This window comes from Peribacillus sp. NPDC096622 (genome assembly GCF_044762665.1).
Taxonomy (GTDB): domain Bacteria; phylum Bacillota; class Bacilli; order Bacillales; family DSM-1321; genus Peribacillus; species Peribacillus frigoritolerans_B.
In genome coordinates this window covers 115,343-171,685 of sequence record NZ_JBIWES010000003.1, presented here as the reverse complement: position 1 = coordinate 171,685, position 56,343 = coordinate 115,343, and the positions used below count along the sequence as shown (strand labels likewise).

At 39.9% G+C, this 56,343-nt stretch carries 59 protein-coding genes and 3 pseudogenes (1 of these 62 running past the window's edge); 37 read left to right on the top strand and 25 right to left on the bottom strand.

The window, feature by feature from the left end; all coding sequences use genetic code 11:
* Positions 1 to 124: 124 nt before the first annotated feature.
* Both ACIQYG_RS07275 and ACIQYG_RS07270 read right to left on the bottom strand, forming a co-directional pair.
* Positions 125 to 1,047: pseudogene (locus tag ACIQYG_RS07275) on the bottom strand (transposase).
* Positions 1,048 to 1,360: 313 nt separating this feature from the next.
* Positions 1,361 to 1,654 carry a dehydroquinate synthase/iron-containing alcohol dehydrogenase family protein gene (locus ACIQYG_RS07270; RefSeq protein ID WP_402836635.1) on the bottom strand — a complete coding sequence of 98 codons (294 nt, stop codon included), beginning with the start codon at positions 1,652 to 1,654 and terminating at the stop codon, positions 1,361 to 1,363.
* A gap of 136 nt (positions 1,655 to 1,790) precedes the next feature.
* On the opposite strand from ACIQYG_RS07270, the gene ACIQYG_RS07265 reads away from it, so the two are divergent.
* Positions 1,791 to 2,615, top strand: a complete 825-nt coding sequence (locus ACIQYG_RS07265) for an MBL fold metallo-hydrolase (RefSeq protein ID WP_402836633.1) — start codon at positions 1,791 to 1,793, stop codon at positions 2,613 to 2,615.
* Between the two features lie 63 nt (positions 2,616 to 2,678).
* Here ACIQYG_RS07265 and ACIQYG_RS07260 read toward each other — a convergent pair whose 3' ends face one another.
* The 6 genes from ACIQYG_RS07260 to ACIQYG_RS07235 form a co-directional block, all read right to left on the bottom strand.
* Positions 2,679 to 2,867 (bottom strand): hypothetical protein, encoded by a 189-nt coding sequence (locus tag ACIQYG_RS07260; protein WP_053534060.1) that lies wholly within the window; start codon positions 2,865 to 2,867, stop codon positions 2,679 to 2,681.
* 85 nt (positions 2,868 to 2,952) lie between these two features.
* Positions 2,953 to 3,156, bottom strand: a complete 204-nt coding sequence (locus tag ACIQYG_RS07255) for a YheE family protein (protein ID WP_402836631.1) — start codon at positions 3,154 to 3,156, stop codon at positions 2,953 to 2,955.
* A gap of 63 nt (positions 3,157 to 3,219) precedes the next feature.
* Complete coding sequence (locus ACIQYG_RS07250) at positions 3,220 to 4,416, bottom strand: YheC/YheD family endospore coat-associated protein (protein ID WP_402836629.1); 1,197 nt, start codon at positions 4,414 to 4,416, stop codon at positions 3,220 to 3,222.
* On the bottom strand, positions 4,413 to 5,780 hold the full coding sequence (locus ACIQYG_RS07245; protein WP_402836627.1) for a YheC/YheD family endospore coat-associated protein: 1,368 nt from the start codon (positions 5,778 to 5,780) through the stop codon (positions 4,413 to 4,415). Before ACIQYG_RS07245 ends, ACIQYG_RS07250 begins: the two co-directional genes overlap by 4 nt.
* Positions 5,781 to 5,783: 3 nt before the next feature.
* Positions 5,784 to 6,854, bottom strand: coding sequence for a YheC/YheD family endospore coat-associated protein (locus ACIQYG_RS07240; RefSeq protein WP_402836625.1), 1,071 nt, complete (start codon positions 6,852 to 6,854; stop codon positions 5,784 to 5,786).
* Between the two features lie 16 nt (positions 6,855 to 6,870).
* On the bottom strand, positions 6,871 to 8,232 hold the full coding sequence (locus ACIQYG_RS07235) for a YheC/YheD family endospore coat-associated protein (RefSeq protein WP_402836623.1): 1,362 nt from the start codon (positions 8,230 to 8,232) through the stop codon (positions 6,871 to 6,873).
* Between the two features lie 136 nt (positions 8,233 to 8,368).
* Between ACIQYG_RS07235 and ACIQYG_RS07230 the strand changes: the two genes are divergently transcribed.
* From ACIQYG_RS07230 to ACIQYG_RS07215, 4 genes are all read left to right on the top strand, one after another.
* Positions 8,369 to 9,508 (top strand): DUF445 domain-containing protein, encoded by a 1,140-nt coding sequence (locus ACIQYG_RS07230; protein WP_402836621.1) that lies wholly within the window; start codon positions 8,369 to 8,371, stop codon positions 9,506 to 9,508.
* 73 nt (positions 9,509 to 9,581) lie between these two features.
* The gene (locus ACIQYG_RS07225) at positions 9,582 to 9,938 is read left to right on the top strand and encodes a YlbF/YmcA family competence regulator (protein ID WP_076367313.1); all 357 of its coding nucleotides are present in this window, start codon (positions 9,582 to 9,584) and stop codon (positions 9,936 to 9,938) included.
* Positions 9,939 to 10,085: 147 nt separating this feature from the next.
* Positions 10,086 to 10,952 carry a Cof-type HAD-IIB family hydrolase gene (locus tag ACIQYG_RS07220; RefSeq protein ID WP_402836618.1) on the top strand — a complete coding sequence of 289 codons (867 nt, stop codon included), beginning with the start codon at positions 10,086 to 10,088 and terminating at the stop codon, positions 10,950 to 10,952.
* A gap of 115 nt (positions 10,953 to 11,067) precedes the next feature.
* Positions 11,068 to 11,340: a transcriptional regulator SplA domain-containing protein gene (locus ACIQYG_RS07215; RefSeq protein WP_230160273.1), complete on the top strand. Its 273-nt coding sequence runs from the start codon at positions 11,068 to 11,070 to the stop codon at positions 11,338 to 11,340.
* Between the two features lie 237 nt (positions 11,341 to 11,577).
* Here the strand turns inward: ACIQYG_RS07215 and ACIQYG_RS07210 are convergent, their stop codons facing one another.
* Positions 11,578 to 12,027 (bottom strand): DinB family protein, encoded by a 450-nt coding sequence (locus ACIQYG_RS07210; protein ID WP_402836615.1) that lies wholly within the window; start codon positions 12,025 to 12,027, stop codon positions 11,578 to 11,580.
* Positions 12,028 to 12,300: 273 nt separating this feature from the next.
* On the opposite strand from ACIQYG_RS07210, the gene ACIQYG_RS07205 reads away from it, so the two are divergent.
* Entirely contained in the window at positions 12,301 to 12,702 is a 402-nt protein-coding gene (locus tag ACIQYG_RS07205) for a hypothetical protein (protein ID WP_402836613.1), read from the top strand.
* Positions 12,703 to 12,945: 243 nt separating this feature from the next.
* Here ACIQYG_RS07205 and ACIQYG_RS07200 read toward each other — a convergent pair whose 3' ends face one another.
* Complete coding sequence (locus ACIQYG_RS07200; RefSeq protein ID WP_402836611.1) at positions 12,946 to 13,824, bottom strand: dimethylarginine dimethylaminohydrolase family protein; 879 nt, start codon at positions 13,822 to 13,824, stop codon at positions 12,946 to 12,948.
* 498 nt (positions 13,825 to 14,322) lie between these two features.
* Between ACIQYG_RS07200 and ACIQYG_RS07195 the strand changes: the two genes are divergently transcribed.
* The gene (locus ACIQYG_RS07195) at positions 14,323 to 15,939 is read left to right on the top strand and encodes a long-chain fatty acid--CoA ligase (protein WP_402836610.1); all 1,617 of its coding nucleotides are present in this window, start codon (positions 14,323 to 14,325) and stop codon (positions 15,937 to 15,939) included.
* Positions 15,940 to 16,032: 93 nt separating this feature from the next.
* Positions 16,033 to 16,830, top strand: coding sequence for an enoyl-CoA hydratase (locus ACIQYG_RS07190; RefSeq protein WP_034314728.1), 798 nt, complete (start codon positions 16,033 to 16,035; stop codon positions 16,828 to 16,830).
* Positions 16,831 to 17,212: 382 nt separating this feature from the next.
* Here the strand turns inward: ACIQYG_RS07190 and ACIQYG_RS07185 are convergent, their stop codons facing one another.
* Entirely contained in the window at positions 17,213 to 17,401 is a 189-nt protein-coding gene (locus ACIQYG_RS07185; RefSeq protein WP_048677954.1) for a YhzD family protein, read from the bottom strand.
* A gap of 325 nt (positions 17,402 to 17,726) precedes the next feature.
* Between ACIQYG_RS07185 and cysK the strand changes: the two genes are divergently transcribed.
* From cysK to ACIQYG_RS07145, 8 genes are all read left to right on the top strand, one after another.
* Entirely contained in the window at positions 17,727 to 18,650 is a 924-nt protein-coding gene (gene cysK / locus ACIQYG_RS07180) for a cysteine synthase A (protein ID WP_402836607.1), read from the top strand.
* A gap of 178 nt (positions 18,651 to 18,828) precedes the next feature.
* On the top strand, positions 18,829 to 20,031 hold the full coding sequence (locus ACIQYG_RS07175) for a metallophosphoesterase family protein (protein WP_402837161.1): 1,203 nt from the start codon (positions 18,829 to 18,831) through the stop codon (positions 20,029 to 20,031).
* A gap of 21 nt (positions 20,032 to 20,052) precedes the next feature.
* Positions 20,053 to 23,073, top strand: a complete 3,021-nt coding sequence (locus tag ACIQYG_RS07170; RefSeq protein WP_402836606.1) for an ATP-binding protein — start codon at positions 20,053 to 20,055, stop codon at positions 23,071 to 23,073.
* Between the two features lie 41 nt (positions 23,074 to 23,114).
* Entirely contained in the window at positions 23,115 to 23,522 is a 408-nt protein-coding gene (locus ACIQYG_RS07165; RefSeq protein ID WP_402836605.1) for a hypothetical protein, read from the top strand.
* A 305-nt stretch (positions 23,523 to 23,827) separates the two neighbouring features.
* Positions 23,828 to 24,652, top strand: coding sequence for an ABC transporter ATP-binding protein (locus ACIQYG_RS07160; RefSeq protein ID WP_402836604.1), 825 nt, complete (start codon positions 23,828 to 23,830; stop codon positions 24,650 to 24,652).
* Positions 24,645 to 25,343 carry a (2Fe-2S)-binding protein gene (locus ACIQYG_RS07155; protein WP_402836602.1) on the top strand — a complete coding sequence of 233 codons (699 nt, stop codon included), beginning with the start codon at positions 24,645 to 24,647 and terminating at the stop codon, positions 25,341 to 25,343. Before ACIQYG_RS07160 ends, ACIQYG_RS07155 begins: the two co-directional genes overlap by 8 nt.
* A gap of 178 nt (positions 25,344 to 25,521) precedes the next feature.
* Positions 25,522 to 26,460, top strand: coding sequence for a 3'-5' exoribonuclease YhaM (gene yhaM, locus ACIQYG_RS07150; protein ID WP_402836600.1), 939 nt, complete (start codon positions 25,522 to 25,524; stop codon positions 26,458 to 26,460).
* Positions 26,461 to 26,559: 99 nt separating this feature from the next.
* A complete protein-coding gene (locus ACIQYG_RS07145; RefSeq protein WP_053344914.1) occupies positions 26,560 to 26,742 on the top strand; it encodes a sporulation YhaL family protein in 183 nt (60 codons plus the stop codon).
* A gap of 55 nt (positions 26,743 to 26,797) precedes the next feature.
* Here ACIQYG_RS07145 and ACIQYG_RS07140 read toward each other — a convergent pair whose 3' ends face one another.
* Positions 26,798 to 27,664 (bottom strand): peptidylprolyl isomerase, encoded by an 867-nt coding sequence (locus ACIQYG_RS07140; protein WP_402836598.1) that lies wholly within the window; start codon positions 27,662 to 27,664, stop codon positions 26,798 to 26,800.
* Between the two features lie 200 nt (positions 27,665 to 27,864).
* Between ACIQYG_RS07140 and ACIQYG_RS07135 the strand changes: the two genes are divergently transcribed.
* Positions 27,865 to 27,948, top strand: a complete 84-nt coding sequence (locus ACIQYG_RS07135; protein ID WP_034314701.1) for a YjcZ family sporulation protein — start codon at positions 27,865 to 27,867, stop codon at positions 27,946 to 27,948.
* 185 nt (positions 27,949 to 28,133) lie between these two features.
* Positions 28,134 to 28,217 (top strand): YjcZ family sporulation protein, encoded by an 84-nt coding sequence (locus tag ACIQYG_RS07130; protein ID WP_034314699.1) that lies wholly within the window; start codon positions 28,134 to 28,136, stop codon positions 28,215 to 28,217.
* A 402-nt stretch (positions 28,218 to 28,619) separates the two neighbouring features.
* Here the strand turns inward: ACIQYG_RS07130 and ACIQYG_RS07125 are convergent, their stop codons facing one another.
* Positions 28,620 to 29,006, bottom strand: a complete 387-nt coding sequence (locus tag ACIQYG_RS07125; RefSeq protein ID WP_402837158.1) for a DUF3267 domain-containing protein — start codon at positions 29,004 to 29,006, stop codon at positions 28,620 to 28,622.
* Between the two features lie 395 nt (positions 29,007 to 29,401).
* On the opposite strand from ACIQYG_RS07125, the gene ACIQYG_RS07120 reads away from it, so the two are divergent.
* On the top strand, positions 29,402 to 29,728 hold the full coding sequence (locus ACIQYG_RS07120) for a DUF1878 family protein (protein ID WP_402836596.1): 327 nt from the start codon (positions 29,402 to 29,404) through the stop codon (positions 29,726 to 29,728).
* Between the two features lie 2 nt (positions 29,729 to 29,730).
* On the opposite strand, the gene ACIQYG_RS07115 is transcribed toward ACIQYG_RS07120, so the two are convergent.
* Positions 29,731 to 30,309 carry an HTH-type transcriptional regulator Hpr gene (locus ACIQYG_RS07115; protein ID WP_076367282.1) on the bottom strand — a complete coding sequence of 193 codons (579 nt, stop codon included), beginning with the start codon at positions 30,307 to 30,309 and terminating at the stop codon, positions 29,731 to 29,733.
* 186 nt (positions 30,310 to 30,495) lie between these two features.
* Entirely contained in the window at positions 30,496 to 30,861 is a 366-nt protein-coding gene (locus ACIQYG_RS07110; protein WP_402836593.1) for a YtxH domain-containing protein, read from the bottom strand.
* A gap of 286 nt (positions 30,862 to 31,147) precedes the next feature.
* Here ACIQYG_RS07110 and yhzF point away from each other — a divergent pair, with 286 nt between their 5' ends.
* Complete coding sequence (gene yhzF / locus ACIQYG_RS26945) at positions 31,148 to 31,351, top strand: membrane protein YhzF (RefSeq protein ID WP_483878386.1); 204 nt, start codon at positions 31,148 to 31,150, stop codon at positions 31,349 to 31,351.
* Between the two features lie 99 nt (positions 31,352 to 31,450).
* On the opposite strand, the gene ACIQYG_RS07105 is transcribed toward yhzF, so the two are convergent.
* From ACIQYG_RS07105 to ACIQYG_RS07095, 3 genes are all read right to left on the bottom strand, one after another.
* The gene (locus tag ACIQYG_RS07105; protein WP_076367276.1) at positions 31,451 to 31,969 is read right to left on the bottom strand and encodes a tryptophan transporter; all 519 of its coding nucleotides are present in this window, start codon (positions 31,967 to 31,969) and stop codon (positions 31,451 to 31,453) included.
* 126 nt (positions 31,970 to 32,095) lie between these two features.
* Positions 32,096 to 33,199: a 3-phosphoserine/phosphohydroxythreonine transaminase gene (serC, locus tag ACIQYG_RS07100; protein ID WP_402836591.1), complete on the bottom strand. Its 1,104-nt coding sequence runs from the start codon at positions 33,197 to 33,199 to the stop codon at positions 32,096 to 32,098.
* Positions 33,200 to 33,460: 261 nt separating this feature from the next.
* On the bottom strand, positions 33,461 to 33,883 hold the full coding sequence (locus ACIQYG_RS07095) for an HIT family protein (RefSeq protein ID WP_402836589.1): 423 nt from the start codon (positions 33,881 to 33,883) through the stop codon (positions 33,461 to 33,463).
* Positions 33,884 to 34,540: 657 nt separating this feature from the next.
* Between ACIQYG_RS07095 and ACIQYG_RS07090 the strand changes: the two genes are divergently transcribed.
* The 3 genes from ACIQYG_RS07090 to ACIQYG_RS07080 all read left to right on the top strand — a co-directional run bounded on the left by ACIQYG_RS07090 (position 34,541) and on the right by ACIQYG_RS07080 (position 37,294).
* A complete protein-coding gene (locus ACIQYG_RS07090; RefSeq protein WP_402836587.1) occupies positions 34,541 to 35,284 on the top strand; it encodes an ABC transporter ATP-binding protein in 744 nt (247 codons plus the stop codon).
* Complete coding sequence (locus ACIQYG_RS07085; protein WP_402836585.1) at positions 35,277 to 36,485, top strand: ABC transporter permease; 1,209 nt, start codon at positions 35,277 to 35,279, stop codon at positions 36,483 to 36,485. Before ACIQYG_RS07090 ends, ACIQYG_RS07085 begins: the two co-directional genes overlap by 8 nt.
* 101 nt (positions 36,486 to 36,586) lie before the next feature.
* Positions 36,587 to 37,294 (top strand): EcsC family protein, encoded by a 708-nt coding sequence (locus ACIQYG_RS07080; protein ID WP_402836583.1) that lies wholly within the window; start codon positions 36,587 to 36,589, stop codon positions 37,292 to 37,294.
* A 28-nt stretch (positions 37,295 to 37,322) separates the two neighbouring features.
* Here the strand turns inward: ACIQYG_RS07080 and ACIQYG_RS07075 are convergent, their stop codons facing one another.
* Positions 37,323 to 38,534, bottom strand: coding sequence for a M20 family metallopeptidase (locus tag ACIQYG_RS07075; protein ID WP_402836581.1), 1,212 nt, complete (start codon positions 38,532 to 38,534; stop codon positions 37,323 to 37,325).
* Between the two features lie 94 nt (positions 38,535 to 38,628).
* Between ACIQYG_RS07075 and ACIQYG_RS07070 the strand changes: the two genes are divergently transcribed.
* A complete protein-coding gene (locus tag ACIQYG_RS07070) occupies positions 38,629 to 39,252 on the top strand; it encodes a phosphatase PAP2 family protein (protein ID WP_402836579.1) in 624 nt (207 codons plus the stop codon).
* A 163-nt stretch (positions 39,253 to 39,415) separates the two neighbouring features.
* Here ACIQYG_RS07070 and ACIQYG_RS07065 read toward each other — a convergent pair whose 3' ends face one another.
* A complete protein-coding gene (locus ACIQYG_RS07065) occupies positions 39,416 to 39,931 on the bottom strand; it encodes an antibiotic biosynthesis monooxygenase family protein (RefSeq protein ID WP_402836577.1) in 516 nt (171 codons plus the stop codon).
* A gap of 271 nt (positions 39,932 to 40,202) precedes the next feature.
* Here ACIQYG_RS07065 and hemE point away from each other — a divergent pair, with 271 nt between their 5' ends.
* The 3 genes from hemE (at position 40,203) to ACIQYG_RS07050 (ending at position 43,111) form a co-directional block, all read left to right on the top strand.
* Complete coding sequence (gene hemE, locus ACIQYG_RS07060; protein WP_402836575.1) at positions 40,203 to 41,246, top strand: uroporphyrinogen decarboxylase; 1,044 nt, start codon at positions 40,203 to 40,205, stop codon at positions 41,244 to 41,246.
* 78 nt (positions 41,247 to 41,324) lie between these two features.
* Positions 41,325 to 42,260: a ferrochelatase gene (gene hemH, locus ACIQYG_RS07055; protein WP_034314663.1), complete on the top strand. Its 936-nt coding sequence runs from the start codon at positions 41,325 to 41,327 to the stop codon at positions 42,258 to 42,260.
* A 275-nt stretch (positions 42,261 to 42,535) separates the two neighbouring features.
* Positions 42,536 to 43,111 carry a TetR/AcrR family transcriptional regulator gene (locus ACIQYG_RS07050; protein ID WP_402836573.1) on the top strand — a complete coding sequence of 192 codons (576 nt, stop codon included), beginning with the start codon at positions 42,536 to 42,538 and terminating at the stop codon, positions 43,109 to 43,111.
* A 159-nt stretch (positions 43,112 to 43,270) separates the two neighbouring features.
* On the opposite strand, the gene yhfH is transcribed toward ACIQYG_RS07050, so the two are convergent.
* Complete coding sequence (gene yhfH / locus ACIQYG_RS07045; RefSeq protein WP_065310849.1) at positions 43,271 to 43,399, bottom strand: protein YhfH; 129 nt, start codon at positions 43,397 to 43,399, stop codon at positions 43,271 to 43,273.
* Positions 43,400 to 43,572: 173 nt separating this feature from the next.
* Here yhfH and ACIQYG_RS07040 point away from each other — a divergent pair, with 173 nt between their 5' ends.
* The 7 genes from ACIQYG_RS07040 to ACIQYG_RS07010 all read left to right on the top strand — a co-directional run bounded on the left by ACIQYG_RS07040 (position 43,573) and on the right by ACIQYG_RS07010 (position 51,190).
* On the top strand, positions 43,573 to 44,307 hold the full coding sequence (locus ACIQYG_RS07040; RefSeq protein WP_402836572.1) for an MBL fold metallo-hydrolase: 735 nt from the start codon (positions 43,573 to 43,575) through the stop codon (positions 44,305 to 44,307).
* Positions 44,308 to 44,346: 39 nt separating this feature from the next.
* Positions 44,347 to 45,336 (top strand): lipoate--protein ligase, encoded by a 990-nt coding sequence (lplA, locus tag ACIQYG_RS07035; RefSeq protein ID WP_402836570.1) that lies wholly within the window; start codon positions 44,347 to 44,349, stop codon positions 45,334 to 45,336.
* Positions 45,337 to 45,515: 179 nt separating this feature from the next.
* The gene (locus ACIQYG_RS07030) at positions 45,516 to 47,060 is read left to right on the top strand and encodes a fatty acid--CoA ligase family protein (protein WP_402836568.1); all 1,545 of its coding nucleotides are present in this window, start codon (positions 45,516 to 45,518) and stop codon (positions 47,058 to 47,060) included.
* A 177-nt stretch (positions 47,061 to 47,237) separates the two neighbouring features.
* Positions 47,238 to 47,765: an HD domain-containing protein gene (locus ACIQYG_RS07025; protein WP_034314654.1), complete on the top strand. Its 528-nt coding sequence runs from the start codon at positions 47,238 to 47,240 to the stop codon at positions 47,763 to 47,765.
* Between the two features lie 180 nt (positions 47,766 to 47,945).
* Positions 47,946 to 48,611, top strand: coding sequence for a LuxR C-terminal-related transcriptional regulator (locus ACIQYG_RS07020; protein WP_402836565.1), 666 nt, complete (start codon positions 47,946 to 47,948; stop codon positions 48,609 to 48,611).
* A 361-nt stretch (positions 48,612 to 48,972) separates the two neighbouring features.
* Positions 48,973 to 50,238, top strand: coding sequence for a M48 family metallopeptidase (locus tag ACIQYG_RS07015; RefSeq protein ID WP_402836563.1), 1,266 nt, complete (start codon positions 48,973 to 48,975; stop codon positions 50,236 to 50,238).
* A gap of 142 nt (positions 50,239 to 50,380) precedes the next feature.
* The gene (locus ACIQYG_RS07010) at positions 50,381 to 51,190 is read left to right on the top strand and encodes a YitT family protein (RefSeq protein WP_251433446.1); all 810 of its coding nucleotides are present in this window, start codon (positions 50,381 to 50,383) and stop codon (positions 51,188 to 51,190) included.
* Between the two features lie 52 nt (positions 51,191 to 51,242).
* On the opposite strand, the gene ACIQYG_RS07005 is transcribed toward ACIQYG_RS07010, so the two are convergent.
* Positions 51,243 to 51,479: an IDEAL domain-containing protein gene (locus ACIQYG_RS07005; protein ID WP_251437004.1), complete on the bottom strand. Its 237-nt coding sequence runs from the start codon at positions 51,477 to 51,479 to the stop codon at positions 51,243 to 51,245.
* Between the two features lie 316 nt (positions 51,480 to 51,795).
* Between ACIQYG_RS07005 and ACIQYG_RS07000 the strand changes: the two genes are divergently transcribed.
* Complete coding sequence (locus tag ACIQYG_RS07000; RefSeq protein ID WP_402836559.1) at positions 51,796 to 52,359, top strand: competence protein ComK; 564 nt, start codon at positions 51,796 to 51,798, stop codon at positions 52,357 to 52,359.
* 90 nt (positions 52,360 to 52,449) lie between these two features.
* On the opposite strand, the pseudogene ACIQYG_RS06995 reads toward ACIQYG_RS07000, so the two are convergent.
* A pseudogene (locus tag ACIQYG_RS06995) lies at positions 52,450 to 52,560 on the bottom strand (DUF3006 domain-containing protein); the annotation flags it as partial.
* A 108-nt stretch (positions 52,561 to 52,668) separates the two neighbouring features.
* Positions 52,669 to 53,503: pseudogene (locus tag ACIQYG_RS06990) on the bottom strand (ComEC/Rec2 family competence protein).
* A 989-nt stretch (positions 53,504 to 54,492) separates the two neighbouring features.
* On the opposite strand from ACIQYG_RS06990, the gene ACIQYG_RS06985 reads away from it, so the two are divergent.
* The gene (locus ACIQYG_RS06985; protein ID WP_402836557.1) at positions 54,493 to 54,879 is read left to right on the top strand and encodes a hypothetical protein; all 387 of its coding nucleotides are present in this window, start codon (positions 54,493 to 54,495) and stop codon (positions 54,877 to 54,879) included.
* 509 nt (positions 54,880 to 55,388) lie between these two features.
* On the opposite strand, the gene ACIQYG_RS06980 is transcribed toward ACIQYG_RS06985, so the two are convergent.
* Positions 55,389 to 55,760 (bottom strand): YhjD family protein, encoded by a 372-nt coding sequence (locus ACIQYG_RS06980; protein ID WP_402837156.1) that lies wholly within the window; start codon positions 55,758 to 55,760, stop codon positions 55,389 to 55,391.
* A 293-nt stretch (positions 55,761 to 56,053) separates the two neighbouring features.
* Here ACIQYG_RS06980 and ACIQYG_RS06975 point away from each other — a divergent pair, with 293 nt between their 5' ends.
* Positions 56,054 to 56,343, top strand: partial view of a TVP38/TMEM64 family protein gene (locus ACIQYG_RS06975; protein WP_402836555.1) — the 5' portion only. Its footprint extends 325 nt past the window's final position; 290 of the gene's 615 nt are visible here — the first part of the coding sequence; its start codon is at positions 56,054 to 56,056; its stop codon lies off the right edge, out of view.

The window sequence follows — 56,343 nt, the reverse complement described above, 5'->3', positions numbered from 1 at the left end:
AAACCCCATCGTTTCAGTTTGTAGACAAAAGGGGTTCGGAATTTAAAAAATTCCGAACCCCTTTTAAAATTCCCTTGAAATTTTGACCAAAGGATAAGAGATTTGGGCTCTTCGAGCCACTATGTTAAGCCATTTTAGGACCTTTCCATGTCCAAGTGGCCATCTTCTTTAAATTAATGGCAGCGAAAGTAGACATCGTTTGCATCGACAATTTTTTAAGTCCCTTAAAGTAGTCCAACGCATACCATGCTTTTCTTTTGCATCTGCGAATACAGGCTCAATCGTTTTTTTGCGTTTCGCATATATAAGTTTTACATCTTGATGATGACGCAGATGATCTGCTTCTTCCACATATGCTTGCCAGATATGCCGTGTCACTACTTTTTGATAGTCTTTGCTTTCAGTACCACTCTCAGGATCCGTAGTACTTTCTTTAATTGCTTTGGTTTCTTCCTTATCAAATTTATCTGGTGGAAAAGGCTTCTTTCCATGGTTTTCACGATCTTGATTTATTTCATCTTGAAGACGTCCTTGATATGCTCGTGTTTCTTTGCGTACGATTTTCTTTTCAAATTTACGCTTATTCGCATTGACTTTCACATGTGTGGAATCGACAAATATGTGTTTAGCACTTATTAACTTTCTTTCAGCAGCTGTCATTAAGATGCGATAGAAAATCTGTTCAAACAGGTCTGTATCTTTAAAGCGTCGCTCATAATTTTTCCCGAACGTTGAGAAATGAGGTACTTTATCATGGAAACCATAGCCTAAGAACCAACGGTAAGCCATATTTGTTTCAACTTCTTCAATCGTTTTACGCATGGAACGAATACCGAAGGTATATTGAATGAATGTCAGTTTAACTAAGATAACTGGATCAATACTTGGGCGTCCTACCTCTGAATACATAACTATAACCAAGTCATAAATGAAAGTGAAGTCAATGGAAGCCTCCATTTTACGAACCAAATGATTCGCCGGAACCAGTTGATCTAAAGTAATTATTTCAAGTTGATCTCGCTGATTAGAATTATGTTTCGAAAGCATCCTCATCACCTCAAGTTTTAATAGTTCTATTTTAAAACAAAAAAGACTGTAGGCAAAAAGGAGTTCTATCTGAAATTTTAAACATAGTTGATTGGAACGGAAGGTGCGAGACTCCTGCGGGAATAGCGAGTCCAAGGGAGACCCCACAGGCGCAAGTGCGCCGAGGAGGCTCCCGGACCGCCCGCGGAAAGCGAGTGCCTGAAGTGGAAATCAACGTCAAAATTTGTACAAGCCCAAAAAAACTGTAGACAAACTCGATTTTCATCGAGTTTGTCTACAGTCTGAAACGATGGGGTAAAAACCCCATCGTTTTTTAGTCCATGGATTGGCTTGCATCGTTTGTGAGGATTTCAAGGTTTTCCATGGCGGCTGCCACTTTTTCCTTGTTGATATCAGGGAAAAAAAGTTGGATGTCTTCACCTTCTTTGACAGACTGGGCTGCAATCTGTTGAAGTTCCGCCTTATGTTCAACGGTCAGACCAATATCAACCAATGTCATCGGCAATTTAAGCTCCTGGTAGATTGGAAGCAATTGTTTGATTTCCGAGAATTTCCCTTCTAGCCCAAGCTGGACTAAAATGCCCACTTTTTCCGGGCGATTATGCAATAATCCTGCATTTTCATCCAGGTTAATTATTCCGATATTTCCTTGTCAAAAAGGTAAAGTGGTACTACATTTATTATAGTAAAGTTAAAAAAAGGAAGATGAAACTATTTTTGTACAATGATGGGGAGGAAATTGAATGATAGAGATTAAGACGATAAATGATGTCGTTTGTGTGCATGGGACTCCTGGCGGGAACAAGGCGGGGATGAGTGTTTATGTCTTTTTAACGGATGGCCTATTGATAGATACTGGAGCACAGATTTTAATGGAAGAGCTCATTCCATTCTATGAGTCCGCAGACTTCGACTCAGTGGCCCTGACTCACTATCATGAAGACCATACTGGGGGCGCTGCTTGGATACAGGAGCATAAAAAGGTACCTCTTTTCATTCACCCGATGTCGGTTGAGGTTTGTGCAAAGGATGCAGTATATCCTGAATATCGTAAAGTTTTCTGGGGAAAGAGAGATGCCTTTAAAGCTGAGCCGCTAGGGAAGGCCATTCATTCCCGTACCCAAACGTGGGAGCCGATTTTTACCCCAGGTCATTCAAAGGACCATATGGTGTATTTGAATCACAATAATGGCGTACTCTTTTCAGGAGACCTTTTCGTAACCCCAAAAACAAAGCTTGTCTTACGGGAAGAGTCTGTTCCGGTCATCATCGATTCCATAAAAAGATTGCTTCAATATGACTTCGGGGAAGTGTTTTGCTGCCATGCTGGGTATGTTCCTGATGGGAAGGAAATGTTTCGGAAAAAACTTGATTATCTTGAAAATCTCCGAGGGGAAATTTTCCTCTTGCATTCTCAAGGGCTGACCGTTCATGAAATACAGCAGGTCGTTTTACCGAATCGCTATCCCCTTATCGAGATATCTGGGCATGAATGGGATTCAGAGCATATCATTACATCGATATTAAACGAAAATGTTTTGAATGTGATGGAGAATGGAACTATTTGATTTTGTCTTTTTACCGCTCTGATTGATATAAAGGAGGGCTCTCCATAAGAGCGCCCGCCATTGTTATTTATTGATATTGGGATCTGTTTCATCATAAAAATCATGTGCTTCTTCGATGTTCTGAAGGTTAGCGACTTCATACACATTTCCGCCCGCCATTCCTTCATTGATGATACGGTCGATATCTAAATAAACGGAGTCCTTGCCATCATATTCGGTATCCTTCAAAAATGTCATTTTTTCTTTATCCAAAATAAATCCCTCCTAGCCTTTTCTTTAGTTTAGGCAAAGGAGTTTTTTTTATTCCGTTTAGCGATTTCATGAATGTATTGAGGGTTCATTCATATACATGGAAGATCATTAAATCGTGTATCATGCTTTTGAGTCTGGTTTCATCTGTTTCGGAAGGCGGATTGGCTGTCCACTCGATGGATCCATCTTTATGATACAATGCTTGGACTGCCTGCTTGTTGAAATAAAAGGAAATTTTCCATCCTGGCAGATTCTTATGCAATGGTGCCCATTGAAAATGGGTGATCATATGTATTACCTCCATATATACAGTTTCTCATTTAATTATAATGGAAAACGGCAGCTGGAGGTGTTATTTTATTGTCAGGTTGGGAAAAGTTAATTCAATGAAAAGATTTTTTAAATGCAAAAGCCTGTTTGTTTCAATTTCCTCCTCATCGAATTGCATGGGCTTTGAGTTCACTTCGTATATGAAGAGTGCGCCCGATTCGTCTTCCCCTATATCAATGGAAAACTCTCCGAGAAACCCGATTTTTTTTGAAAGTATCTCTCCGCATTTCTGGGCGATATTCGCTAATTTTAGATTCAGGCTTTTTGATTGCAGGTCTTGATAAGGAAAAAGCTTCCCGCCTCGGGGAGTGTGGGTGGTGATTTCCTGAGTTTGTGACATCCTTACCGCTTTGCCGGTCACTTTATAAAAACCTTTTTCATAATGGACGAGAATCCGGTAATCATAACGATGTCCAACAAGTTTTTTTGGTGTGATCGCCTGTTGAGCAAGATAGCTCCTTTTTAATAAATCCCTTTTTTTCGTTTCCCAGAAGGATGCAAAATCCGGGAAGGACTCACTATGTTTTAAGCTATTGAACAATAGAGTATCATCATCATTTTTGATAATGGTATAGATGCCTTTCCCTTGGCTTCCTTTGCATGGTTTAAGGTATATATGCCTGTAGGTCTTCAGGAAAGCATCAAGGCAACTGCTGTTTCGTAAGATCATGGTGGGCGGAAGGTGATTGGTGAGGGATCCATCTTCAACTAATGCTTCGAACATCACATATTTATCTATAAAACAGGGGTTGAATAGATTCATTCGGTAATCTTTAAAATGTGTTATAAGATGTTGGAATTCCTCTGACGCCTCATAGCTCCTCGAGGGGATACGGTTATAGACGATGTCAGGGAAGGGCACTTTACATTCGATCCACTTGTTTGAAATGGAGGAAAAAACAAACCCTCTCATCGACTCGGAATGAAGGGCATTTCCTGTGAATACATACGCCAATATTCCATGTTTCAATAAATATAATGATAGGTCCCGAAAAAGGGTCAGGTTTCCACCCAAACCTGATTCCTTTTTGGGATTGGGAACAGTTAAAATTCCGACGGCAAGCATCCGGTTACCCGGAAATATTGTGATTGGAATTAGAGGTTGATTCGAATGGTCCTTTTTATAGCTGATTTCTTCCTTGGCAGAGCCGGCGAAAAGTTCCGCATTCTCATGAGTGTGGTACCAATTTTCAGTGGGGATATCGTAAAAAATGTTCATTGCGGCACACTGATTGATTTCGTAATCGTCTGTTCCGTAAGATAAATGGCATAATCAAGGCTTAGCTTCCTGGTCAGCAATTCGAAATCCTTGAGTTTTGGATGGGAGAAGATGGAACGTCCAGGTTTGGAATTGGCTTCAAACATCCAAACCTGCCCTTTTTTATCCAATCCAAAGTCAAATCCTATTTCTGCGATGATGCCGTCCAAGTTCTTTTCTATACTGTCACTTAAAATCAATGCTGCTTCCGATAGCTTTCGTTCGACTTCTTTCGCCTCTTCGCCATCTCCGAACAGTTCGGCAACCGTTTTGATGACACCCCCGCTTTTAATATGGGTCGTGACACTCCCGGCGCCGGCGATCTTTGCGGCAATCGCGGTCACCTGCCATTTTCCATCACTGTCCTTGTTCGTATGGACCCGGAAATCCACTGGACGTTTTTCAGATCGAATTAATGGGATGCCCTGCTGTACGATAAGATTCTCTATCGGGCGGTCGTGAAAAATATGTTTAACGATGGATTCCAATGTCGAAAACCTTTGCAGTTTATTTTCTTTTGCTTCATTTGTATAGCGGCAATAGTAAACATTCTCATGCTTATCATAAAGAATTTGGTGAATCCCTAGACCGAGGCTGCCGTGAATGGGCTTTATATAAACTTGTCGGTAATGGGAAAGAAGGGTTTCCACCACGGATATGGATTGAAATGGATACGTTTCCGGCAAATAAGGCAGTGCCCTCTCATCTGCGCATAACCTTTCATTTACATCCCATTTATTGAAAAATCCAGGGTTATACCATGGTATGGTATATTTTTTTTGAAATTTCTGCTTCACTTCTTTAGGCCCATCACGGTTTTCCGTCAACCGATTTGGGAGCCGGTCATAGATGACATTGGGAAAAGGAAATTCATTAATGTGCCAGTCATCGTTATCAAATACATAGCCTTTGATTGTCTCCTCATCCCAATTGATTACATTCTCTCCAAAAACAAAGGGAATACAGCCTGTGGTCTTGCTAAGCGAAAGGAGCTTTGCGAAAAATTCCGACCTCTCCCCTAATGGTTTGTTTGAAAGGCCAGTGAAGCCTGAGGAAAAGATTCCGACAAGCGGTCCGATATGGATGCTCTTGCCGTATATGAATAAATGAAGGGGAATATCGGTATGATCGAATATTAGAGATTCCGCAAGACTTTCCGATAGCACGATTGATTGATTGACGGCCGGGTTTTGTTTGACGATGGCAGGACATGAATGTCGTCCGAAATAAATTAATTCAATCTCTGCCAAATCTCCTAGCTCTGAAGGGTAGTAGAGAACATTGCCGGGGATAGCGGCAATTTCGGCAGGATAAGTCTTTCTCACTTCCTATTCACCTGCTTTCTGAAGCTGTTCGGCTAAATACTGGCTATACTCAAACGGTGCACGATGAATATCTTTCATGGTCTCCGGCTGTAGTGCCTGAATGATTTTCCTACCGGGCTTCGAGTTAATGTCCATTATCCATATTTGGCCTTTTTTATCGATGCCAAGATCAATTCCCAACTCGAATAATCTTTCAAAGACAGCTTCGGTTTCTACGGGCAGGGTGCGAAGGATATGCTGAATCTTTTGTTCGACAGCAATCGAAATCGTTTCCGGGTTTCTTTTGTTGAAGGTATCCAATGAAATGGCTTCCCCGCCTGTGGCAAGATTTGAAGTAATTCCATCTTTTTGTCCCATACGAATTCCGCGGCCCCGTTCCATCCATTGATTCTTCTCGTTTTTTTGAAGTAAAATCCGTAAATCGAATGGCTCATTATTTTGGCTGCAAAGTTCCAAATATGGCTGGCAAAGGTAACGGTATCGATTTAATAAATGCTGCAACCATTTGTTAAGCTGAGATTTGGAGGAGAATTGGCGGTCATATTTGGTGCCCTTTTTCGTCATGGAAACCAAAGTGCCGTCTTCGGTTTTTGAAAGGAGATAGATTCCTGTACCGCCTGCACCGAATTCAGGTTTGATGATGATTTTATCCAGGCGTTCCAAATGATCGGTAATATCTTCAGGTGTCGTCACTTGTACGGTCTCTGGAAAAAATGCCTGTAGGTGTGGATGGTTTTTTAGGATTTGGTACACTTCCCACTTACCAGGAAGGCCCAGCCCTAAGAAATTCGAGTTATCTTTTAACCAATCGATTTTGTGTCGCGTTTTCGTTGACTCACGGACTAAACCGTGAAAACAGCGATCATATACAAAATCAGGTAAATCAAAAGATGTGGCGACCCAAGTTTCGTTCTCGGCATCAAAATGCTCGCCCCTCACCTTTTTCAGATCCATATCAATATTATCCGGTGAAAATTTGCAAACTTTCATATTAAATGATTTAGCGGTTTTGGCTATTTCGGTGAAGTAGTTGTTTTCATGAGTATCCGACGCGGCCATTAATCCTATTAACACGTGCTAGCAACTCCTTTTATGGATGGTTTTCGCGGTTAAGGGCAAGCATGAAATCGATGATTGATTTTACTGATGGACGAAAGGTTTCATAGTTGCCTTGGAATTTTTTTGAAGGTTTTGAATTCACTTCGATGATCCATGGATGGGTATCGGTATCCAGTGCTAAATCAATCCCTAGCTCACCGAATGAATCGTCAAGGTTTTCGACTAAGGCCTGTGCAGTGTTTTTAGCCAGCCGTACAAGCTTTTGATATATGCGGCTGGCGTCCTGAAGTTCAAATGCTTCTTTTAGAAAATCCGGCCCATTTTTCATCAATCCGCCTTGTGCAAGATTGGAAACAATGGTACCAGGGTCCCCAATCCGGGCAACCATTGATGAAACTTTCCATTCAAGCTGATCGTTCCGGTGAAGTAGTATGCGGAAATCAACTTTTCTCTGATCTATTTCGAATAGGGAAATCCCTTTTTGAAGAATGAAGGATCGTTTTCTGGAAAATCTTTTTAAGGTTTCAAACAACTTTTCATCCGTATCAGCAAAATGTACATTCTGGAGATGTCCGGATTGCTCGATTTTCCATTTTTCAGCTACTTGCGTTAATCTGCAAATATTCCTGCCTTGGCTGCCTGATGCGGGTTTAAAGTAGATTACCGAATGCTTTTCTATAAAACTCAAGAAAGATTCCTTTTCGTTAAACAGTATCGTCTCTGGCAAATTTGGCAACAGCTCATCTTCTAGGATTAGCAGTTCATGTACATCATGTTTGGAGAGGAACCTTCCGTTGAACATCGGAATCGATCGTTCCTCCAGTTCAGTTTTAAACAGCTTGAAAGAATGTGATTGCTCAAGTTTCCGCGAATGTATCCGGTTATAAAATACATCAGGAATGGGGAGGCGAAAGGCTTTCCAGCCATCTTGCCCTGGCAGGTAGCCTTCCACAACACCATCTTGAAGAGACTGCAGTTTTACTAAATAGAAGGGGATGCCCTGCTGATTACAATATGATTTCATTTCCTGATAAAATTTCTCCATCTCGCCGAATGTCCCGTCCTGCAAGGGAGTCTGGTTCATGAGTGAAGCGAAGAATGGGCCTATTTTAATCGACCTTCCTTCCGCATGGTATGAGACGGAGATTGGATCGGAAAAATCGGGTAAGGATAAAATTCGGTTCATATCATATGAAAGTTTCAATGTAGGCTGGGATGACGGAAATGGCTGGACAAGTACCGGGACCGAACGGCATCCAGCGATTATCGTTACGGGTTCTCCAAATTGAAGGCCCCATTCCTCAAATAGTTTTTCTTCGATAAACAATAGCGCCTTCTTTCTAGTCTCTGCGGGATTTACCGTAATGTAAACTTTCTGATGGTTAAGGTTCATAATAATTCCCCGTTTGCACTAAGTTTGATATCCTTTAATAATTAAATGATGGGCAAAAGTGGATAACACATTCTATGATTTTTTAATTAGAAGGTGTCATCAAGCCTTTATTTCAGGCAATAAAAGGAGAAATTTCATGGGTGAGTTTTGGGTAAAGATACTGTTTATGGTTGTCGTTGGTGCTGTAATAGGTGGCTTCACTAATTTATTGGCTATCAGAATGCTATTCAGACCGTATAAGCCAATCTATATTTTCGGGAAACAGCTGCCGTTGACACCAGGGTTGATTCCGAAGCGGCAGGATGAGTTAGCCAAACAATTAGGCAAATTGGTGGTCGATCATTTAATAACGCCAGAAAGCATTCAAAGTAAAGTCATCAATGATGCCTCTATACAGAATATGAAAATTTTCGTCCAGGCAGAAGTAAAGAAAGCATTGTCCACGGAAAAAAGTACCGCTCAATTGCTAGATCAATTGGGAATGAAGAATTCTTCATTTACGTTAGAACAGCGATTACAAACATTCATTCTTGGTAAATATGAAACATGGTCGGAAGAGAACAGGACCAAGAGCTTGAAAGATATCGTCCCTCTGCACCTTCAGCAAAAAGCCCTCGACTCGATTCCTGATTTGTCACGCTTCATCGTGAAAAAGGGAAAGGAATATTTTGACAGTACAGAAGGCAAAAGCCGTCTTGAAGACATGTTGGATGATTTTTTCAAGGAACGTGGCAAGCTGATCAATTTAATTCAGATGTTCATTGGAAACGAAAAGTTAATTGATAAGATTCAGCCGGAAATCATTAAATTCTTTGAACAATCGAGAACGAATGATATATTGTCAGTGATGATGGTGAAAGAGTGGAGAAATCTGGAGAAATGGGATGTAGAGAAAATTGAGGGACTGATAGGAAGAGGAACGATAAAACAATTGATTACCGAAAAAACGGCTGAAATGCTGCCTGTCGCTTCGATCCTGAATAAGCCGGTTCGAGAATTGACTGCCAATTTCTCGGACATCATCGTGGAAAAGGGCGTCCCGATCTTTGTGGGTAAAGGTGCCGAGTACTTAATCAATCATTTTCAGCCGCTATTCCAAAAACTGCGTTTGGACGATATCGTGGAAGAACAGGTCTCGTCATTTTCAGTGTCCCGACTTGAGGAAATGGTCGTTTCCATCACTAAGAAGGAATTGTCGATGATCACATACCTTGGGGCCTTGCTTGGTGGAATCATCGGTTTATTTCAAGGTTTAGTAACTGTTTTAATAGGATGACGTGTAATTCTCAATCGGATTTGTTATAGTGGAAAAGGTGTAGGAATACAATGATTACCGGGAGGGGAAATAAATGAGTAACGTATATGATGCAGCGTATGAAATGGAAAAGGCGATTAGGGCAAGTAATGAATATGCCGATTTGCAACGCTTATATGATCTTGTGAATTCTGATGAAGCAACAAAAGGAATGTTTGAAAACTTCCGTAATCTTCAAATGTCATTGCAGCAAAAGCAAATGATGGGACAGGAGATTGCACCGGAAGAGGTTGAGCAAGCACAAAAGACGGTACAGCTTGTCCAACAAAACCCAACCATTTCACAATTGATGGAAGCTGAACAACGGATGAGCATGGTCATCGCAGACCTCAATAAAATTATCATGAAGCCGCTTGAAGATTTATATGGCTTGCCTGATCAACAGCAATAAGCAGTTGGAGACTCCCTTCTATAATGGTTGGGGGTTTTTTTGTTCCCTGAAAGCACAAGTGCAAGGATCGTGAACCACTATTTGTTCTATTCTCGAAATTTTAGTCATAAATTTTGAAAGAGGATACTACAGATGGGGGAGATCAGCATGGTATATCGACTACTTGCGGTCAATATCGACGGGACATTGCTCCAGTCGAATGGCCGTTTAAATAAATCGACTAAAGAAGCAATAGATTATGTTCACCAAAAAGGTGTCCATGTTGCACTTGTGACGTCAAGAAACTATCACTCAGCAAAAAAAGTGGCCAAAGCCCTAAAAATAAATCCGATGATCGTTGCTCAGCAAGGAGCCTTTGTCGGAGCTTCCATGGAAAAGCCGATAATGGTAAAAAGAATTTCAGAAGAACTGACTGCAGAGCTCGTGCAAATGCTTGAAAAGACCACGTGCCAAATATTGCTCATTCATGAAAAATACTCGTTAGGCAATCGGGTGAACCTTCCGGAGAATTTGCTTGGTAAATCGGTTATGTATTTGAATGACCAAAATATTTATGCTCAAAATTATGTGGATGATATCAGTGAAGAGCTTGTTGACCAGCCGATGGCCCCGACGAAGATGGACATAATATTTCCAGAAAAAAGTGATCGAAATGATATGTTGAAATTGATAAAGAAAATGTTCCCTGAAGTGGATGCACTCTTACACCCAGGACATAAACTGACAATTGTTCCGAAGGGTGTTTCTAAATGGAGCGGTGTATTGTATTTAGCGGACCATTTAGAGGTGAAAAGAACGGAAATCGTCTCGATTGGTGATGGATTGGATGATATGGAGATGATTGCTGGTTCTGGTCTGGGAGTTGCCATGGGCAATGCGGATGAGGAAGTAAGGAAAGTGGCAAAATGGGTAACGCGCTCCAATGATCAAGACGGTGTTGCCTATATGCTTAGGGAATTTTTCCGGAAACAGCATCCGATCGAATTTTTACAAAAGATGAATATGCTTAAATGAATGGCGTGGCTCCTTCATATAGAAGGGGCCCCATTCAGATAACGCCGCTTGCGAGGCATATTATCTTTCATAAATAATTATAAGTTTCTTTCCATAAACTAAAGGGACATCAGTAATGGAAAGGAAGAATTCAATGGGTGTAATCAATGCAAAAGAAGTGCAAGTCGGTGACGAGGTGTTTGTGATATATAATAATCCCCATGTTCCTACAGTTTCAAATATCAGGGCAGCGGAAATTGTCCCGCATCCCAAGGATCCCAATGCAGTTGCCTTGTTCCTGAACGATACATTTCATACGATTGAGGATGATGATGCTTTGTTCACTTCGGAAGCCGCAGCGGAAAAAGCATACAGTGATTATATGGATAACCAGGACCAGATGACTTGAATAGGCTTTTACTTAGCTTACTGAAAGAGAATGATCAGATGAAAGCCCTCGCTTATGGAGCGGGGGCTCCTTTTTATTATATTCACGAGTATTTCTGAAAATTCACGAGTAACGCTCGAACTCACAAGTAAAAGCACCCATACTCAAGACCTTACTTAAACAGCATATTCAACTGTAAATAAAAAAAACCGCCACTCCTATTTCAAGAAAAAATAGAGTGACAGTTATGGCTTAAAATCAGTTATTGGCTTGTATTAAGAGTTTCATTGCGTGAATTTGTCCAATATGATTGGCTTCGTGAAGCACTATAAAGTTAATGAATTCCCCCACTGTTTCCATTCCGTTGAAAGGCTGTGCTGTTTTTTCCGTCAATCGTTCTTCCGGAATTTCAAGAAGTCGATCAAGTTGCTCATGCAGCTGTTGCTTTAATACTTCAACGGTAGGTACGTCCCCTGTCCAGTCCGCTGGTTTTGAACCATAACCGAATAGTTGGCCGTAATTCGCTGGCAATTCACTGTTGGATTTCAATAAAAAATTTTCGGCTGCAGTAAGGACATGTCCAAGGTGCCAATGGATTGTATTATTAAAACCTTCAGGCTGCACATCCATGAACTCTGGTTTGATTCCCTCGATTTCTTTTAAAAGATTGCCGCGCATGACCGTTAGCTGATTTTTTACATAATTCATTTTACATTCCCCTTTCAATCTTATTTTTCTAAACACTATCTCTTGAAAATTATAGCAAGGATAATTCAATTTTATCAAATTTTAGATAAGCCTTTTAAACAAGAAAAGGCTTATGGGCATCCTTCTGTTCTGTTTGAATTGAATGCAGCCATATGCCAAAAGGATACAAGGTTCTGATATGAATCGATAAACATTCCTATTACTCTTTTGATTGGACTAGTAAAATGAAATATTGGATAATTAATCCATTCAGGTATGGGGGATGAGATAGTAATGAAGAGAAAACATCTGCTAGTTGCACTTAGCCTATTATCAATAACGTTAGCTTCAGGTTGTTCAACAAAGCAAGAACATATTTCCGTTCAAAAATATGAAGGTAAACATTACAAATTCGAATTATATAAAGAAAAGATAGAAATGGGGAAAACAGAAAAAACAAAAGAAATAGTAAAGAATGCAGATTGGGAAGAATTCGCATTGGAGAAGGATCTTCCTAAGGCGGACTTCATCTTTTATTTTAATGATGATGAAAAAATCGAAGGTAAAATACCGGTATATTATGTTTGGGTTAACCCTGATGAAAATATCGTAGAATTGACGAAGGATAAACATAGCCAGTATGTACAGTTAAATAGAAAGGAATCAAATATCATATTAAGACTGCTGCATAATTAAAAGGAGGAGATCATGCTTTCAAAAAACTCCAGACAAGCATTAACATAAAAACTCATTTACCGGATTATCAACAAGGTTATTGACCGCAGCCAGCTTTTTATCGGGTAATCATTTGTAGGATATTATGAGGGGAATTACTTTATCTAATGGAAAAATGGCGGAAGTCGAATGTTTAAGCTGTGCTTTAATAAAAAAGGAGAAAGAACCCAGATTTCCATACAAGTCCGGATTCTTTCATTCTGCTCAGGCTGAATCAGTCTTCTTATTCGTTGTCCTTAATAGTGGCATTGTGCAACATCGGAAAGAGCCACCGGACTTGATGATTTCGCTAATATCGACTTCAATGACTTCGTAACCGCGTTCACGAAGTTGACTATTTACCTGTTTATTACATGGTAGACTAAATAATTTTTTATTCCCAATCGACAGCACGTTTGTTCCTAAGGTGAATTGTTCTTCTTTGGATACTTCAATCATGTCATAACGTGAAGCTAATAAATCCATTTCTTTTTTTGTAAAGGACTCTGGAAAAATAAGCGCCTCTGTAGGTGATATGATATTGAAAACACAATCTAAATGAAGGAATGTTTCAATGAAAGGAACCGCGATGACATCGTATTCCGGTAATAAGGTTTGAAGATGCTTGACGGATGTTTCATCTGTTCTTTCACTGATTCCAATATAGATGGTCTTTCCGTCTATAAGGACATCCCCGCCCTCAATATGATTTTTGAGGAGGTTGAAATAAGAGATTCCATTCGTTTCAAGCCAGGATTTCAATATTTGTTCTTCACCCTGTCTGATTCCTGTTGCCAACTCAGCTACATAAACGGTATTGCCAAGAGTGAAACCGATATCTCTCGTAAAGACTTGTTCTGGATATGTAAATTGTGGGGGAAGTTTTATGACTTCAATCCCTTCATGTTCAAGGGCCTTTATAAATTGAGCGTGCTGCTTCAAGGCAAGTGCCTGATCGATATTTTCATCTTTAAACTCTTTTTGAGTTTCGTTAATGATCTCCCGGATTTCCATATAACGTGGTTCACAGACGATCACCCGTGATAGCTTTGAATATTCACTCGCGCAATAAGCTTCTAGTTCTTCGTTTATTTTGTTTATCATAAATGAGCTCCCTCTAAATATAATTGTATCTTTACTATTTCCTCTTTTTTCTATAAAGAAACATAAAAAATATGTCATGGAACTGCACCACTAAATTTAGATGGTTTAAAAAACTTTTCAGTTTCCGCTCTTAATATCTGATTCCGTTATATACCGGTTAGCCATTTGCCTAAAGTTATTTCTAAAAAATGTTCCCGCTTGATTTCAGAAATCCGCTCCCTTTCCGCCGACTGCCTGCCAAGCCTCCTCGACGTAAGCGTCTGTGGGGTCTCGGCCAGCCAGTTATTCGGCAGGAGTGTCGCAAATTTCTTCAATCCAATTAGGCGTGCAGTAAAAAACTATTAGGGATAAGACCGTCCCGAACCTCCAATTGTAGACGAATTCATCAAAATAAAGCCAGGTTCAAAATAATCATAAAAGGCACCTAGGGAAAAAGGATTATTTTTTTTCTGGTCGAATATATAATGTGCATGCTTTTAATATAAGGGGGAGATTGTAATGATGGATACTCCATTGATCATGACTCAAATCATTGAGAGAGCTGAAAAATATTTTCCGAAGAAAGAGGTAGTTTCGCGTACGGATGGTGGCATTCATACATTTACATATGCTGAGATTGCTGAGCGTACAAGAAGGCTGACCAGTAATCTTGAAAAGTTCGGTATTCAAACAGGTGACCGTATTGGAACACTTGCCTGGAACCATCATCGGCATTTAGAAGCTTATTTTGCGATTCCTTGTCATGGTGCTGTCCTACATACAATCAATATGCGTCTGTCTCCTCAACATGTTTCTTATATCGTCAATAGTGCGGAGGATCGATTATTATTGATAGATCCGGATGTCATCCCCCTTTTGGAAGCAATTAAAGATGAGTTAACGACAGTGGAAGGGTATATCATAATGACGGATAAAGATGAGCTGCCTGAAACGACCCTTTCACCTATTTATCATTATGAAAAATTATTAGCTGAAGGGAATCCGCAACAGCCATTCATCCAAACCTTGGATGAAAATGCACCTGCCGGCATATGTTATACTTCCGCCACTACCGGGAACCCCAAAGGTGTGGTTTATTCTCATCGCGGAATTTTACTGCATGCGATTGCACTGGGACTTGCCGATTCTACAGCAATAAGCGAACGTGATGTGGCTCTTCCTGTCGTGCCGATGTTTCACGTAAATGCCTGGGGCATGCCTTTTGCCAGTGTTTGGTTTGGAACGAAGATGGTTTTGCCAGGACCCTATTTCACCCCAAAGGTTTTGGCTGAGCTTATAGAGACGGAGAAGGTTACAATCGCAGCAGGGGTTCCGACAATATGGCTGGGCTTATTGAAGGAGCTGGAAGAAGGCAGCCATGATACGAGCAGCATTCGCGCTGTCTTATGCGGAGGGTCGGCTGCACCGAAAAGCATGATTAAAACCTTTGAACAAAAGTATGGAATACCATTCCTGCATGCATATGGAATGACTGAAACAAGCCCGCTCGTATTTGTATCAAAACCAAAAAGTTATCAGGAAGACCTCCCTGAAGCTGAACTTTATGAGTTGAAGGCCAAGCAGGGCCTTGTTTCGCCAATGATAGAAATTAAAGTGATCGGTAAGGATGGCGAAGTGAAACCTGATGGTAAAGAAATGGGAGAATTGCTGATTAGGGGCCCTTGGATTGCCAATGAATATTTTAATGATGAGCGGTCAGAGGATACGTTTAAAGATGGCTGGCTTTATACGGGGGATGTTGTCACGATTGATGAAGAGGGATTCGTGAAAATCGTCGACCGGACTAAAGACTTGATTAAAAGCGGCGGTGAATGGATTTCTTCCGTGGATATAGAGAATGCCTTAATGGCCCATGAAGGAATCTTTGAGGCGGCGGTAATTGCAGTGCCTCACGAAAAGTGGCAGGAACGGCCGATCGCCTGTGTTGTTTTGAAGGAGGCATACAAGGGGCAAGTGTCCCAGGAAGACATCATCGAATTTTTAAAGCCGCAGTTTGCAAAATGGTGGCTGCCGGATGAAGTCGTCTTTTTGGATGAAATCCCGAAAACCGGTGTTGGGAAGTTCTTGAAAAGGGCATTGCGTGATCAGCTTCAGGATAAATATATCAATAAATAATGATATATTTGTTTAATTATAACTTTTCGACCTATTCTGAAAGTAGGCGGGAAATATATAATAGAGTCATAGAACGAAAGAGGAGGAAATAAATTGAGTATTGAATCGACATCACCTGCAGGCACTGTATTAGTCACATATTCGGACAGGACGGCCACTGTTGCAATGAACCGTCCAGAGGCAATGAATTCTCTAAATCCCAAAATGCTGCATGATTTCATTAATGCCCTGAAGGAAGTAAGCGAGAATGATGAAGTGGACGTCGTCATTTTAAAAGGGAATGGGAAAGCGTTTTCCGCTGGTGGTGACATTAAGATGATGCTCTCGCCTGGAAAAGAAAACGCTTTCGATGAACTGATGGATGGAATCAGTGAATTGGTGACCACTCTTTACTTCATGCCTAAATTGACCATAAGTGCCATTCATGGTGCAGCTGCAGGGCTAGGCTTGAGTATAGCTCTTGCAACCGATCATCTTATTGCCGACTCGGAAAGTAAGGTTGCAATGAATTTCATCGGGATTGGATTAATCCCTGATGGAGGCGGACACTTCTTCCTTGAACGTCGTCTTGGTGAAGTGGGTGCGAAAGAATTGATCTGGGAAGGTAAAGTGCTTACAGCGCTTGAAGCAAAAGAAAAGGGCCTCATTCATGAAGTGGCAGACGGAACCTTGGAACATGCGGTGGAGAAAAAAGTGCAATCATGGCTGCAAAGCCCGGTTCAGGCAATGATTAAAACGAAAAAGATCCTTAGTGAAAAAAATCGCCCACTTTTAATTAAGATGCTTGAGATTGAAAAAGCTGCTCAGATGAAAATGCGCCAAACAGCGGACCACCAAGAGGGAATAAAAGCTTTCGTGGAAAAAAGGAAGCCGAACTTCATCGGAAAATGAATGAAAAACGCCGTCACTTTCCAGTGACGACCTCTGTTTGTAGACAAAAAAGGGTTCGGAAAACATATCTTTCATCAAATGATGTTCCCAAACCAACACTTCAACTCAGGTATGGTTTCTATCTAAATGCTATAACCAAGTTTATTGGAGCGGGTATGCGCCCCCCCTCAGACGCAAGCCATGGAGGCTCCCAGACCGCCCGCGGAATTCGAGTGCCTGGATCAGAAATCAACGTCAAATTGTATAAAAAAAATCGTAGGCAAACTTGGGTGTCATTGAGTTTGTCTACAGTCTGTGGCCATCAAATTGTGACGGTCTTTTTTTACATAAGGAATGTATGGAAAACTTGATCATATTTTAGTGATTGCGCTTCCATTTTCAATCAGCGATGAAAAAGCAATAAAGCGCCTGAAGGCGATGTACAGCGATGTGTTTGATCTTGATAGTTTTTTTCCTTCAATAGATTTTGTCCCAATTCTTTTGCTTGTTCATCATTCTCGGCTGTAAATGATTCATCCAATAGTTTTTCCCCTGACGGTTCAAAAACGGTTAATTTGTATATTCTGCTCATTTTCAAAAACTCCCTTATTAAAAATGTAATTGTATTAGCGACTGTTATAAAAATCTTATCATTATCTGTCAATTTTGACTATTGTTATATGAGGGAATGCATTATGACAAGGGATATTGATAAATGGCTGAATATCTTGAAAAATGAAGGAAAATGACTATATCGAACTAATTTCATAGTTTTTTCCTTTAAGTATGGAAAGAATGAAAATAAAACCTATTTATACTAGAGGAATTCTCTCTTTAAAATGAAAAATCATAAATGATATAATAAACCTGAGTAAAAGTGCATGTAGGAAGTGTATGGATCGAAGGGGGTTTTTTGAATGACAGTAAAAATCGTTAATAATATCACTGAATTGATAGGAGATACACCTGTTGTAAGGATTAATCATTTAACAGCGGAGGGTGACGCTGAAGTATTTGTGAAACTTGAGTATTTCAATCCGAGCCGCAGCGTAAAAGATCGGGCTGCCTTCAACTTAATCAGGCAGGCAGAATTGGATGGTATCATTCAAGCCGGGGCTACGATCATTGAACCAACATCAGGGAATACGGGTATTGGGCTTGCCATGAATGCCGCGGCTAAGGGGTATCGGGCCATTATGGTCATGCCGGATAATATGTCGAAAGAAAGAATCAATATCTTAAAGGCATACGGAGCGGAAGTTGTCCTCACCCCTGCATCAGAGCGGATGCCGGGAGCCATCCGTAAAGCTGAGGAACTCGCCGCAGAGATTCCTAATAGCTTTATCCCGCAGCAATTCGAAAACCAAGCCAACCCTGATATTCACAGAGTGACGACAGCAGTCGAGATTCTAGTACAGATGGATGGAGATCTGGATGTGTTTGTCGCTACTGCTGGAACGGGAGGAACGATAACCGGTACTGGTGAAGCCTTAAAGGAACATCTTCCGGATTTAAGGGTTGTCGTTGTTGAGCCTAAGGGTTCCCCAGTTCTTTCCGGCGGAAAGCCTGGGCCCCATAAGTTAGTGGGCACGAGCCCTGGTTTTATCCCCAATATCTTAAATACTGAGGTATTTGATGAAATCGTTCAAGCGGCTGATGAAGATGCGATATCCACCATGAAGGATATGGCTTCGAAGGAAGGGATATTGATTGGACCTTCGGGAGGTGCCTCTGTCTGGACTGCCCTGCAGGAAGCCCGTCGTCTTGGAAGTGGAAAACGAGTATTATGCATTGCCCCGGATAATGGTGAACGCTATTTAAGTATGGATATTTTTAATTGATGAAAAAGACCGAATGCGTGAATGAAACAATGTTCGCCATTCGGTCTTTTTCCTGTTGAATTTGCCCATACTGCATGATGACGTATTAAAAATAATAATGTATGGGAAAGTATGTTCTGTTCATGTTAAAATTGAATGTGAAATGTTGAAAGAAATCGAGGTGACATTTTTGAGCGGTGTGAAGTTCATTCATGCGGCAGATCTCCATCTGGATAGTCCCTTTTCAGGGTTGAAGGATATGCCGTCATCTATATTAAAGGAATTAAGGGAAAGTCCGTTTAAAGCTTTTCAAACTATCATTAATGAAGCAATTTCCCATCAGGTTGACTTCATCGTGTTATCGGGGGATCTATTTGATGGGGAAAATCGGAGTCTCCGGACACAGGTCCGCTTTCGGACCGAAATGGAAAAACTCCAGCAGCATCAGATCCCTGCCTATATCATTCATGGTAACCATGATCATCTCAGCGGCTCATGGATTACTGTGGAGCTGCCGGACAATGTCCACGTATTTTCAGGGCAAACCGAAGTGAAACGGTTTGAAAAAATCGATGGGACGACTGTCCACCTTTATGGATTCAGTTATCCACGCCGTCAAGTAAGGGAGAGAATGATTGAAACCTACATAAAAGCTGAAGGGGCCGATTATCATATAGGTCTGCTTCATGGGAATTTGGAAGGCAATTCGGAACATAGCCCGTACGCCCCTTTTTCATTGAAGGAACTAGCTGCTAAAGATTTCGATTACTGGGCATTAGGCCATATTCATAAACATCAGGTTGTTTCGGAAGATCCGCTAGTGATATACCCAGGAAATATTCAAGGCAGGAACAGAAAGGAGTCTGGCGTTAAAGGGTGCTTGCTTGTAGAATTCGATGGGGACATGAAGCGTCATTCTTTTATTGAAACCTCTGAAGTGATATGGGAAAGCGAAACAATTGAACAATCCGCGGAAGGTGGATTTGATGCCCTGTTCAAGCAATGCAAGGAGGTAATTGAGCGGAAGGGTTTCGATGGGAGAAGCTTCCTTTTGGAATTGAAGCTGGATGCAGGTGATGAAGCAGGAGCTTCCGGGGAATATCTTGAAGAATTGACCCGGATTTTACAGGAAGAGGACCAAGGGGAATCATTTGTTTGGGTGTATAAAATCAAACTCATCCAGTCCATTCCCATGATTAGGTCAAATGAAAGAATATCGCCATTTCTGGCTGAGGTATCCAGGCTTGCTTCTGAATTTGATGATACGGAGGCTGCTCTGGCCCCGCTTTACATACATCCGGGTGCAAGGAGGTTTCTTGATTCAATAGAGCCGGAAGAGGAGAGGGAACTGTTGGATGAAGCGGAAAGATGGCTTTTGCAAGTTTTTGAGGCGAATAAATGAGTGTAGGGAGGAGGAACGGATTTGATTATTAAAGACCTCCATGTTTATGGTTACGGCAAATTGGAAAATCAGCGTATTCCCGAATTGGGACAGCTGCAGATTTTCTTTGGGGAAAATGAATCGGGCAAGTCAACCATCATGTCTTTCATTCATAGTATGCTGTTTGGTTTTCCGACAAAGGTTCAAAACGAACCGCGTTACGAGCCAAAAATGCATGCCAAATATGGGGGAAGGCTCAGTCTCATAACAAAAAAAGATGGAGAAATCGTTATTGAACGTGTGAAGGGAAAAGCTACTGGTGATGTGAAATTGACCTTCGAGGATGGAAGGGTCGGCGGCGAGGAAGAATTGAATGAGATTCTTCATGGCGTTGATAAAAACTATTACCAAGCCATTTTTTCTTTCGACCTTCAAGGTCTGCAGGGATTACATACACTAAGTGAAGGTACCATGAGTAAATATCTGCTTTCAGCTGGGCTGATCGGGAATGATAAACTCCTTGAAGCCGAAACGAAATTGCAAAAAGAGCTCGATTCAAGGTTCAAGCCATCAGGCCAAAAACCTTTACTGAATGTGAGATTGAAAGAACTTAAGGAATTGCAGAAAAAGGTGAAAGCATCAGAAGAAGAACAGAAGTCATATACGGAATTACTTCAGGAAGAAGCAAAACTTGAGGAGGAGCTCTCTAAAGTCACGGAAGATATTCAAGAGATTGAAGAAAAACTTGTTAACGTTAGTGCTTTTTTGCGCATTAAACCCTTGGTAGAAGAACAGGGGGAACTAGAGGCTGAAATAAGTAAAATTCCGGATGTAAGTTTTCCTGTTGATGGCTTAAAAAGATTTGAACAGCTACAGGCAGTTGGAATGCCCATGAAAGCCCAACTTGCGGCTTTGACTGAGAAAATGGACAAACTTGAGGGAAAACTCACGGAAATCGAAATCAATCCGTTCATCAAGGAGCATAAAGAGCAAATTGAACATGCAATCGATCAAGGAACATTGCTGGAGAAACTCGAGCTGGATATTAGAAAAGCGGAACACGAAAGGCTGTTGGAAGAAAAGAATATCGAAAAGGTGAAGCAGGAATTATTCTTGGATGTTTCTGATGAGGAAATAAGAAAGCTGGATATCAGTACTTTCATGAAGGAAAAGGTGAAAAGGGCCGAGAGGGAAAAGCATCAACTCCAAAATGATAAAAAACAGCTTGATGAGAAATATGAACTGCAAAAGGGTAGTCTGGAAACGACAGAAGCCCGCTTGAAGGAGATAAAGGCCCAGTTAATGCCAGATGAAAAAAGAATCGAGCTGGAGTCCTTATACAACAAGCAGAATAACATCGAATTTGAAGCAGCACAATCCCTTATTCTTGATGAACAAATACACGAACTTGAAAAGCAATTGGCTTTACAGAGGAAGAAGGAAGCGGATAATCGCAAACGTTCACATCTCATGAATGGCAGTTTAATAGTACTTCTTTGTTTAGGTGCGATCGGAAGTTATTTCAGTGAACAGATCTTGTTGGGGGTTATACTTCTAGCCGTAGCTGTTCTGTTTGCAGTTTCCAGGTATTTCTTCAAAGGTGATGATATATTGTCCGGGTATATCAGGCAATTGGATGAGATGAAAAGGAAAAGGGCTGCAATTGGGAGTGAAACCAATAGAGGGAGTGAAGGAGAGTCGATGGTGCGGTTGCTTGAACTGGACCAACGTCTCCAAAGGCGTTTTGAAAGTGAAAGTTTCAAATATGAAGAAAGGGAGGAAGCGTTTGAATCGACCATTCAAGAGTATGCCGATTGGGAAGCTAGCAGGGACCGGTTGGATAAAGAATTGAGGAGCATCTTAAGCGGTTGGGGTCTGTCTTATCCCGGAATGGAAATCAATCTTGAATCTGTTTTTGAACTTCTTGAGAAATGGAAGGAAGCCGTCGATAGGAAATATGAAACAATCAAGAGGCATAATTTTCTGCAGGCAGAATTTGAGGGTAAATCAAAGGCTTTATTTTATTTTGCTCACAGCCTTGATATTGAACCATCCACATGGCGGGAAGCGATTGGCCAATTGAAACGGGAATTGAATAAAGCGGTTGAATTCTCCGTTCAGTTAACGCAATGGGTGCAGGAACGAAGTCGTTTGACGAACGAAATCGAGCAGCTGACGATGGAAAATGGCTATCTTGATGCAGAAATGGAAATGCTTTTTAAGTTAGCGAAGGTCAATGACGAGGAAGAATTCAGGCATGATGCTGCATTGTCCGAAAAGAAAATCACTTTACAAAAACAGCTTGATTTGATTACCATTCAAATTGGGCAATCCAGAATGCTGCCTGATCAAATCCAATCTTACTTAAGACAGGGAATCAATACTTATACATTTGAAAATTTGGAACGGAAACGGAAGGATTCTGTAAAGGTGAAATCCCTTTTATTAGAGAAGAAGGCGGATGCGAAGCATAAGATAAAACAGCTTGAAGTTTCAGGGATTTATGATGATTTACTTCATCGTTTTTATGAAGAAAAAGCTGCTTTTAACGAAGAGGCTAAGGAATGGGCGAAATTGGCAATAGCCAAAAGCTTATTGAATAAAACATTGGACCGATATAAAAGGGAACGCCTACCGAAGGTGATCGCTGATGCCGAGCGGCATTTTTCCTTTTTAACGAATGGAAGCTATCGTAAAATCATCCTTGATCAGTCGGGAGAAGGAATTTTGGTACAGCGCAGTGATGGTTTGAGTTTCAGGGTTGAAGAGGTCAGCCGCGGGACAGCAGAGCAAATTTATGTTTCCTTAAGGCTCGCACTTGCTGATCATACTTTTGAAAATGATTCATTCCCTCTCATCATTGATGATAGTTTCGTCAATTTTGATGCGGAAAGGACAAAACGGATGCTTGAGTTATTGAAAAAAGTTTCGGAAAAGCGGCAAATCTTATTTTTCACATGCCACAGATATATAATGGAGTACTTTAGTGAAAATCAAGTGATTCGTCTAACCAGCCCCGTATTGCGCCAAAATATGAATGATTTGATCACCCCCGAAATATAATGGGTTTTAAACTATAGATAAAGAGAGTGAAGTCATTGAATATGAATGAGTTTGTAAGCCACCATGATTCTTCTTTGGAGTTGATCATCGAAAAGGAGTTTCCTGGTAAACGATGTGTTGGGGGGAAATATTCTGCCAAAGGTCATAGCATCACTTTATATGAGAGAGATATTGAAATTCAGTGTGAACGCTCCCTAGGCTCGCTAGCAAGTCTTGAGGAATATACATGGGTGATCCTCACACATGAGATGGGCCACGCATTGGACCCCGATCTTGCTGTGCTTAGTGAAGAGCTACACAGTACAGGAAAATCAGAAATCCTTTATCAAATAGAGGTCAATGCATGGAACATTGCAGAAGGATTCATTCCTTTTATCGATCAGGATTTATTTACCTACATTAGGGATGAATCCCTGGAACATTGTACAAATCGGCTGCTTGTCGGTTAAAAGGCTCTCCATATGGAGGGCTTTTTTTATTTTCCGCTAAATGGAGGTTTGGAAATTCCGATAGGGATTGCGCGAAAGGGGAGATTGGGCTTTCGTTCGGAAACTACAGGCAGTGATAAATGAAAGTATAATGTGCTGATTTTTACATTAATGTTTCCAAAGGAAGTTTCATATCTTTAAAGAGGCATTCACTTTAATTAAGAGGAATGGGACATGGATTTTTTGGTTTATATTCTTTTTTAAGATTGACAGTGAGAATCATTTTCATTAAACTGGTATTATTAGACTAAAAGGGGAGTATTTTAATGCGACCAGCTATTAACACTCAGTCTTTATCGCTCGGTTATGGTGATAAATTAATAATAAATGATATGAATATAGAAATACCCAAAGGGGAAATCACCGTGTTCATCGGTGCTAATGGATGTGGAAAATCAACACTTCTAAGGTCTGTTGCCCGATTGTTAAAACCTCAATCAGGCTCGGTCTTGCTCGAAGGCAAAGCAATCTCAACCATGTCATCGAAGGATGTAGCGAGAAAGATGGCGATTCTTCCGCAATCCCCGGTTGCTCCTGAAGGGCTTACAGTCTATCAACTTGTTAAACAAGGAAGATACCCTTATCAAAGTTGGTTGAAACAGTGGAGTTCCGTGGATGAAGAAAAAGTTCAAAAGGCGATTGAAGCAACGAATCTGACCGATTTAAAGGATCAGGCAGTCGATGAATTATCGGGAGGCCAGAAGCAACGGGCATGGATAGCAATGACGCTTGCTCAGGATACGGATGTCATTTTGTTGGATGAACCGACTACATATCTTGATATGACCCATCAGATCGAGATTTTGGACTTATTGTTCGACTTGAATGAGTTTGAGAACCGAACGATCGTGATGGTGCTTCATGATTTGAATTTAGCGTGCCGTTATGCGGATAATCTGGTGGCACTTAAAAATGGGGCGATACATGCTCAAGGCCGGCCAGAGGATATCATCACGCCTGAATTGGTACAGCATGTATTCAACATGGAATGTCAAATATCCTTTGATCCAATTTTCGGCAGTCCCATGTGCGTCCCGTTTGGTAAAGGGCGCTACGCCCAAAGTCAGATAAAAGCCCTGGCCAATGCATAACCTCACACCATCCATTGAAAAAGAGCTGCAGGGATATCGCATATCCTTTAGAGATGAAGCCAATGTTTCCAAGACCTTCAATCATGCTGATGAGCTTATTCAGTATGCACAAGCCTGCACTGGGGCGGAAACGCCAAGGATAGCCATTTCAATGTGGTTCAGACGCTATGCTTTTTTTGTCACGGCACAATTGTACATGTTAAGCAAACATCGGCTAATCTGGGGAGGCACACTTCAGGACATTGCCGTTTTGGATGATCCAGAAGATGAGCATTGGCTCCCGAATTTTCTGCTGAAAACTAACAGGTGGAGCAATGTCACGGAAAAGGAAAGCCCTTCTGCCCTCCATTCCATATTGAGCCGCTTTGGTGCTGATGCCATTCGCTTCTTTTCCGGAACTGCTAAAATATCGAAACTAGTACTCTGGGAAAATATTTGGAGCTATACGGTATGGATGTATAGTGAGTTATTGAAGCAAACTGATATAAAGACGCGAGTTGAAAAGGACATTGAAATGCTGCTTGAAGATGAAGTATGGCTGAATATTGAAACGCGTTCCCCCTTTAAACGATTCATTGGGGAAAAAAGTGTTCCGGCGTCCATGAATCCTTATAAACGGGTGACCTGCTGTTTATATTACCGAATTGAGGGCCAGGAAAAGTGCGCGTATTGTCCGAACAAAAACTGTTGAAATAGATTTGATTGGAGAGCCAGGCTTGGGTTCAAGCCTGGTTTTCTTGTGGAGTGATAAGAGACGGCCAGCTTTAAGCTTTTCCTGTCCATTGTCTATCACTTATTAACTAAAACTAAACGCACTAACGAGATTGGTATGTTATAATGTTGATATTTAATTGAACGGAGGCAGTCGCATGGGAAATGGGATCATACACTACGGAATTGGTGAAGTAGTAGATATATATATGTACATTAAAACGAGTACAAAAGCGGTGGCAAGTAATGGAAAGCCGTTTTTAACATTGATTTTGTGCGATAAAACCGGGGAGATAGAGGCAAAGCTATGGGATGTTTCCGAGGCTGATGAGAAAACATACAGTGCGGAAGCAACAGTGAGGGTTCAAGGGGAAGTCCAGAATTATCGAGGACGCAGCCAATTGAAAATCCGTAATATTAGAATTACTTCAGATACTGATGGGGTCACGAAAGCCGATTTAATTCAAACGGCGCCTTTAAGTCAGGAAGAAATGATGGAAACCATCACTCAATTCATTTTTGAAATGAGGAATCCGAATATCCAAAGGGTGACTAGGCATCTCATTAAAAAATATCAGAATGAATTCCTGACGTTTCCTGCTGCCACCAAGAACCATCATGAGTATATGTCGGGACTGGCCTATCACGTTGTATCGATGCTAGGGCTGGCTAAGGCCATTTCAACCCTATATCCTTCGCTCAATAAGGATCTTTTGTATGCAGGAGTCATTCTGCATGACCTTGGAAAGGTACATGAGCTATCTGGACCTGTTTCGACTGTTTATACTGTGGAAGGGAACTTGTTGGGCCATATCACCATCATGGTGAATGAAGTCGGTAAAGCTGCAGAGGAATTAGGCATTGAAGCGGAAGAAATCATGATTCTCAAGCACTTGATATTAAGCCACCATGGTAAAGCTGAGTGGGGCAGTCCCAAGCCGCCAATGGTTAGGGAAGCGGAAGTGCTGCATTATATTGATAATATGGATGCCAAGATAAATATGATGGACCGGGCCTTGGAAAAAGTGAAACCGGGTGAATTTACGGAAAGAGTCTTCGCGCTCGATAATCGTTCATTCTATAAACCAACATTTTAATGAAATATGCTTCTTTCTCGATGGAGAAAGAAGCATATTTTTTTTGTTCGTGCATATTCTCTAGTAAATGAATAGTAGATTTTTTGGGAGGGAATGGACATGCCAATTTGGATCTGGTTCGTGTTTATTGGGATAATTGTCAGTGCAGTCATGTCAATTTGGACAGCTAGGCAGGAACGCCTCATAGATGATGCTTGGATTGAAAAGGAAGGCCAGAAATACATTGAACGCATGGAAGAAGAGCGCGAGAGGCGTAAAAAGGATATAAATCAGGGAGCATAGCTCGAATGATGAAAAAAAAGCGACAGGTAAAGTCCTGTCGCTTTTTACTATTCAATTATTTTTCAGCATTGGCTGCGTCACCAGAAGTGATGGCATCTTTTAGATCTTTATCTTTAATCTTCACGTCCGCTTTTTTGACTTCTGAATTCAAAATGTCCTGAACTTTAGTTTGGTCAATTTGAGCGACTTTCAAATCATATTCAAGATCTTTTTTCATATCTTCGTATGATTCTTTTTCTTTTGTATCAAGAAGTTGGATGATGTGGTAGCCATAATCGGATTTAATCGGCTTGCTGATTTCATCTTTCTTCATTTTGTAAGCTTGCTCTTCAAATGCAGGCACCATTTCACCTTGTCCGAACCAGCCTAGCTCCCCGCCTTTTTCAGCTGTGCCTGTATCCGTTGAATATTCTTTGGCAAGTTTGGCGAAGTCTTCACCTTTGTCCAATTTAGCTTTTACTTCGTTGGCCGTTTTTTCGTCTTCCACGAGAATATGTCTCGCTTTGATTTGTGGTTTATAGTCTTCATAAGCTTTTTTCACATCAGCTTCTTTGACTTTTATATCGGCAACGGCTGCTTTTTCTTGAAGCATGCCGATTTTAAGTGCACGTTTAAGATCATCTTCGCTCTTATATCCGGAAGAGGCCAGGGCCGTTTCGAAATTTTCACCCATTTGCTTTTTAAGTTCGTCCGTTTTAGCTTTAACTTCTTTATCCGTTACTGTATATTTTTCAGAAAGAACTTTTTCATAAACAAGTTCTTGAAGAACGGTTTCACCATAACGGTCTTTCATTACATTGTAAAATTCTTCTTTAGTTATATCCCCCGCTTTAGTTTCCACGACTGCTTCCTTGTCGCTGTTGCATGCTGTAAGTCCGATCAGCCCTGCAGTAACAGCAATCGATAATGCCCACTTCTTCATAAAAACAACTCCTAGTTATAAGTTTCTGGTTTGCTATTTTTTCGTATTTCCACAAAATTAACTATAACATATTCTGGTTACTTTACAAAAAATAATATATTGGTGCGTGAATAAGAATTTTTTGAAAAATGGGTGTACGCCTACCCAGATATTAATCCATTACATATGATAAATCGAGGACAACAAAAGGGGGTAGCATAATGGGTAATGGATTTAACGGCGGCTTCGCTTTGTTAGTGGTGTTATTCATTTTATTAATAATTGTAGGAGCAGCCTATTGCTAATCGGCTGCAAAATTACTAATGGAAAGAGCCCACTCCTTTTGCCATGGAGTTGAATAGGATAGGGTAGCCGCTCAACAAAAAAGATTTAAGTGATTCTCAAGCTAAGAAAGGAATGGAATCCTTTTGGCGGATATAAGAGTGTGCATTAAATTACTATTACTTAAGAATGGAAAGGAGGAAGATCAATGTCTGGAGGAATAGGTGGAGGCTTTGCTCTAATTGTCGTTCTTTTCATCCTGTTAGTCATCATTGGAGCTTCTTGGTTATAAACTCATAAACAAAAGGCGAAGCTGCTGCTTCGCCCTTTTTCTTTATGTGGATAATGCTCCGGGTATCACCAATGTATGTAACAAATGATGGCCATCATTTGTTGCTCATCTCTACGTATACAAAATTTCAATATAGGAGGATAATAACATAATAGTAATTAATACATTAATGGTCCTGAATACTTTAGGCTGCCGGTCTTCAGCAATTTCCTTTTGAATGCATAAAGAGTTTGTCATTCTATTAATATTATAAAAGATCAAAATAGCAAAAATAATAAACCAGAACGAGATCAAAACCTAAAATCCCTCCTTGCAAAACATCATGTATAAATACGATACCAAATTATAATGAAAAAAGATACCTAAAAATCTTATCAGGCATCTTTATGAATGAATAAGAAATCACTTTTGAATAAGTATATCGTATCCTTCGAGATGTTCCTCGATAAAAGAATGCCTTGGGGAACCAACCAGGTTTTTTATATAAATAAAATCCGATACGCATAATCCGGTGTGCAGGGATAATAAAATAGTGAAATAATGGATGTAATGCGGAAAACTAAGGGCACAACCAATCAATATGACAGACATAATGAAGAAAGGGAACACAAGGGTCAAGAGATAAAGATGCTTTCGAATCGGATCATGCACATTGACTCTGCATGTAAGCACCAGGTTCCACTTCAAGGACCAAGAAGTTTTTACTTTTTTACATAATAATCGTAAAGGTAGATAGTGTAATAGTTTGTGAACAGGATATAATAAGAGCAATAGGCTAAAAAATACCATTGTTTGATCGCCATACAAAATAACATGGGTTGAAAAGACACTTAGTAATGTATAGATCAGAACAAAAGACACCAATATAGTAAAAACTGAAAAAAAGAGCAGACGGCAATTCCCATATTGTTTTGCCATGTCAATCGTTTTCCACGAATTCATTTCGAAATCAGCCCTCCAAAGCTGTTGAATATACTTACATACATTACGATGAATGGGTGGAAAAAGCAATGAAATTCTTGGATTAAATTTAAGATAAAATCACTTTAGTGTCTAAGTATGCTAAGGGCGTTTAAGGCCAGGTTTTAAACAAGGGAACAGGCGGATTACTGAGTGTGAAAAATCAAAAATTGGTTATAAGCCTTTTATGTTAAATTGAATGATCGATTGGGGATTAGTGATGTATGAAAAATATAAATGAAGAAATGGAAATGCTCCGTTTTCATCAGCGGCTTTTATTAAACCTTATACGCAATCCGGAGGCCAAATTGGACTATCTATTTGTGGAAAAAAATTTCACGAAGAAGGAAGCGGAAGAATTATTGGAAACATGTGATATCCTGAGCAAACGCTATGAAATAGAAAAAGCGGAAGGGTATATGAACTTTCGACCGCTTTTTAATCAATTTGAAAGAAAGGTTAATCCAAAAATAACTACAAAGGAATGTATTGATGCATGCATCTCACAGGGTTTATATGTATCATTCATGAAGGAAATGGATAGAGTATGAGATTAAACTGGCTCAGTTTCTTTCTCTATCTTTTTTTTTGTGATTTTACCCTCCACGTCAGTAAACTCCTGATCGATGTTATCGAAGGATCGTTCAAAGATTTGCATGAAGTCTTCACCGTATATATTTCGGATGATGGCCATCATTTCAATCATATCCGGAAACTTGCCATAAAGTTCACGCAATGGAAGTGCACCCGAGAAAGCGGAATTCTTACTTGGGTCGTAAGTTTCCATTAAATCAAGCAGAATTTTTTCACCTTCCTCTGTGATCTCTATATACGTATTCCTTTTGTCATTTTCTTTTTTTGAAAATGTTAAGTATCCGCGTTCCTCTAATTTTTTTGAAAAGTTAAATGCAGTAGAAACATGCATGACCCCAAATTTTGCAACATCTGAAATGGAAGAGCCATTAAGGTGGTAGGCTATCCAAAGAATATGGTGCTCATTGATGTTTAAATCATAGGGCTTGATCCATTGTTGCCAATCTTTTTCAATCGATTTCCATAATGCTTTGCTTAATTGGGCAATTCGTTGACTAAAAATCATTGCTTCTTTCATAGAATAATTTTTATTCTGCATATTATGGGCTCACCTACTTATAAGATTCTATATATTTATTATGACAATAAAATAAAAATTAATAAAGATAAATATTTGCAAAATTTTTAGAAAATTTTAGTTTTTTAATGAATTCTCCATTCTTCTCCAATAAACCATGTAATTTATTGGGAAAAATGGAGAATCAAGCTTGTGTGACGATGTCAGCTATTGATTTTTTGAAGAAGGGGCGGCCGCTTCCAATTCTTTCAATGAATTTTCAATTTCTTGAACGTTCTTCAATAATTCATTCTTATTGGGTTCGATTTCCCGCTTCCAGTTCTCGATGACGACCTGAACATCCGAAATGAACGTTTTAATCGTTTCTTTGCTGATTTGTGATGCTTCCATCGTGTCATCTTTAATATTCAGCATTTTTACCTTTAACTCATCAATTGTATTCTTAATTTCGTCTGTATTCGTTTTGATGCGGGTCCGTAGGTCTTTACCTGAACTTGGTGTCGAAAGTAGGGTTGCCGCACCCGCCACTACTGTTCCGGTCAAAAAGCCAATTAGTAATGATTTTGCTTTCATTAGGATCACCTCATTTTATAATATGTTTTCGCTTTCCATGGTCTGAATCCCTGCTGCATCAATTGGAAATAATGATAAATAGGGAGAGAAATACTATTGATATCAAAATACCATAATTTTCATCCTTATGGAAGAGAATCGACCATTTTATCTTTATATCACAAAAATATTTTTTTAAACTTAGAGAGTAAATATATAATATTTAAAAATAACTTGAAGCTTTATTAATAATGTTTCATATAAAGGGGAGAGCTGCATATAGATAATAAAAACAAGCTGTCGGAACATGGATGGCACTGGTGGGTTAATAATGAAAATCCTTTTTTTATTAGGCCTGGTATGCCTGTGCGGAATGGGGTATTTTCTAAGGCTAGCAAAAACTCCTGGCATCTATCCGCCAAGGAGGGTACTCCAGGCTAGAGCCTTCGCCATGGGTCTCCCTGGGGTTTTACTGCTTTTCATTTGGTTTATGTGGATATTGATTCATTGACCATTGGAGGATGATTCTTGCTAGAATTCCAGATTCATATGATTGGAAAAAAAAGCACCGGAGTTTCCGGTGCTTTTTTAGGTATGATGATCCTGCTGCTTAAGCATTAATGGGTATATTTGATTTTCTAACGATGCCGTTCACGATTGGATAAATGATGACCATCGCAACTGTATTTAAAAGCACGGCAGGAAGTACAACAGCGCCGAAAAGTGCAACGAAAGGCCCTGGAAGGGAAACGATATAATAAGCCGAACCAAGGAAGACAGCGCCGGAAATCATTGTTCCAACGGCAGTCAAGATACTAACGGTGACAACGGATGTTGAAAACTTCTTAAGACTGATGAATAAAAGGTAAAACAGAAAGGCTGTTGCCAATTTGTCTATGATATTTGGGATCTGTCCTCCTGGAAATGTAGTTGTCATGGCAGAGATGGCTCCTGCTGCCAGGGCGACAATGAATACATTCTTCTTCGCGGGAAACAGGGTAATCGCCAAAAACATCATTAACAGCATCATATCCGGTTTCATGCCAAGGAAGAATCCAGGTACGATAAAATGCAGGGCAGCCCCAATCCCGATTAATAGGGACAGTGACACAAGGGTTTTCGTTTTCATTTACTCATCTCTCCTATTCTCATCTCAACTAACAGCTTTTCTTCAACAATGCACTATTGCCTGTTGCAAGAAGTTTAAAATAGTATATCATAAGACCTATTTTTTTAGAAGTTATATTTGTTTGATTTAAAGGGTTTGAGCTTCCTTCGCTTTATACGATTCTTGGAATTTCTTCATGAAATCAGCAAGGTCCTGGCAATGGGATAGAGGGACCGCATTATAGATGGATGCTCTGCAGCCGCCGATGGAACGGTGACCGTTCAGTCCTACGAATCCGGCTTGCTTCACTTCTTTAAGGAATTGTACTTCAGCTTCTTCAGACGGAAGCGTGAACGTTACATTCATTAATGAACGGCTGTCCGGCAGGGCATGACCTTTATAAAAACCATCACTGCCGTCGATGGCATCGTAAATGACTTTTGCTTTTTCTTCATTGACTTCAGCAATCTTTTCCACGCCGCCCTGTTCTTTTGCCCAATCCAACACAAGGGACAATAAGTAAATGGCCAATGTCGGAGGGGTGTTGTATAAAGAATCATTTTTTGAATGGATAGAGTAGTTCATCATGGATGGGATTTTGTCATTATCCGTTATTAAATCTTTACGGATGATAACGACCGTGATACCTGATGGACCTAGATTCTTTTGTGCACCTGCATAGATGATGCCGAATTTACTAATATCAATCTTTTTGCTGAGAATATCACTTGACATATCGGCTACTAAAGGAATGTTGCCCGTTTCCGGGAAATCCTTCCACTGTGTTCCGTAAATCGTATTATTGCTTGTGATATGAAGATATGCAGCATCATCATTCAATTGGATGTCTTCGACTTTAGGGATGAACGTATATTTTTCATCTTTGGATGAAGCGACTACGGCCGTTTCACCAACCTTTTTGGCTTCTTTTAATGCTTTTTCCGACCAAGAACCAGTGAGTACATAATCTGCCCTTTTTCCATCTTTCAAAATGTTCATGGGAATCATGGAAAATTGTAGACTTGCTCCTCCTTGCAGCAGGAGAACTTCATAATTTTCAGGAATTTCCATAAGGTCTTTTAATGATTGAATGGCATGGTTATGAATTTTTTCGAATTCCGAACTTCTATGGCTTAATTCCATGACGGACATACCGGAATCCTCAATATTCAACCATTCGTTTTGAGCTCTTTGTAAAACTTCTAAGGGAAGGGCGGCTGGCCCAGCGTTAAAATTGCGTGCACGTTTCAATTTTTTTCCTCCTATACGACTATGTGATAAAGTATTTGAGACTATTCATATATCCTACCAGAAAACTAAAATCAATAGGAGGAAAATTTAGAATTTTAAGTGACAATCCATTTTAATGTTAGGCCAATGTAAAAAAGGTCCTGCACTTTAAAGTGAGGACCAAATCGGGATCATTGTTTTTTTCATGCAACCAGCGTTCAGTCAAAGTTCAATTGCCGATTGGAAAGGAGAAAGAAACCTTCTTCACAGGCCATTACAGTCTCATTTTAAATGCTGTGCAATGGAGTCAGCGATTTGTTTCAGGTCATCTGGTGTATAGTCGCTGGTATTGGTTTTCCAAACAGCACCAAAGCCGTCACCTTTCCCATGCCGAGGAATTAAATGCATATGAAAATGGAAAACGGACTGTCCTGCAGCTTCACCGTTATTATTTAAAAGGTTCAGGCCTACAGGTTGGAATTCCTGCTTCATGGCGCGGGCAATTTCCGGCACCACTTCAAAGAGTTTCTTGGCGATCTCAGGTGTCAACTCATAAAGGTTTTCCTTATGTACTTTAGGTATTACCAGCGTATGGCCTTTTGTTACTTGACTGATATCGAGAAAGGCCAATACATGTTCATTTTCGAAAACTTTACTACTTGGAATTTCCCCATCGATTATTTTGCAAAAAATGCAATCACTCATTAAAAACGCTCCTTTAAAAGTTAATGTATTTGGTTAATCGTACCATAGCTTGAATCTTTGAGAAAAGGAAAAATCATAAAAACAGGATGCAACATAAGTTGCACCCTGCCTGTCGAAAAAGGGGGTTTTGCTTCAAAATTCGCATTAGCATAAATTCTCTGCGACAAACACCTCATCTACATTGTAGTAAAATACGGTTATTATCTGATTAGAGATTTTCCATTCAAAGCAACCATCTCCTATATCTTTAAAGTTTCATCAACTTTCAAAGCATAATTGATAATTATTGAATGATTTTTCTGCTTTTACGTGCAAGAGAACCATCTCCTTGCTCGAAACGATTTTTTTATGAAGCTTCTGGTTTAATTCAGTAATACGTCTTTAACTGACACCTCATTTACAATATGATGTAAATCATTTGTAATAAAACTTATGGGTAATTCAGTGTAATACGTCTTTAACTGACACCTCATTTACAATATGATGTGAATCACACGTAATGACTAACCCCTTCTTCCTTATTTATGATGACCAACAAGCTGGGAAAATATAATTAGTTATTTATGGAAATTTAGTTCCGGGAACACTCGACTATATAAAAGCAGGAGAATTTGATAAAATGGAAATAAGAACCTCTATATAGAAAGGATCGTTTATATGTCCTTATTGGAAATAAAGCAATTAGTGGGCGGATACACGAAAACGCCCGTTTTAAAAGGAATAAGTTTTGACATTCAGCCAAATGAGCTAGTTGGGTTAATTGGGCTTAACGGGGCTGGGAAAAGTACGACGATTAAACATATCATCGGACTCATGGAGCCGAAAGGCGGAAGCGTCTCGATTCATGGTAAAACACTTGCCCAGGACCCGGATACATATCGAAAACAATTCACTTATGTTCCAGAAACGCCAATTTTGTATGATGAGCTTACACTTGAGGAGCATTTAAAGCTTACAGCCATGGCACATGGTTTGGAGGAAGCCACATATAAAGAAAGGATGGACGTTCTGTTAAAGGAATTCCATATGGAGAAAAGGCTTAAATGGTTCCCGGCCCATTTTTCAAAGGGAATGAAGCAAAAGGTGATGATAATGTGCGCCTTTTTAGTACAGCCGTCTTTATATATCGTCGATGAACCCTTCGTAGGTCTTGATCCCCTAGGCATTCAATCCCTGCTTGATTTGATGAGGAAGATGAAAGAGAGCGGAGCGGGAATTTTAATGTCTACACACATACTGGCGACAGCTGAGAGGTATTGTGATTCTTTCATCATACTGCATAATGGTGAGATTCGGGCGAAAGGCGATCTTGAGCAGCTTCGTCAACAATTTTCCATGCCAGGGGCAACTCTGGACGATTTATATATCCAATTGACGAAAGAAGAAATCGGTCATGAATAGTCAAAATCTCTGGAAGGAAAGATATTTAGGCTATATAAATGAAACGCAAAAATATCTTCGTTATATCTTTAATGGCCATCTTGTTTTTGTCATGGTATTGGTTCTTGGTGGGTTGGCTTATTATTACAGTGATTGGGTGAAGACGTTAAACAGTGATTTCCCGGCTGAATTGATCATGGCCTTTGTGTTATCGATCATTGTAACCAGAAGCCCGATAAATACATTCTTGAAAGAACCTGATACGGTATTCCTGCTTCCGCTTGAAACGAAGTTGAGAAGCTATTTCAAGAATTCATTGATATTAAGTTGGGTCATGCAAAGCTTTATTCTTCTGGTTGTCCTGATTGCATCGATACCGATGTATTCGAAGGTTACGGGTGCAGGAGGTAAGGACCTTGGAATCATCCTGGTCGTTTTGCTTATTTTGAAGTTTTTGAATTTAACCATGCGCTGGCTGGTATTGAAATATCAGGATACATCAGTAAGCCATTGGGACTCTCTCATCCGCTTTTTACTTAATGGAGTGATTCTTTATTTCATCTGTTCAAGTGCAAATATACTGTTTGCACTTATAACCTTCTTATTATTGTTAGCACTTTACATGTATTACCGAAGCGCAACTAAAGGTTTCGTGCTGAAGTGGGAACGGCTGGTGGAACTGGAAAACAAACGGATGAATTCTTTCTATCGAATAGCGAACATGTTCACTGATGTTCCTCATTTGAAAGGGAAAGTAGCGAGAAGGAAATGGATGGACTGGCTATTATCACTCATTCCGTATGGTGATAAATCAACTTATACCTATCTTTACGCCCGTACACTGCTGCGATCCAATGATTATGTGGGACTTTGTTTTCGTTTAACGATCATGGGCTCCGTGATTTTAAGTGTATTCACTAACATATGGGCACATTTGATTGTTACGTTCATGTTCCTATTCATGACAGCCCTGCAACTGCTGCCGGTTTGGAAGGCACATGAATGGAAAGTATGGGTCTCATTGTATCCATTGCCAGCAAAAATGAGAGAATCTGCAGTCATAAAGCTAATTTCCTATTTCCTATTATTTGAGGACCTTGTCTTCAGTTTGGTCCTGTTAGTGAAAGGGGAATGGATGTCCGCTTTAGCCGCCTTGGCAATGGGGCTTGTTTTCATATTCGGTTTTAAAATTTATGCAGCAAAGAAAATTAAAAACTTTTAAGCGAAGCTGATTTTTCATAAAATCAGCTTTTTCTTTTAAGAAATGAAAATTGAAACTAAAAGCCTCATAGGGGGTATATACATATTTAACGGAGGTGTTAAATGATGGATGAATATGAACAAAAGGCATTATCTGAACTAGTATCATGGAAAAAGAAAGTAGCCAAGAAATCCGGCAGGCTTGAGCGGATGTCCAAAAAGGCGCAAATCAAATTGAATAGTTATATTCCAGACCGAGTGCACAAAGTGATTACTGATAGTATTAAAGGGATGATAGAGGCCGTATTATCAGGTTCTAAATATATGTCTAAAGAAAAAAATGTAGTGCTATTAACCTTGCAGCAAAAGGAAGAGTGGGTTGCGGAAACTGTAACAGCATATCGGAAAACGGCGGTTATAGAAGGTGTGGGAACCGGAGCGGCAGGGCTTTTAATTGGATTGGCTGATTTCCCATTACTGCTTAGCATCAAGATGAAATTATTATTTGAACTATCCCGTCTATACGGTTTCGATCCAAATAAATATGAGGAACGATTGTTCATTCTTCATATCTTCCAGATGGCATTTTCCAGCGAGGAGAAGAAATTGGAAACATTACGGGTAATAGAGGAATGGGATTCAGGGAAATGTCCGGAAATAGACTGGCAAGAATTTCAGCAGGAATATCGCGATCACATCGATGTCATCAAAATGTTTCAGCTCGTTCCAGGTTTTGGGGCAGCTGTCGGTGGATATGCGAACCATCATTTGTTGGAACATCTTGGGGAGACGGCTGTCCATTGTTACCGAATCAGACTTCTTAAACAGTAAGGGACGGGGATAACCCGTCCCTTTACCATTACCGCAATAAAGATTCATTCACCTTTTGAGATGATTGTTTCTTATTGTGATAGGTCACCGCTGCAGTGCCTAATATTTTGGCTGCAATGAGCATCGCTTTTTCATCAATGTCAAACAAAGGATGATGATGTGGATATGTATGTTCATTTTTTGGCCTGGCTCCCGTAAAGAAGAATGTACCTTTTACATTTTGTAAATAATAAGAAAAATCTTCACCTGTCATATCCGGGTCAATTTCCTCTGTAATTAAAACTTCCTTGACGGACTCAGTGCTCTCGATGAGGAATTTAGTTTCCTCAACATGTGGAATAACAGCTGGATAACCTTGAAAGTATTGATATTCATAGGTGCAGTCCGCAGCTAGGCAGGTTCCTTTAACAATCCGCTTCATTTCTTCGTTAATGAATGAACGGACATCTTCCTTGAATGTGCGGACGGTCCCGATTATTTTTGCCTTATCTGCAATGACGTTAAAGGCATTATCTGCTACAAAGGAACCGACGGTAATGACTGCAGAATCTATTGGGTTAAGGCGGCGGCTTACGATTTGCTGTAGGGCCATGACTAGCTGAGAGCCGACCACGATTGCATCACGGGTTTTATGCGGCTGGGCTCCATGTCCGCCCTGCCCTTGAATGGTGATTTCAAAACGGTCAGCAGCGGCCATAAGGGGTCCAAAAGCGTATTGGACTGTTCCGGTAGGGACCGTGGCCCATAAATGGGTGCCGAAAATTACATCCACCCCATCAAGGCAGCCAGCTTCAATCATCGGTTTGGCGCCTCCTGGAGCATACTCTTCAGCATGCTGGTGGATAAATATATATTCACCTTCGAGCTCATCCTTCAGTTCATTCAGATTTTTTGCAAGGACAAGGAGTGTCGCTGTATGCCCATCGTGTCCACACGCATGCATTACCCCGGGTACGGAAGATTTATAGTGAACTTCTTTTTCATCTTGAATGGGTAAGGCGTCGAAATCAGCGCGCAATGCTACGGTTTTACCAGGCTTACTGCCGGTGACCTGGGCAATAACTCCATTGCCGCCTACATTCGTCCGGTGTTCGATTCCATGTTTTTCATAAAATTCAGCGATGAAGGCTGCCGTTTGGGTTTCTTGAAAAGAAAGCTCTGGATGTTGATGAAGATAACGCCTGATGGAAACCATTTCTTCATATGAACCATCTAGAAGATCGTGTAATCGCTGTATCATTTTGCACCTCCCAATGATTGGATTAATTGTAAATAGTATATCATATTCTGAATAATCCAAAGTGAATTAAATACCTTGAGGAGAGAGATATATAATGAATAAATATTCCTGGATTGCTATGGTTTCGCTTTGCTTGTTGCTATTCTTTTTTTTGATGAATGAAGTCCAGAGTGAGAAATCTTTAGCATTCGATACATATATTGCGGAACTCTTTTCTGTAGGTAAAAATACTTTTTCGTTCACTTTCTTCAAGTACATTACCTATCATGGGAAATCCATGTTCATTGGTTTTGGAAGCTTACTATGTATTCTATATTTGTGGATAATTAAGAAGGATTATTGGACCATGGCCGTCTATTCTATCGGGATTGCCGGGGGTGATGTATTAAACGGGTGGATAAAAAATCATGTTAAAAGAGTACGCCCTGAAAATCATATGATGGAGACCGCTGGCTTCAGTTTTCCAAGTACCCACGCAATGGTGGGCCTTGTTTTCTTCAGTATGGTTGCTTATTTAATCATGAATGAAATTAAAGGAAACTCATTGAAATGGGCAGTGGGAATTGGTTTCGTTTGTATGGTTCTCCTGATCTGTGTCAGCAGGATCGCTATGAAAGTTCACTTTCCAACTGATATCTTGGCAGGTTTTGCATTAGGAGCGGCATATAGTTTAACCTTGTTTAAATTGTATAAATTCCTGGGGTCTAGAGTACTTTGAATGAAATATATGTAAATATCGGTTGCATTTCCCCGGAAATAAAGAAGGAATTTGTCGGATTGTTATAGGTTTTATTGATCATTATGCATTCAAAATAACTTTCTGCATTACTATGAAGAAGCCCATCCTTGAGGGGATGGGCCTTTTATTGAGCAGGAATGGATTATTCTTCGGAATCCTTCACCAATGTGTATTGGGTTACATAGGCTTCACCCGAAAACATCTTCTGGCTGGAATTCGTAACGGGAGGTTTTGAGTCGCTGTTATGCGCCATCTTAAAGGAACTGGAATTCTTCCAGTTCAGGAAATCAGCTTGTTTCTCCCAAATCGTTAGAATAACATAAGTTTCAGAGTTGATCGGCCGCAGAATACGAAGTGCGACGAAACCCGGTTCATTTTCAATGAATCCAGCCCTGTTTTTAAAACGATGTTCGAATACCGGCCGTCCTTCCTCACTTACAGGGATATTATTCATGACTACATACCCATGATCCTGAAGGTTCCCTTTCCCATCAACCACTTCATACTTACGTGGCGAGCTGAAGATCGTTTTACCAGTTGTTTCATGTAAAAGTACTGCAGTGTCAGGATTTTGCATAAGTAATATTTTTTCATTCGGGTGCTTATCTTTTTTGATTTTCAAAAAATCGTAAGTGCCTGATGTGATGAATACATTCATAATTTCCCCTCCAATTACTATATAGTACCTGTATACCCATTTTACCCAATGAATAGTGCTTTTACCATTTCCAAACTAACCATCAAGCTGGCAAACCGGTAAGGTACGTATAAAAAAGTCGATTTTTTGACAAATATATAGGTTGGCTATACTTCTATTATAGAAAAAGCTATAGTTTAAGGAGATTCGATTTGAAATTCAACATCCTTCTGATATTCTATGTAGGTAATGAATAAAAATAGAAACGTGATTGCTTGAAAGGTGGATATTAATGTCTAAGGAAATTACGAATGATACATTTTTAAAAGCTGCAAGAGGAGAGAAAACGGATCATGTGCCTGTTTGGTATATGCGTCAGGCCGGCCGTTCACAGCCGGAATACCGTAAATTGAAAGAGAAGTACTCACTTTTTGAAATTACTCACCAGCCGGAATTATGCGCTTATGTAACTAGATTGCCAGTTGAGCAATATGACGTAGACGCTGCGATTTTATATAAAGATATAATGACACCGCTACCAGCCATTGGTGTCGATGTTGAGATTAAGTCCGGAATCGGTCCAGTCATATCCAACCCGATCCAATCGGTGACAGATGTTGAAAAATTAGGTGAATTGAACCCAGAGAAAGACATTCCATATGTGTTGGACACGATTAAATTATTGACCACGGAACAATTGTCCGTTCCTTTGATCGGTTTCTCCGGGGCTCCGTTCACCATTGCTTCATACATGATTGAAGGCGGCCCCTCCAAAAACTACAATAAGACGAAAGCTTTCATGTATTCCGAGCCAAAGGCCTGGTTTGCATTAATGGATAAATTGGCGGATATGATCATCATCTATGTCAAGTCACAAATCAAAGCCGGCGTTAAAGCCGTCCAAATCTTTGATTCATGGGTGGGTGCTTTGAACGTTGAAGATTACCGCGTGTTCATCAAGCCGATCATGACTCGTATCTTTTCTTCATTGCGTGAAGAAAATGTACCGCTAATCATGTTCGGGGTCGGCGCAAGTCACTTGGCACTTGAGTGGAATGATCTTCCGATTGATGTAGTCGGGCTTGATTGGAGACTGCCAATTACAGAAGCAAGACAAATGGGAATCCAGAAAACGGTACAAGGTAATCTTGATCCTGCCCTGCTATTATCATCATGGGATGTTATAGAAGAACGGACGAAAAGGATCCTGGATCAGGGCATGGAACAGGACGGCTACATCTTTAATCTTGGTCATGGGGTTTTCCCTTCCGTAAATCCGGAAACACTGAAGAGGCTGACCGCTTTCATTCATGAATATTCCTCAAAAATGAAGTAAAGTGAGCGAACCATTTGCTAAAACTCCGTAATTGGATGCACAATGAAAGAACGAAATCTTTAAAAGAGGTGTAATTTCATGTCAAGAAAAAAAATGGGCCTTTTAGTCATGGCTTATGGTACTCCATACACTGAAGAGGATATTGAAAGGTATTATACACATATTCGTCATGGGAGACGGCCAAGCGACGAATTGATTGCCGACCTAAAAGGCAGATATGAAGCGATCGGTGGATTATCCCCGCTTGCAAAAATAACGGCAGGACAAGCTGAAGCGCTTGAAAAGAAATTGAATTCCGTTCAGGAGGAAGTTGAATTCAAGGCATATCTTGGACTGAAACATATTGAACCTTTTGTTGAAGACGCAGTGAAACAAATGCATGAAGATGGAATCAAAGAAGCGGTCAGTATAGTATTGGCACCGCATTTTTCAACATTCAGCGTGAAGTCTTATAATGGACGTGCCCAGGATGAAGCCGCTAAATTGGGGGACCTGACCATCACTTCCGTTGAAAGCTGGTATGATGAACCAAAATTCATCCAATATTGGGTAGACCAAGTAAAAGAAGTAATCGGGAAAATGACCTCGGAAGAACGCGATAATTTCGCTTTGATCGTGTCGGCACATAGCCTCCCGGAAAAAATCTTGCAATCGGGAGATCCGTATCCAAATCAACTGAAAGAAACGGCAGACATGATTGCCGAAGGCGCAGGGGTTACCAATTATGCAGTAGGCTGGCAAAGCGCTGGACAAACTCCTGAACCATGGTTGGGACCTGATGTACAGGATTTAACCAGAGATCTTCACCAGGCAAAAGGTTATAAAGCTTTCATTTATATTCCTGTTGGCTTTGTTGCCGAGCACCTTGAAGTCCTTTATGATAACGATTATGAATGTAAGGTTGTGACGGAAGAGATTGGTGCAGGCTACTATAGGCCGGATATGCCTAATGTTAAACCTGAATTCATCGATGCTTTGGCCACGATCATTTTAAACAGATTACAGGAAAAGTGATCAGTCAATAGGAGTTAGTTTAACCAAGCTTGCAATATGCTCTGCAAATTTTCATTTGATGTTAGGTAATTCACCGGAAAAGCGACGCTTTCTTTTTACTTGACCTTGCTGATTTAAATAAATACCCTATTTTCGAAAAGTGGCTGTCCAGTAACGGGGATGGCCATTGTTTCTCTAAGTAATTGATAATATAATTGAAAAGACTGAAAATTTTTGGTATGATATCGTTGAACATAATGACTGTATTGTCCGTCTGGTCAGGATTGAGGTGGGAAATGTCTGTTGATCGTAAAAAATTAATTTTGGAAGCCGCGACCAAGTCGTTTTCACTTTTTGGCTATAAGGCAACGACGATGGATCAAGTCGCTAAAATTGCCAATGTGGGAAAAGGGACCATTTATACCTTTTATAAAAATAAAGAAGAGCTGTTTAAAGAAATCGTTCAGCGGTTGATAGAGGAAATGAAGTATGAGGCGGAACAGTCTTTGGATGACCAACTCTCCTTTTTTGAAAACCTGCATCGGGCCGTTTATCGAATTCTGGAGTTCAGGCAGGAACATCAATTATCATTAAAACTTCTTCAGGAAGAGCGGGAAATAGGTACGCCAGCCGTTCAGGAGATGGTTAATGAAATGGAAGAAGCCATTGTATCCTACATTAAGGACAAACTAAAAATAGCGATTGATAAGGGCTATATACAACCTTGCGATCCAGAGATAACAGCTTTCCTGATGCTAAAGATGTACCTTGCCCTGATTTTTGATTGGGAAAGGAATCATGCCCCATTAGAGAAAGAGGAAATTGCTGAACTATTTAAAATATATTTATTCAAAGGATTATCCGTTACGTGACAATTCTATTTTTTTGCTGAAAGGCAATGAACCTCAATAAAAGAAGAGATACCGATGATCGGTATCTCTTCTTTTATTGGGGTTGGTTTCAGCTGCGAAACCGAAACATATATATATTCATCCTGCTATTTGGGAAGCGGATGGTGAAACACAAGACTACTACTCTCCAGAAAGGCAATGATCACAGTGGTTTCCATAACATTCGTGCTGTTCTTCAATTTTTTTTCCGCATTCCGTGCATTGTTTCGGTGGCAGGTTTTTAAAGAACTCAACACTACTTTGAATCATGAACATCATCTCCTGAATTTTTTTATTATTCTCATTTCTATGGTTTTATTGTATTATAACAGATTTACAATGTCAATGAATGTTTTATAACATAAGTAAAAAAGGTGAAATAAGGGCAAGAATAGTTTATATTAATGGGGAAGTCATTGAGAGAAAAAAAGGAGTGCCTAAGCATGAAAATCACCGTAATTGGCTGCTGGGGCGGTTATCCAGCTAAAAATGAGGCAAGTTCCGGCTATTTGCTTGAATATGAAGATTTTCGCATTCTGCTTGATTGTGGCAGCGGTGTTCTATCACAGCTGCAAAACCATATGAAGCCAGAGGATCTTGGTGCAGTTGTATTATCCCACTATCATCCGGATCATGTAGCGGATATTGGTGTCCTGCAGCACGCTGCGTTCATACAGCAGATATTGGGCAGCGAAAAAAGGACCATTCCTATTTATGGTCATGATTTGGACGAAGTCGAATTCGGTAAGTTAACTTATAAAGACGTGACAAAGGGGATCGCCTACTCTGCTGATCAACCCTTAACCATTGGACCGTGTAAATTTACGTTCATGAAAACAAAACATCCAGTCCCTTGTTTTGCAATGAGGATTGAAGCAGAAAATCATTCGATAGTTTACACAGGGGACAGTTCATATATGGACGAGCTTGCAGATTTCGCTAAAGACGCAAATGTTTTATTATGTGAAAGTAACTTTTATAGTGATATGGATGGTTCAAAGGCGGGGCATATGACGGCACGGGAAGCGGGCCTGCTGGCAGAAAAGGCAGACGTCCAGCTATTGCTGTTAACTCACCTTCCTCATTATGGGAATCTCGATCAACTGAAAAAAGAAGCATCCGAGGTATTCAAAAGGGAAATAGCTGTAGCCAAAACCAATCTCGAATTCCAACTATAAAAAACATCTGGGATATGAAGTCTACAAGGAGGAACAACTGTGCTTTTTATTGATAATAAGGGAATTACAGATCCAAGAATTAACCTGGCCATCGAAGAATATGCGCTTAAACATTTAAATATAGATGAAACTTATCTTCTATTTTACATTAATCGTCCTTCAATCATCATAGGAAGAAATCAAAATACGATTGAAGAAATCAATTCCGATTATGTAGATGGAAATGGCATTACAGTTGTTCGCCGCCTTTCCGGGGGCGGAGCGGTTTATCATGACCTGGGGAATCTCAATTTCAGTTTCATTACGAGAGATGATGGGGATAGTTTCCATAACTTCAGGAAATTCACCCAGCCTGTCGTGGAAACGCTCGAGAAACTAGGAATACATGCTGAATTGAGCGGACGTAACGATATTCTGGCTGAAGGAAAGAAGATTTCAGGGAACGCGATGTTTTCAACGAAGGGCAGGATGTTCAGTCATGGGACATTGCTGTTTCAATCAGAAATGGATCACATTGTATCCGCTTTAAAAGTGAAAAAAGATAAAATCGAGTCCAAAGGGATTAAATCGATAAGAAGCCGTGTCGGTAATATCGCCGATTTCCTAAAAGAACCGATGTCTGTTGAAGAATTCCGTTCATTCCTCCTGCAAAATATTTTCAAAGATAGCGGTAAGGTTACAGAGTATGTTTTAACCGAGACGGATTGGGAGAAAATTCACGAAATATCGGAAGAAAGGTATCAAAACTGGGAGTGGAATTATGGAAAATCACCTAAATTCAACTTGCAAAACTCGCATAGATTCCCTGTGGGATCTGTTGATATCCGTCTTGAAGTGAACAGGGGAATCATTGAAAATTGTAAAATCTACGGTGATTTCTTCGGGGTCGGTGAGGTTGCGGATATTGAACAAAAGCTTACTGGAATACGCTATGAAAAGGAAGCAATCAGCAGGGTACTGGATGAGATCGATGTTCGTCATTATTTTGGCAATGTAACAAAAGAAGAAATATTGGCTTTAATATATTAAGCTTGAAAAGCCGTCCCGATTTAATAGGACGGCTTTTATGCCTAATAATGACAGTAATTTCTTGAAAATGGATAAAATTCTTGCTGTGATCGCATTCTTTTAATATAATAAAACTGTATTTAGTTCACCATAAAAATGAATGACTATTCATTCATGCTATTTGCAGGGGAGGGAGAAAGATGAATTTATCTGAACGGCTTCATCAAATGGCTTTAAAAAAGGCGGATAAGCCAGCATATTACTTTGTGGATCAATCCACTTCATATGGGGAATTGGATAAGGCCGTTACGAAGTTCGCAGACGAATTACATAGGCTTGGTGTTACAAAGGGTGATAACATTGCGCTGTTATTAGGCAACTCTCCACATTTCATCATTTCGTTGTATGGAGCTATGCGAGCAGGGGCGACCGTAATTCCCGTCAATCCCATTTACACACCTGACGAGATTGGTTACATCCTGAATAATGGCGATGTAAAGGTTGTTGTGGCATTAGACAAGCTTTTACCCTTATTAGAGAAAATGAACCCAACCCTCTCAAGCGTCGAACAATATGTAATTTGTGAAACGCAGCCGGATAATGGGGAGATTAGCAAATTTAACATCTATCAAAAAATGAAATCGTTTACAAAAATGGTCGAATCGGGGGATGACGGGTTTAAAGGTCCAGAACTGGATCCTGAAGATACGGCAATCATACTCTATACCTCGGGAACTACGGGGAAACCAAAGGGGGCCATGCTCACACATGCCAATATCTACTCCAATGCACATGATATTGGGGAATATTTAAAAATCACGGAAAGTGACCGTGTCATTACGACATTGCCAATGTTCCATGTTTTCAGTTTAACGGTAGTTGTGAATGCCCCGTTGATAAGCGGTGGTACGCTTTTAATTGTCCCGCAATTCAGTCCAAAGGAAATATTCAGGCAAGTCAAAAAATACGAAGCGACCGTTTTTGCTGGAGTGCCTACGATGTATAACTTTCTTTTCCAATATCCAGATGCGAAAGAGGATGCTTTGAAGTCGTTGCGGATATGCATCTCGGGCGGATCCGCCATGCCAGTGTCCCTGCTTGAATCATTCGAGCGGAAATTTAATGTCAGGGTTTCAGAAGGATATGGCTTATCCGAAGCTTCCCCTGTTACCTGCTTCAATCCTTTGGACCGTCCTAGGAAGGCGGGTTCCATCGGAACCTCCATCCTTAGGGTGGAAAACAAAGTGGTCAATGAGCTTGGAGAAGAAGTTCCGATCAATGGGGTAGGGGAATTGATTGTCAGAGGTCCGAATGTAATGAAGGGTTATTATAAAATGCCTGAAGAATCAGCCGCTGTCTTGAAAAATGGCTGGTTATATACAGGCGATTTAGCCAGGATGGATGATGAAGGCTATTTTTTCATTGTAGATCGTAAAAAGGAGCTTATCATCGTCGGTGGCTATAATGTCTATCCACGTGAAGTGGAGGAGGTTTTGTATGCCCATCCTGAAGTAGTTGAGGCAGCAGCCATCGGCGTTCCCGATCCCAATCAGGGGGAAGTGGTTAAATGCTTTGTGGTAAAGAAAAACAATGCTTTGACCGAGGAAGAGCTGCTTGCCTATTGCATGGAACACTTGGCCAAATATAAGGTACCGGAAAAAATTGAGTTTTTGGATGAACTTCCAAAAAACGCGACTGGTAAAATTTTGCGACGTTCCTTGAAAAACCATGTACTGCAAAACTGAATTACATTGATCATGAGGAGATCATTGCCTATAACTGGCAATGGTCCTTTTTTTTTGTACAACCAAAGTGTATGAGGATGCATAAAATATATTGAAGAACTTAAAACCTTGATTCTTGTTTCGAAAAGAGTTATCATTGTCATTAAAAATTTCCACAAAATTGTAAGGAGGGGTTAGATGAGAGATGTAAAGCTTTTGGATATTTTTACACATCCCATTGCTCAAAAATACTTGAACCGTTCAGGTCTGGCACATGCGATTGCGGTAGCATACCATGCGTTTCACTTAGCAAATGAATATAATGTCGACCCTGATATTGCTGCCAAAGCTGGACTTTTGCATGATATGGGTCATTTCACCTGGTATCGCAATGGTAAATGGGATTATGATCTATATAAACAAAATGATATTCACCCGATCAAAGGAGCAGAACGAGCACATAAACTATTAATCCGCTTGGGAGAAAATCCGATAAAGGCAAAGACCATTTCCCTCGCCATTTTATTTCACACCGATTCGTTCTTACCTTCAAATGATATTATTCGCACACCGCTTCAGCAAGTCGTCAAATGGGCCGACGAAAAAGATGAAGAAGAAGGTGGAAAACACCATTATCGCAAAATTGATTTTCCCCGGGCAAAGGAAAGCATCATGAAACTTGATACTCTCATAGATGAGGAACAAAGAAAAAGGCTATCATCCTGAAGTCAAACGGGTTGATAGCCTTTTTATTGTCAGAAGGAGCACTTTTTAAAGCATTTAACAGTTTAAATTTGTTACAGGTAAATTAATGATGTAAAATATAGACCAATAGAACTACTTGCGGCGGACAATTACAAAAAATTATCGGATTAATAACAAATAAAGAAAGTAACAGGTGAGGTTATGAAGTCGATTAAGCTAATGATATATGGTGGTCAGGGAGGACTTGAGGGAATCATCGAAAAAGAAGATGACATTAAGGTCATGGGGAAGACAGGAAATGAAATGGACCTTCTTGATTCTGATCATTCATCAGCCATGCCAGATGTCATTCTTATTGATGCCCGGTCTTCAGGAAAGTATGGACAGGAAGTCATGCAAATCCTGAAGGAAAAATATCCATTCACTCCTTTCCTCATTTTTACTGCCTATTCAGAAAATCATTATCTTATCGAAGCCATATGCCATGGTGCAGCAGGTTATGTGTTACAGGATGGCGGAATGAAACAAGTGATGTCGGCAATCCGTCAATGTGCCAACGGTCAGATAGTTTATCCTGCCTCATTTAAATCAATATTAATGAAAAAGCTGCAGCAGGATGTTGAAAGATCACAAGTGACTTTGGAAAAGGCAATAGAAAAATTGGGGGTCTTTTCTAAACGCGAGCATGAACTGCTTATCCTGCTAACCCAAGGCGAAACGAATCAGCAAATTTCAGAAAAACTTTTTCTATCGATCGGCACGGTAAAAAACTATATAAGCCGTATTTACAGAAAACTGAATGTTAATAATCGACCGGAGCTTATGGCACTTTTGTATAGTTTTCAAAAAAGCGGGATGAAGGGATGACTACACATGCCCTGCCGTTCCGTTAATCGGCGTCTTTCATAATGCCATTACCAAAACCTTTGGTGAAACGATTTTCATCTAAGCAATTAAGTGGCGGCAAAGGGACAAATTCGTCGTTGCCTTAAACCTCCCATCCCTCTGTTTTTTTAGTGTCTCTGATCATCATTCCGCCTCCAATCCCGGATGTGCATTTTTGGCTGGAGGTGTATTCTGTGAGATCTTAAGGTTGATAATAAAGAATAAAAAATCAACAAAATGATGGAGATTATAAGGGATGAATGATATTGAAGGGAAATCCGGTTCTAACCTGTCCATTTTGGATTAAACTATTAAGAGGGAGATTCGTTTAAGGAGGGGCATCATGGTTAGAAAATGGGCTGGAAGAGCGATTATATTATATATCCTATATGCAGCAGCGATGTATTGGTATATTTTTTATGGAGCTGATACCACCATTCCCGAAGCTTTGCGTGGAACTGCAGCAGATCCGGCAACATTCCTGAATGCAAGGGAACTAAAGCTTAGCGAAGAGTATTCAGGACTGCGGAATTTTATTTTTTTCGTATCCACGCCATATGAATGGCTGCTGTATTTCTTCATTTTATTATTCGGTTTTTCAAAGGCATTTGAAAAATCGTCAATGGCAGTCTCGAGACTGAAAGCGATCAGAACGGGCATTTACTTATTCTGGCTTTCCATTATTTCTTACCTGGCACTGTTTCCAATCAGTTTCATTGGATATCGGATGAGCAAGAGTTACCACATAAGTACACAAAGTTTCACCTCGTGGATGAAGGATGGAGTCATCGAATTCTGGGTGAATTTTGGGATGATGTTCATCATCGTTTCCGTTTTATATTGGTTAATGAAGAAAAGTGTGAAGAAGTGGTGGCTCTATGCTTGGATGCTGTCCATTCCATTTACCTTGTTCCTGATGTTTGTTCAGCCTGTATTGATTGATCCGCTCTACAATGAATTCTATCCGCTCAAAAATAAAGAGCTGGAAACGGAAATATTGGCACTTGCCTCACAGGCTGAGATTCCGGCTGAACACGTGTATGAAGTAAATATGGCGGAAAAGACCAATGCCTTGAATGCATACGTGACCGGCATAGGTTCCAACTCAAGAATAGTCCTTTGGGATACGACCTTGAACAAACTGAAAGAAGATGAAATCCTTTTTATCATGGCACATGAAATGGCTCATTATGTGGAAAAGCACATTTATATAGGGATTGCAGGTTATTTAGGACTGACTTTAATCGGTTTGTGGCTGACATCGAAAATCATGAATTTTATCATTGGTCGCTGGGGACATCAATTAAAGATCCGTTCGGTTGACAGCATTTCTTCTCTCCCATTATTTCTTTTAATAACGTCTGTGCTGCTCTTTGCTTCAAGCCCGCTGTCCAATTATGTTTCCAGATATCAAGAAACAAGGGCTGACCGTTATGCCATTGAAATGACCGGGGATAAAGAATCAGCAATCACGACGTTCCAGGAACTCACGAGGTCGGGATTGAGTCAGGTCAACCCGCCATTCCTGGTTAAATGGCTGCGATATTCCCATCCAACCATGCTCGAGCGGATTTCAACGGTTGAAAATGCAGATACAAAGGGAGATTGAAAGCCAGCTGAAAACCAGCTGGCTTTTTTTCTTTGGAAAGTGGGAATTTGTAGATGTTTTCAGAAAAAACTATTTTTTTAAAAAATCTTAGGTTCTCAACTATAATAAATTAAATTCCCAGTTCGTTTTAAGGAGATCGGATATGTATAATGTACTTTTCATCACTATAGGCTCAGTGCTTGTTGCAGTAGCCTACAACTTATTTTTGATACCCCATTTAATTTTAAGCAGCGGACTTAGTGGACTTGCGATCATGTTCGGAATCATCACCCCAGTCAACACAGGGATATTGAATTTCCTGTTGAACCTGCCGTTGCTGATTCTTGGGTACTTGAAATTAGGGAGACGCTTTATAACCTATACGATATTATCAGTTGTCGTGATTTCGGTCAGTTTATACCTCATTCCAGTTCACGGAATATCCACTGAACCGATTTTGTCTTCTTTATTTGGCGGAATCATATCGGGGTTTGGCATAGGCATCATCTTTCGTGCTTCGGGGTCTTCGGGCGGTTTTGATATCATTGCCATGCTATTGGCGAAGAAGAGCGACTTTCCACTTGGTACATTGCTTTCGGTGATGAATGGAGTTGTGGTGGTTATCTCAGGATTCATCTTTGGTTGGGATGCCGCATTATATACGCTGATTTCCATTTATGCAGCAGGAAAGGTGATCGATACGATCCATTCCAATCACATTAAATTAACATTAATGATCGTTACCAAAAAGAGTGACGAAATGAAAACGAAGCTCCTGACCAACCTATATCGTGGAATTACAGTCATGGATGGTGAAGGTGCATATTCTGGAGAAAAGAGCAAAGTAATGATGACAGTCATTACACGTTATCAGTTAACCGATGTAAAAACGATGATAAAAGAAGTGGATCCGAATGCTTTTGTTAATATAACCGAAACTGCCGAGGTCATGGGGATGTTTCATAAAGAGTAATGATAATTAGAAAAGCCTCCCGACATTATGGGAGGCTTTTCTGATCTTAATGTTAATTTCCAAATTGTTTTAGTAAAACGTTCATTTCAGAACTTAGTTTTAAGAATAAAGGTTTGTTTTTCATATCCAAGGCTTCATCGATCTGTTTTGCAAGGATATTCTTTTTGGTAGTAAGGACGGCTTCCTGAATAATCATATCAATTAACATTCCCTGAACCACGGCATCGTTTTTCATTTCGCTCATTGATAAGGACTTCACTGACTCTGAATAAGATTTTTCATTTTTCAAAGTTACCACCCCTGACCCTTTTTATTATTATATGGATTTGAGCGGATAAAATCAACTGAAAATTTTAAAAATTTAAATTTTAATAGAGAATGTGTCGTTTAGATGACGAAAAAGCCACTATATAAAAGAATTTTTAATTTTTTGTGAACTTGCTTTTTATGTTTAAGGGTTGTGCTATTATAGTGAGTGATTTAACATACATTTACTATCTCCCTTCACTCTTCTTGGACAGGAAAGGAAGGGTATAAGCAATCAAGAATATAAGCTTTGGTAAAGTGAAAGCGGAGTTTAGCAATGAGGAAGAGGTGGATTAAAAATGAAGGAAAACAATCAGGGAATCATCGAGGAATATGAAATCACGCCACATACACTAATGGTTTCGCCAATCAATTACGGCAGTAAAATATATGCCCGTATCGTTGAAATGGAGGACGAGTTCATCTCCCCGTTTAAACCTATGGAAATAATTAAGAGAAGCTGCGAGTTCTTCGGATCAAGTTATGAAGGACGCAAGCAAGGCACGAAACAGCTCATAAACATCACGCATAAAGCACCGATCGCGATTGATCCGACCAGTTCGATATTCTTCTTTCCAACTACATCTCCGTTGCGTCCTCAATGCATCTGGTTATCACATGAGCATGTGGTATCCTATGATCGCCTGGATTCCAAACATACAACCATCACATTCAGGAATAGACAAACCATCGATATAGCAGTATCATGCAGCTCTTTCGAAAACCAGCTGCACCGGACATCTTTTTTAAAAACGAAATTAATCCAGAGGATTGAGGAAACAAAGAGGAAATCCTTTTATCTGTTCACTGATGCTAATGGAGCCAAGGCTTCAGAAGTAATCTCAAAGTATATACCTCGATAAGAGGGGGTTCAGGGAAAAACCATAGAAGAATGCAAACGCCGAATCATTCAAAATTAAGCAAGCCCTTCTTATTAAAGAAGGGCCCTGGAATTAATCTTCAAATAATTCATCCATTAAATCGTCAATTTCTTTTCTTAATTTTTCAGTGCCTTCTTTGGAAATCGTGATAGTATCACCATCGATATTCAGCATATCTCCTAATTTTGCTCCTTGGGAAGAGCACTTTTAGGGAAATCCTTCATGTCACCACCATCGATTTCACACGACAGCTACCTTTCCTTCGAAGCGATCAATAATTCCTTGTACCATTTATTTCACCGTCTTTACAGTAATTTTCTGACCTGTAGAAGTAAAAATAATGTTACCTGATTTATCTGTACGATAAGTTTTAGCTTTCACTGAATTCAACCGTTTTACAACAGTGGAAGTAGGGTGCCCATAGCCGTTTTTCCCTACACTGATTACAGCATATTTCGGTTTTGTTTTGTTAATGAAAGCTGAACTTGTCGATGTTTTTGCTCCATGATGGACTACTTTAAGTACATCAACACTGGTACCAGTTTTTTAGCCAGCATATCTTTCTCTGCCTTTTCTTCGGCATCACCTGTAAACAAGAATGTTTTTTTGCTGTGTTTAAGTAACAGGACAGCACTCCAATTATTTAAGTCAGACTTAGCATAGTCTTTAACAGGTGCAATGAATTTAAGGGAACAATCCTTTGCTTTAGTGTTGATTTCCACGCCAGTCTTCGCTTTTTTTATTGTAAGCTTCTTCTTCTTAACAGCCGTTAAAAAGTCTTTGTATGCCTGGGTAGTATGAGAAATTTTAGGGCATACACAGATTTTACATTAAGCGATTTAATCACATAAGCCAGACCGCCAACATGATTCGAATCTGGGTGAGTGGATACTGCGCTAAGTGTTTTTACCTTTTGTTTTTTTAGGTAGGCAACAACTTCGGCGCCCTTTCCTTTACCGCCGCCATCGATTAAAACGTTTTCATTGCCGGTTTGTATAAGGATTGAATCTCCTTGTCCAACATTGATGAAATGTACCTTTACATTTGAGGCTGCCTCAGTTGTTTTAAGTCCAGTGAATAAAGACAAAACAAGCACAGCAACCAGTAGAATATTTATTTTCTTCATTTTTCCCCTCCAAATAATTTACCATGTAAAACCGGAAAAATTGGAATTTGGACACGGTTTTTATTCGTGGTAAAAAAAGGGCAAAGTCATCTAAATCTATGGTTAGGTAAAATGATCCTGGGTGATTAATTGTCTTGTGAATTCTCTTGAATCAAAATGAAAAAAACATTATTTCACAGATTCAATCAATAGAAAATCTATTTTCCTCAAAATTTTATTAAGAAGAATGTTGAAAGTGTGAAGTTGGCACTATTAAACGAGGGCTGCGTATCTGCAGTTGAACGTAATATAGAAAGTTAGGATTACCAACAAAATATTTTGTTAAAGAGTATGTTGACGAGTTTGTTTACTGTTTTTTTAGAATTTGTACAATTAAACGTTGGTTTCCACTCCAGGCACTTGCATTCCGCGGGCGGTCCATGAGCATCCTCGGCGTCTTTGCACCTGCGTGGTCTCCCTTGGACACGCATTTCCCGCATGAGTCTCGCACTTTTCGTTCCAACCAACTTTGTTTCAAAATTTAGATGGAAACCCTTTTGGCTACGAATTAAACCATGCAAATAAAACATTGCATGGTTTTTATAAGAAATAAAGGTTGGGAAAATTTTTTACGATCAAAACATGGGGTATAAGTTTCTTTAACGATTGACTCCTTGATACATAATATAATAGACAATAGACACCGACGATGCACCTTTTGTTCAGTGTTTCACAAACTGTTCGAAAAAGGTTATTATTTTTCTGGAACTCTTTTGTTTTATACGTTTTATATTAAGAAATCGCTACTAGTAGATAATACTAGGTATGGATATTCAATTAACATCTTTTTCAATAACGTTGTACTGACACTAAAATGATAGTGTTGACGTATAGTTATAATAGATGAATGGAAATTAAATTGTCGATTAATATTGAACAAACGAGCCCGACCTATTAATCGTTAAGGACTGTTTCCTTGAAAGTGTTGCCCTGATCAGTAAGCAGTAATTGTGCGAACGGCTTATGTAAAACGGCGATTGACAGTCCTCATTTCCTATAATGAGGAAGAGGAGTGTATACCAGAAGGATACAGCGTCGAATATGGAGGGACATTCTGCCGTTTAATCATTAAGAACAAAGGCGATGCTATGCATAGAGTGAATTTAATGAAGGATGCCATAACAAGGGAGCTTGAAGTAATTCAGTTAATTGTAAAAGGTATTTTCCAGAAGAAGAATTATCTATCTGAAATCCATGGCAGACATTTCATCCCACATGGCATAGATCAATCAAACAAAGGATATCATGGGCTTTTTAAGCGTCCCCATCGTATTAAAGGTATTTCATTTTTCCGACACAGGGAATTGTTGAAGGCAATCGATCAGGGGAAATCATGAATGCGTGTTACATTCTGCGGCGGATCATGATATTGGTTTACTTTAAGCTCCTTGTTCAAGATAACTGTTTTCCTATCCTTCTCTTCAAGATGATTAGTGCTCTTGGTTTGATGGGGCAGAGACAATCATAATGGGTGCGACTCCAACCTTTGTAAAGGAGCATGTAAATAACTTTTATTTGAAGAATCTCAAAACTAAAATGGTTAAGGATATTCAGTAGGCACTTGATTACATAGGTTATGCCTTGAGCGAAAAGTAATATTCATAAAGATGAATCCATGGTTTTAACAAGCCGATTAAATTATGATTATGGAATATTCAAACAGGTGAATGGAGGTAAGTGAGTCTTATCGGTCTTGATCATGAAAGACTCACTTACCTTTATGCCTGGAAGGGCGGAATGCTTTTTTGTGGTCATACTTTTTACATCCAAGGGATCTGTCCCTTCCCGAAGGATCCAAGCATCCACATTCACAGAAACATGTATGGAGGATGCCTGTACCCGCCCGCTAATTCCTTGAACGGTGGTTTTTTTCGAAAAAGTAATAACATAACAAGTCTTCGGTTTTGTTGCGAAGGCGGGGATTGAAATAATTATGATGTTCCTCGTATCCTTTATATAAAAAACAATACATCGTGAAGGATTCATCGCGTTTGATTTCACTAACCTTAATATTCTCTTTGCGCAAATAGCGCCGTACCTCGGCAAGTTCGTCTTGAACCACTTTTAAAGTATGTTCGACTAGCTCCGAATAGGGCCTTTTTAATTTAAACGGACTAATTTCGATGACCTTGAGATCCAGGTTTAAGACTGTAATAACCATAGGGAGGTAGATGGCTTTTTCAATCATATTTCGGTCACCTTCTGGAATGCGGGTCATCATGACCGCCCCTTTCTAAATAGTACGTTTTCAATAATAATATGTATATTCCGTGAAAAAAACGAGAACATTTGTTCTATTTTTTTATCCTAATGTATTTTCAGTGTATATGCAAGCAATTTTGATAAATCTAGAAATATTCGTTAACAAGATTATGTTTTCCGGAGATAGGGAAAGTATGAAGATATATGGATAATAATTCTTGCAATTTCAGGGGAAAGTGATATATCTAAAATAAACAGTTTTTAATAAGTTTATGCTGCTTTGATGGCAGCATGTCGAGGGAGATAATTATGGATTTGGATACTATACGTGAGTGGTTTACACTTGATCATATATCGGCACTTATTCAGCAATATCGCTCATTCGGTCCAATTCCCGGAATCTTACTGCCGATGCTGGAAGCTTTTTTGCCTTTTTTGCCCTTAGTGGTGTTCGTGCTTGCCAATGCAACGGCTTTTGGTCTCTGGTGGGGGTTTTTATTTTCTTGGATTGGTGCGGTAGCGGGGTCTTTTTTGCTTTTTTGGATTATTAGAAGATATGGTCAAATGAGGTTTTTCCGATTTTTGCAAAAGCATAAACA

Excerpts from the sequence above, each read along its gene's own strand:
- ACIQYG_RS07235 (WP_402836623.1), bottom strand. The coding sequence starts at position 8,232 with ATGAACCTTAACCATCAGAAAGTTTACATTACGGTAAATCCCGCAGAG.
- ACIQYG_RS07140 (WP_402836598.1), bottom strand. The coding sequence starts at position 27,664 with ATGAAGAAGTGGGCATTATCGATTGCTGTTACTGCAGGGCTGATCGGA.
- ACIQYG_RS07070 (WP_402836579.1), top strand. The coding sequence starts at position 38,629 with ATGAATAAATATTCCTGGATTGCTATGGTTTCGCTTTGCTTGTTGCTA.
- yhaM (WP_402836600.1), top strand. The coding sequence starts at position 25,522 with ATGGGAAATGGGATCATACACTACGGAATTGGTGAAGTAGTAGATATA.
- hemE (WP_402836575.1), top strand. The coding sequence starts at position 40,203 with ATGTCTAAGGAAATTACGAATGATACATTTTTAAAAGCTGCAAGAGGA.
- ACIQYG_RS07075 (WP_402836581.1), bottom strand. The coding sequence starts at position 38,534 with ATGATACAGCGATTACACGATCTTCTAGATGGTTCATATGAAGAAATG.
- ACIQYG_RS07010 (WP_251433446.1), top strand. The coding sequence starts at position 50,381 with ATGTATAATGTACTTTTCATCACTATAGGCTCAGTGCTTGTTGCAGTA.
- ACIQYG_RS07200 (WP_402836611.1), bottom strand. The coding sequence starts at position 13,824 with ATGATAAACAAAATAAACGAAGAACTAGAAGCTTATTGCGCGAGTGAA.
- ACIQYG_RS07115 (WP_076367282.1), bottom strand. The coding sequence starts at position 30,309 with ATGCAGAATAAAAATTATTCTATGAAAGAAGCAATGATTTTTAGTCAA.
- ACIQYG_RS07025 (WP_034314654.1), top strand. The coding sequence starts at position 47,238 with ATGAGAGATGTAAAGCTTTTGGATATTTTTACACATCCCATTGCTCAA.
- ACIQYG_RS07165 (WP_402836605.1), top strand. The coding sequence starts at position 23,115 with ATGAATGAGTTTGTAAGCCACCATGATTCTTCTTTGGAGTTGATCATC.
- ACIQYG_RS07195 (WP_402836610.1), top strand. The coding sequence starts at position 14,323 with ATGATGGATACTCCATTGATCATGACTCAAATCATTGAGAGAGCTGAA.
- ACIQYG_RS07040 (WP_402836572.1), top strand. The coding sequence starts at position 43,573 with ATGAAAATCACCGTAATTGGCTGCTGGGGCGGTTATCCAGCTAAAAAT.
- ACIQYG_RS07080 (WP_402836583.1), top strand. The coding sequence starts at position 36,587 with ATGATGGATGAATATGAACAAAAGGCATTATCTGAACTAGTATCATGG.
- ACIQYG_RS07050 (WP_402836573.1), top strand. The coding sequence starts at position 42,536 with ATGTCTGTTGATCGTAAAAAATTAATTTTGGAAGCCGCGACCAAGTCG.
- ACIQYG_RS07215 (WP_230160273.1), top strand. The coding sequence starts at position 11,068 with ATGGAAAGGAAGAATTCAATGGGTGTAATCAATGCAAAAGAAGTGCAA.
- ACIQYG_RS07105 (WP_076367276.1), bottom strand. The coding sequence starts at position 31,969 with ATGAAAACGAAAACCCTTGTGTCACTGTCCCTATTAATCGGGATTGGG.
- ACIQYG_RS07130 (WP_034314699.1), top strand. The coding sequence starts at position 28,134 with ATGTCTGGAGGAATAGGTGGAGGCTTTGCTCTAATTGTCGTTCTTTTC.
- ACIQYG_RS07185 (WP_048677954.1), bottom strand. The coding sequence starts at position 17,401 with ATGAGCAGAATATACAAATTAACCGTTTTTGAACCGTCAGGGGAAAAA.
- ACIQYG_RS07110 (WP_402836593.1), bottom strand. The coding sequence starts at position 30,861 with ATGAAAGCAAAATCATTACTAATTGGCTTTTTGACCGGAACAGTAGTG.
- ACIQYG_RS07015 (WP_402836563.1), top strand. The coding sequence starts at position 48,973 with ATGGTTAGAAAATGGGCTGGAAGAGCGATTATATTATATATCCTATAT.
- yhfH (WP_065310849.1), bottom strand. The coding sequence starts at position 43,399 with ATGATTCAAAGTAGTGTTGAGTTCTTTAAAAACCTGCCACCGAAACAA.
- ACIQYG_RS07085 (WP_402836585.1), top strand. The coding sequence starts at position 35,277 with ATGAATAGTCAAAATCTCTGGAAGGAAAGATATTTAGGCTATATAAAT.
- yhzF (WP_483878386.1), top strand. The coding sequence starts at position 31,148 with ATGGATGGCACTGGTGGGTTAATAATGAAAATCCTTTTTTTATTAGGC.
- ACIQYG_RS07255 (WP_402836631.1), bottom strand. The coding sequence starts at position 3,156 with ATGATCACCCATTTTCAATGGGCACCATTGCATAAGAATCTGCCAGGA.
- ACIQYG_RS07265 (WP_402836633.1), top strand. The coding sequence starts at position 1,791 with ATGATAGAGATTAAGACGATAAATGATGTCGTTTGTGTGCATGGGACT.
- ACIQYG_RS07125 (WP_402837158.1), bottom strand. The coding sequence starts at position 29,006 with ATGGTATTTTTTAGCCTATTGCTCTTATTATATCCTGTTCACAAACTA.
- ACIQYG_RS07210 (WP_402836615.1), bottom strand. The coding sequence starts at position 12,027 with ATGAATTATGTAAAAAATCAGCTAACGGTCATGCGCGGCAATCTTTTA.
- ACIQYG_RS07135 (WP_034314701.1), top strand. The coding sequence starts at position 27,865 with ATGGGTAATGGATTTAACGGCGGCTTCGCTTTGTTAGTGGTGTTATTC.
- ACIQYG_RS07230 (WP_402836621.1), top strand. The coding sequence starts at position 8,369 with ATGGGTGAGTTTTGGGTAAAGATACTGTTTATGGTTGTCGTTGGTGCT.
- ACIQYG_RS07220 (WP_402836618.1), top strand. The coding sequence starts at position 10,086 with ATGGTATATCGACTACTTGCGGTCAATATCGACGGGACATTGCTCCAG.
- ACIQYG_RS07250 (WP_402836629.1), bottom strand. The coding sequence starts at position 4,416 with ATGAACATTTTTTACGATATCCCCACTGAAAATTGGTACCACACTCAT.
- ACIQYG_RS07065 (WP_402836577.1), bottom strand. The coding sequence starts at position 39,931 with ATGAATGTATTCATCACATCAGGCACTTACGATTTTTTGAAAATCAAA.
- ACIQYG_RS07205 (WP_402836613.1), top strand. The coding sequence starts at position 12,301 with ATGAAGAGAAAACATCTGCTAGTTGCACTTAGCCTATTATCAATAACG.
- ACIQYG_RS06980 (WP_402837156.1), bottom strand. The coding sequence starts at position 55,760 with ATGACCCGCATTCCAGAAGGTGACCGAAATATGATTGAAAAAGCCATC.
- ACIQYG_RS07095 (WP_402836589.1), bottom strand. The coding sequence starts at position 33,883 with ATGAGTGATTGCATTTTTTGCAAAATAATCGATGGGGAAATTCCAAGT.
- ACIQYG_RS07155 (WP_402836602.1), top strand. The coding sequence starts at position 24,645 with ATGCATAACCTCACACCATCCATTGAAAAAGAGCTGCAGGGATATCGC.
- ACIQYG_RS07145 (WP_053344914.1), top strand. The coding sequence starts at position 26,560 with ATGCCAATTTGGATCTGGTTCGTGTTTATTGGGATAATTGTCAGTGCA.
- ACIQYG_RS07000 (WP_402836559.1), top strand. The coding sequence starts at position 51,796 with ATGAAGGAAAACAATCAGGGAATCATCGAGGAATATGAAATCACGCCA.
- ACIQYG_RS07120 (WP_402836596.1), top strand. The coding sequence starts at position 29,402 with ATGAAAAATATAAATGAAGAAATGGAAATGCTCCGTTTTCATCAGCGG.
- ACIQYG_RS07225 (WP_076367313.1), top strand. The coding sequence starts at position 9,582 with ATGAGTAACGTATATGATGCAGCGTATGAAATGGAAAAGGCGATTAGG.
- hemH (WP_034314663.1), top strand. The coding sequence starts at position 41,325 with ATGTCAAGAAAAAAAATGGGCCTTTTAGTCATGGCTTATGGTACTCCA.
- ACIQYG_RS07020 (WP_402836565.1), top strand. The coding sequence starts at position 47,946 with ATGAAGTCGATTAAGCTAATGATATATGGTGGTCAGGGAGGACTTGAG.
- ACIQYG_RS07160 (WP_402836604.1), top strand. The coding sequence starts at position 23,828 with ATGCGACCAGCTATTAACACTCAGTCTTTATCGCTCGGTTATGGTGAT.
- ACIQYG_RS07090 (WP_402836587.1), top strand. The coding sequence starts at position 34,541 with ATGTCCTTATTGGAAATAAAGCAATTAGTGGGCGGATACACGAAAACG.
- cysK (WP_402836607.1), top strand. The coding sequence starts at position 17,727 with ATGACAGTAAAAATCGTTAATAATATCACTGAATTGATAGGAGATACA.
- ACIQYG_RS07030 (WP_402836568.1), top strand. The coding sequence starts at position 45,516 with ATGAATTTATCTGAACGGCTTCATCAAATGGCTTTAAAAAAGGCGGAT.